Origin of the sequence: Mycoplasma paraquilae (assembly GCF_048284415.1) — a bacterium.
In the GTDB taxonomy this organism is placed as follows: Bacteria; Bacillota_I; Bacilli_A; order Mycoplasmatales; family Metamycoplasmataceae; genus Mycoplasmopsis.
The window spans coordinates 57,672-115,342 of sequence record NZ_JBLVZU010000003.1 but is presented as its reverse complement, the minus strand read 5'-3'; the positions used below and the strand labels follow the sequence as shown (position 1 = coordinate 115,342).

Below are 57,671 nucleotides of genomic sequence, written 5' to 3'. Positions count from 1 at the left end.
TAGCTATCTTTTTTTATAAAAAAATGGACAAAGCCCATTAATTAATTTTTATTAAATAAATTTGTTTTTTACCAACATGTAATAAAGCATATTGACTATTTCAAATATTTGATTCAACTAAAGTACTTTCTTCAATTGGAGTTAAGTTTAATTTAATTGCTTTATTTGCAAGAAATTCTCTTGCTTCTCTTTTTGATTTAATAATTCCTTGTGCAATTAATTGCTCAACTAAATTGCTTCCTTTTTCTAATGCAATAACATTAAGCACATCATCAAGCTCAGTAATTCCTTCTAAAGGTATAGTATTTAAATCTAGTTTTTTATTAAATAAAATTTCAGATGCTAGTGCTGCTTTTTCAGCTTCTTCAATATTATGAACTTGTTTAATAACATTGAAAGCTAGTGCTTTTTGTGCAATGTGCTCAGCTGGATTTTTATGGTGTTTATCTAAAATTAATTCGATTTGGTCCACTTTTAGGAAAGTCAATCATTTGAGTAACTTTTCAATTTCACTATCAGGTTGATTTAAAAGAAATTGATACATAACATATGGTTTAGTTTTTTCTGGGTCTAACCATAATGAACCACCACCAGTTGATTTACCAAATTTGTTTCCATTAGCATCTGTTAATAAATTAGCTGTAATCGCTACAGCTTGATGGTCATTTCCAAATACTGACGAAATCATATCAAGCCCTGTAGTGATATTTCCTCATTGATCTGAACCACCAAATTGAACTCTAACATTCTTAGATTTATATAAAGTTAGAAAGTCTCAACCTTGAATTAATTGGTATGAAAATTCTGTAAAGCTTAGCCCTTTTTCGATTCGAGTCGCTACAGAGTCTTTTGCAAGCATATAAGAAACATTAACTAGCTTACCTACATCTCTTAAAAATACTAAAATATTCATATCTTTGTAGAAGTCATAATTATCAATTACTTCTAATCCATATTTTTCTAATTGACTTCTGATTCTAGATTTATTTAGTTGTATTGTTGCATCATCAAGTAGTTGTCTTTCAGCATCTTTGAATGATGGATCCCCAATCATTCCAGTAGCGCCACCTAAAACTGCAAAAACTTTAAAACCATGTTGTTTGAATCTTAATAAATTTGCAATTTGTATATAGTTGCCTAGATGCAAGCTGGTTGCGGTTGGATCGAATCCACAGTATACAGCAGCATCTTGCGGCAAGTTTTTAAATTTTTCCTCGTTAGAAATGTGCTTTAATATTCCACGAGTATTTAAGTCTTCAATTATAGTCATTATGATAGTTTAAAATCCTTTCCAATCTGGCTAATTTCACCAAAAATTAATCCATCACCCTCTAATCCCAATGTTTTATATCCAGTTAACATGCCCTCACTTGCAATGTTTAACATTTCGCCACTAAGTACATCTGTCCCGGCAAAAGTAGTGCTTCCTGGTAATGCTAAAACAACTATTTTGCCCTCTTGTGAATCCAATGTGTTAGTTACAAGTTGAATACTTTTTTCTGGTCTTATTTGGACCTTAAGCACAAATAAACGTTCACTTTTAGGATGTGCTTTTCTTTCTTGGATTAAACCATAAATAAATTTTTGGTCGTGTGAAATTTCAAGATTTAATTCCTTAGCCATTGCAAAAATTAAATCTTCTCCAGCTTGTGGTAGATAGCCAAATTTAACATCTTCAGGGATGTAATATTTAGTATTATTTAAAACATTAATACTTGCTACCTTGTTATGTTCATCTACAAAAAAAACTAAATCTTCATGTTTGATTTGTTGTACTTTCTTAATTCTTGAATCAACAAAAAGTACTGATGTATTCTTAAATACTTTATCTAAATTATTAAATAATATCATAGAGATATTATACCTTCTTTACAGTAATTTATAATATAATACAATTATGAAAAAAATAGCTATAGTAGTTGACTCTTCATGTGGTTTAACAAAAGAACAAGTCGAGAAACTTGGTTGACATTTTTTACCACTAAAAATAGAGTTAGATGACAAAATTTATAATGATGGAGACAATTTGAAAAGCAACGAACTATTTCGTTTCTTTTCACTTGGAACAAAAACATACAAAACAGCTTGTACACCTATTGGTTTTGTTGAAGATTTAGTTGAGCAGCTTTCTGCAACACATGACTATGTGGTTGTCTTTCCTATTTCAAAACATTTATCATCACAATATCAAAATTTGAAAGGATTAGAATCTTTATATCCTAAACTTAGAGTTTTTGACTCTGAATACATAGCAATCTTATTAACTTTTCAAGTGTATGAATTTTTAAACTTGGTTGAAAAAGAAAATATGGATGTTGACGAAGCATTAGAATTGGCTGCTCAATGAAAAGAAGAAATGCTTGTTTCATTAGTGCCGAAATATAATGATTATTTAGTTAAAGGTGGGAGACTTTCACCATCAGCTGCTACAGTCGCAAAACTTTTAAAAATAGTTCCTATTATTAGTTTTTATCATGGAAAACTTGAAAAAGAAGGTAAAGGAAGAATATTTTCTAAAACTATTTTAAATAAAATCGATGAAAAACTACAAGGTTCTGATTCAGATTTACTTATTTTACAAAATGACTGTGCTGAGCATAATCAAGTAGTGCAATATGTCAAAGATAACTATCAAAATAATCGTATTTTTTCTTCTTCACTACCAAACTGCATCTCAATTCACACTGGACCGGAAGCTATCGTTATTATTAAATTAGGGCGTAAGCTTACAGATCAAGAAATCGCAGTTTTATAATGCAACAAAAGATTATTTGTACCTCATTACAAGACTTAGATAAATTTATAGATGCAAATTTAGAATTGTTTAAAGAGAAAAAAATTATTTTATTAAATGGTGATTTAGGTGCTGGTAAAACTACATTTGTAAAATTACTAGCAAAAAAATTAGGAATTAAACAAAATATCACCTCTCCTAGTTTTTCATATATGAAGGATTATTCAGGTTTAATTCACATGGATCTTTATAATTATCGAGGTGATATTGAGGAATTTGAAGATTACTTTGATGATAATATAGTTGCCATTGAATGGGCTAACTTAAAAAAATATCAGTTTAGTAGCTTTGTAGAAATTAATGCATATATTGATCGTGAGTTACATCACGTATTTGAAATTATGGAGGTTAAATAATGAATGTTTATTTAGATACCTCAAGTGAAGATTTTGTTTTAGTTTTATTCAATCAAGAATTTAAAGTTCTTGATTTTATTCTACTAGAAGGTTATAAAAAGAAAGTTCAGCTGATTACTGATCAATTTGCCATTTTACTTGAACGAAACAACTTATCAATTCAGCAGCTTGATGGTTTATATACTAATATTGGCCCTGGTTTCTTTACAGGAATTAGAAGTTCATTAGTATTTTTCCGTACACTAGCTTTATTAAATAATATTGCTATGTATGTTACTACAAGTATGGATATTTTACATTTTCAACATCCACATAGTAATTTCTTATGAAGTGATGCACAAGGAAACAAATTATATCAATATAACTATGTAGTAGATTCAAAAGATTACCACGATAAAATTACCGTAGTAGAAAATAATGGGCAAGAGCTTACTAAAATTAATTTCGTTAGAATGATTAATGATTTTGAAGCTTATCGTAAAATCTTTATATTTCAAGACACTATGACTATAGAACCTTTATATATTAAGCAACCTCAAATAGGAGGGCAAAAATAATGCGTATTTTAGGTATTGAAACCTCACATGATGACACATCTCTTGCTATTTTAGAAGATGGAAAAGTCTTAGATATGTGAACCATTTCACAAATAGATATTTTTAAGGAATTTGGAGGAACAATCCCAGAAGTATCATCGCGTGAGCATGTAAAAAACATAGCATTAATTCAATTAATGCTACAAGAAAAATATGATCCAAATTCAATTGATTATGTAGCTTATACCAAAGAGCCTGGATTAATTGGAACATTACAAGTTGGATATTTATTTGCTAGTGCTTTTGCTCAAAGCATTAAGAAACCATTAATTCCAATCAATCATTTAATTGGCCATTTTTTATCTTCGACACTTACTGAAGAAATTAAATTCCCAGCTTTATGTTTACTTGTTTCTGGAGGTCATACTCAATTAATTTATGCAAAATCCCCAACCGAAACAGAGATTGTAGGCGAAACTTTGGATGATGCAGTTGGAGAAGCTTTTGATAAAGTGTCTTCACGTTTAGGCCTAGGTTTTCCAGGTGGCCCTTTAATTGATAAACTTAGCCAATCTTATATAGGGGATTTTATTCCATTTACTAAACCACATACCGAAAATTCTTTAGACTTTTCATTTTCAGGCTTAAAAACTCAAGTCCTTAACAGAGTCAATAAAGCTAAAATGAAAAATGAAGAAATCGATCCCATTAAATATGCTGTATCATTTCAACGCACAGCAGTAGATTATTTGATTGAAAAAACTAAGCTTGCTTTAGAACAATATCCAGTAGCAACATTAGTACTTGGAGGCGGAGTATCAGCTAATAAATTACTACGCTCAGAATTTATTACTCTGCACCCAAACACAATTATCCCATCTCTTAAATATGCTACAGATAATGGAGCAATGATCGCGCAAGCAGCATACTTACAATTGCTACAAGAAGGTAAAAAATAAATGCAAGTATTTTAGCTTGCATTTTTTGTTTCAAAAATCCTACAGTTAGGCTTGATTTGAAACTGTTTCTGTTGTACTGCTTTCTTTTTGTTTTGGCTCATCATCAATTAAGTCCAGTACATTTTTTGAGCTCATTAAAGCATTTCTTGTAAAAAATAGATTAATAATTAAAAGAATAGGCCCTGATAAAATTCCAAGTAAATTAAAGATAAATAAACGTTCAATTGTTCTAGAGTAAGCTAATAATTTGACTAAGTTCGCTTGTTCAATTTGATGTTTTAAGCTTGTTTCATAAACCATTTTAGTAAATAGTTTTCTTACTTCGTTACTTAATATAGCTAGCTTTATTCCAAATACAATTCCAATTATTGTAATTACAACTGAAATAACTGATAATATAGCCTGAGCAATTAATAAGCCTGCTGCAACAACATTTACATCTACATTTGCACTTGTTGCTTTCGTAGCAATAAGGGTACTAATAGTGTATGAAGAAACTCCAAAAATTATAGATAGAATTCATGTGACAATAACAATAATTAAATATATCTTTGTTTGTTCAAGTTGTTTTTTAAATTTCTTTTTCATTTTACCTCTTATTTTATTCTACCATCTTTGTGTGAAAACAATCTTATATTTACATTAAAAAAGCTGCTTATCAGCTTTTTATCCTTCTCTTTCTGATTCAAATTCAGCACATAATGTTTGGTGTTTTGGACATGTCAAGACTGAATGATCAGGTGCAAATTGAACATAATAAACGTATTGATTATACTTACGTTGATATAATTCATTATTCATAAATTGCAATTTAACCAATGGCACATTATACAATTCTCTGTTTTTAGGTTCAATATCAATTCTAAAAACTGGATAAGATTCAACTTCTCCGCCTAAAACAATATTGCTTTTCATTAGCTGCTTTTCTTCTTCAGAAAAGAAATTATTTATATTTTTGAAATTTTCCTCTAATATCTGCTCTTGTTCATTTTTTTCCTTGAGCATAAATGCTATGTCTGTTTCCAATTCTTCATACATCACAGTTTTAAAAATATCTTTATTAAATAAATCTTTTTGTTTTTTTGCAAATAAATTTATAAACATTTGATATGGCATTAAATCTTGCACCAAACCAAATACATAAGTATAAGTATAATTACATTCAGGGCAATGTGCTTTAACAATTGATCCCATTTAACCTCCAATAATTTAATTATAGACTATAATTTGATATATGTTAGATTTTGAAAAAGATTATTGAACTAAATACCCTTTAATAGCAGGGCTGGATGAAGTTGGGCGCGGCTGCTTAGCAGGCGAATTAGTTGTTGCTTGCGTTGTTTTTCCTGCTAATTATAGTAATAGTAGAATCAAAGACTCTAAATTGCTAAGTGAAAAAGTAAGGGAAGAATTATATGATGAAATTATAGCTTCAGCTCTTGCTTATAGCATTGAAATTCGTTCATTAAATGATATTAATAATTCCAATCCAAAAGCTCAATCTCGCATTGGGATGCAGTTAGCTTTAGCTAAACTACCTTTTGAGCCGGATTTAGTTATCACAGACTTTGAACAAATTAGTACTAACTTGCCACAAATAAATCTTATAAAAGGCGATAATATTTCACTTTCGGTAGCAGCAGCTAGTATTTTAGCTAAAGTTACTCGTGATCGTATGATGCTGCAATATAGTAAAATTTATCCACAATATGATTTTGAAAATAACAAAGGATACGGAACTAAAAGGCACTTACAAGCTTTAGAAACTTATGGAGTTACTCCATTGCATAGAATCAAATATAAACCAGTCGCAAGTATTTTAAGCAAAAAATCTCATTAAGGGATTTTTTTAAATCTAATTCGTTTTTTTTACTAAATAAAATATTATTAAAAATAATATTTTCTATTAAAATTTAAACATAATGATTAAAGCAGAAAATATTACATTTAGATATCGCGAAGACGATATTAAACCAGCCCTTAAAAATGTCTCTTTCACTATCGAAAAAGGGCAATATGTAGCCATATTAGGACATAATGGTTCAGGAAAAAGTACCTTATCTAAAGTTTTAGTTGCCTTATTGAAACCTCAATCAGGTTCTTTAAGTATTGATGGAATTGAGTATAACAAGGAAAACTTATCTCAAATTCGTAAAAAAATCGGAATTATTTTTCAAAACCCTGATAACCAGTTTGTTGGTTCATCAGTTGAAGATGATATTGCTTTTGGCCTTGAAAATCGTTGCATCCCACATGATGAAATGAAACCATTGATCACTAAATATGCTTCTAAAGTTGATATGTTAGATTACCTTGAAAGAGAACCTGAAAATTTATCTGGTGGTCAAAAGCAAAGAGTTGCCATTGCATCAGTTTTAGCACTTAATCCAGATGTGGTTATTTTTGATGAAGTTACTTCTATGCTTGATCCTAAGGGGAAAAGTAGCGTTCTTGAAATTATTAAAGAAATCCAAGAAAGCAAAGTTAAAACTTTGATATCTATAACTCATGACATGGACGAAGCTATTTTAGCTGATAAATGTTTAGTTTTTGCTGGAGGTGAATTAGTGGCAGCTGGCTCACCTAAAGAAATCTTAAAAAATAAAGAAATCATTGAGATAGCTAAAATTGAGTCGCCATTTGTTTATCGCATTAGTGAGAAGCTTAATGGTATTGAACCAACATACAATGAAAAGGAGCTAATAGAACAATTATGCAAATAAAAATTACAGATTTATCGCACACATTTAGTCCTAAGTCTCCTTGAGAATTTACTGCTTTAAAAAACATTTCATGCCAAATTAATGATGGCGAATATATTGGAATAATTGGCTCAACAGGTTCAGGAAAGACTACTTTTATTGAACATTTAAACCAGTTACTCAGCCCAAGTAGTGGAAAAATTGAATGAGATTTTTATGATGATGTTGTCATTAACAAAAAGTATATGTTAGCAAAACTAGAGAAAGAGTTATTGGCTAAATATTCTTCTAATTCATCTCAATATAAAGCTGAATATAAATTGCGTGCTAAGGAAATTAAGAAAACTTTGAAAGTTAATAACACAAGAGTAAAACAACTAAGAAAACAACTTAATAAAGAAGTGGCGCTTGCTGTTAATACTTTTAGAGCTGATTTCATTAAACAAAAGTCAAATAGTTATGAAAATAAAATCCAATTCACACATGCGCTTGCAACAGAAACTAAACTTTTTAAACTTAACTACATTTATGAAAGTGAGCTTGGTAAAGAAATTCATCGACTAAAATATATCCAAGACAACATAATTTTTACTAAAAATTCTAAAAGTAATGTTTTTGGTAAAGATCCTAAACAATTACGTAAACATGTTGGTATTGTCTTTCAGTTTGCTGAATATCAATTATTTAAAGCTACTATCCAAGAAGATATTGCTTTCGGTCCTATGGCCTTCGGTGTCGCTAAGGAAAAAGCTTATCAATTAGCAGCTCAATGTTTAGAGCTAGTCGGACTTGGTCCTGAATACTTACAAAGAAGTCCTTTTGAACTTAGTGGTGGCCAAAAACGTCGTGTAGCTATTGCGGGAATTTTAGCAATGGAACCAGATTTTTTAGTAGTTGATGAACCTACTGCTGGTTTAGATCCAGTTGGCGTTAATGAAATACTTGAAATATTGCAAGGATTAAACAATACTGGCAAAACTATTATTAATGTTACTCATGATCTTGATAATATTTTAAAATATGCTAAAAGAATTATTCTATTTAAACAAGGCCAAATTGCACGTGATGGTGACCCTTATGAAATACTTAATGATGTTGAGTTTCTTAAAGAAAACAATCTGCAACCCCCACATTTATTAGCTTTTGCGAACAAATTGAGAGCCAAAGGAATTCCTGTGCCTAAAATACTATCTGAAGATGATTTAATTTCTTATCTCAATTCATATCTAGGAGGGAAATAATGAAAAGTGTTTTTGGTCGTTATATTCCCGGAAAAGGCTTCTTATACAACCTTGATCCTAGAATTAAACTTTTAACTGTTATTCTTTATATAGTTATGGTATTTATGGTTCAATATTTTATTGACATGATTATCTTACTAATTCCTTTATTAGTAGTTTATATTACTACTAATAAACGTGTACGTCCATTGTTTAAACTAATGTGATTACCATTTTTCATCTCATTTATTATCTTTTTTGTCAATATGTATACTATTACAAATCAAACAGTCTATAAAGATTTACAATCAATTTATGATTCAGCAACAAATCAAGATAGCAAAAACTGACTGTTTAATATGTACAATCCAAATAATACTTTTTGAGCTTTTAGTTCTGGCAGCGGAAGAGAAGAAGATATGTTAATTCCGCAGTTTGATACTGTTACAAATACTTACAGCTTCATAACTGCCAAAATGCCTATTCAATATGGTGTTTCATTAGATTCAATTAACCGGACATTATCTTTATTTTTTAGAATCTATATTATGATTTTAATTACAGCATTATTAACAAATACCACTCGCCCAATTTTATTAACTAAATCTATTGAAGATATTTTATGACCTTTAAAATTACTTTTCATTCCTACTCATGTTATAGCAATGATTATTTCTATTGCTTTGCGTTTCATCCCTACTTTAATTGATGAAGCAAGTAGAATTATGAAAGCTCAATCATCTCGTGGTGTTGATTTTAAACATGGAAATTTAAAAGAAAAAATTAATGCTTTTTCAACATTAATTATTCCTTTATTTGTTTCTAGTTTCGCCCGTGCTGAAGACTTATCTAACTCAATGGAAACCCGTGGTTATGATCCATATGCTAAACGTACAAAGTATAGAAAAATTAAACCAACTTGACTTGATTTGTTTGTATCTTTATTTTTACTAGGAATATTAGCTTTCTTAATTACTAATATGGCTTATCCACAATATTTACCTTCATGATATACAGTAACTAAAATAATATAAAAATTAGCCTATTATCAGGCTAATTTTTATATCCTACTTTTCGCTTTTTAGTGTAGCTTCAACTAAGACACCTTTATTAACAAATGGTTTAGGGCTTTGACCAAATAAACTATCTGCTAGGTCTGGATAATCAATAAATGGATTACGCATTTGTTCCATTTTGGCTATTTCATTGTTTCTCGTTACATCTCATGGATCAACTGCATCTTTCATATCTCAATTTAGGTATGTATTTAAGTAATGAGGCAATAATTTAATAACAGTGTTATCTGAGAAAATAGAATTTTTTGCAGATATATTCTTTCTAGAATATGTTACTACAAAGTAAAGATATGCACGTGCTATATCGCCTTTGAACTCATCAAGTGGTTCCATAGCACTTTGCCCTATGCTGTTTGTTCCAAATTTGCTTCCTTGACGGAAAGTATTAGAAACACTAACTACGTTATCGTGTGGGTAATTTGCTCTTTCGCCATTAACTTTAATATCAGTTGGAAAAACATGTTGTGCATCATTACGCATAGGAGATTCTTTATTAAATCATGATTGTGGGATAACATGTTCACGATTCATTCCTTCACCTTCTGATGCTGCAGAATTTTTTGCATAAGCATTATATGATGTGTAATAATAAGGATCTTGTCCATTAGGTTTTTCAGAATAAATGTCTAAAATACTGTTATCTTTTTCATAATATTTGTCTTTAAATGCATCTGATTTATCATAAATGGTTTTTAAATAATCGTAGCCTGGTTGCCCTGATTTTATGCCATTTAAATGTTTTGCCTGTATATCTAACAATGCATTTAATAATTCTAATCCACTTTTCCCATCTGCTGCTGCATAGTAATTATTTGTATCATCGTATCTGTATGTATATTTACTTTGAGCTGTTGGCACAGTTACTGTTGCTAAATTATTAACAAGTGTGCCAGTTGGAACAGCGTTGTTGTGACCAGTTTGATCACTATTTGCAACACCTTCAGAAACTGTAAGTTTAATTACACTTGTATATGTTTTATCAGTATATTTAAATTGTTTGTCTGCTAGGGGAATAGCAATTTTATAATTTATAGTAAGTGTATTTGTTGTTTTATCAAATGTGCAAGCTACATCGCCATTTGGGAATTCTTTATCTTTACTTGTAAAAGTTGGCTTATTCACATTGGCAAGTTGAAAATTAGCAGCATTAAATGAATCTTTTGTTTTTAAAAATGCTACACCTTTTCTTCTTAGTGCTATATTTTTGCTTCTTCAGTCAAATGAAATTGTCTTAGCACTTTCTAATTTTGTAATTACATCTTGAGACACACTATTAGGAATTATTTCAAATAAATTATTACCATCTTTTAACCCTGTTTCAGCTAATTCAGCATCTACAGCTGGTTGTGCACCTGGTTCTGGCTGTGCACCTGGCTGTGCTCCTGGTTGTGCTCCTGGTTGTGCTCCTGGTTGTGCTCCAGGAGTTGGTGTTGTTGATCCCCCATTTTGATTTCCTGTTCCCGATGCACTTCCACCTGCTTGAGTTCCTGGTGTTGTTACGTCTCCTGTTTTATTTCCATCTGTTTTTTTAGTCATTTCTCCGTTGCACTGTGATGCTACTACTGGCATAGCAATAATAGACAATCCAGCCAATGAAAGTAAGAATGTTTTAATTTTCTTCATATTTTTCTCCTAAAAATTATTTTCTTAATCTAATTCTAATATATTTTTACATTTTACTTGAATTTAGGAGTGTTTTTTGTGAAAATGTTTCTTTTGCTATGATATATTACATATATTACTATAATATAGGGACATTCTGCTCAATTAAGATGTGCATTTTTTTGATTTAATAGACAAAAACGGGCTCACAGCCAACTTTTTTAAAAATTATGATAGCGAAATAAAAAAACCTAAAAAAGATTTTCAATTCCTAGAGTTTCTATTATAATATATTCATATTTATTTACTGTCAAGCACTATTGCTTGACACTTAAGGAGGACAAATGGTTAAAATTAGATTAAAAAGAATGGGTGATAAATTTAGACCAGTTTACAAAGTTGTTGCAGCTGATGCAAGAGCTCCACGTGATGGTAAATTTATCGAAGCTTTAGGACACTACAACCCTAAAACAAAGGAATTTGTTTTAGATAAAGAATTAACTTCAAAATGAATTAAACAAGGTGCTAAACCAACTGTTACAGTAGCTAACTTATTTAGAGCTCACAATTTAACTTTAGAACTTAAAAAATAATGAAAATTAATTTTCTTACATTATTTCCAAATTACTTTGAACCTTTTATAAATGAAAGTATAGTTAAAAGAGCTAAAGAAAAAGAATTAGTAGATTTTTCTGTAGTTGATTTTAGAGACTTTAGTCAAGATAAACACCGTAAAGTAGATGATGAAATCTATGGAGGTGGACATGGTTTACTTTTACAAGTAGAACCAATTGACTTAGCATTAGATTCATTACCAAATCGTGGTGGATATAAGATTCTTGTATCACCACAGGGAAAGACATTTACTCAAGAAATGGCTCAAGAGCTTACACAATATGATCAAATTACTTTTATCTCAGGTAGATATGAAGGGTTTGATGAACGTGTTGTTGAGCTTGTGGATTTAGAATTATCAATCGGAGATTATGTCTTAACTGGTGGAGAATTACCTTCAATGGTAATGGCTGATAGTATTATTAGATTGCTACCAGGGGTCATAAAAGAAGAGTCACATATTTATGATTCATTTCAAGGTATTGGATTATTAGACTATCCACAATATACTCGCCCACGTGAGTATAAAGGGATGAAAGTTCCTGAAGTATTATTCAGTGGAGATCATAAGAAAATTGAAGAATGAAAAGTTCAGGCCCAATGAGCTAAAACGCTTAAGAATCGCCCTGACATTATTGAAAGGATAAAACATGAGAAATAAATTATTAGAGTTAGTTGAAAAGTCACAATTACGTTCAGACTTACCACAATTCAAAACAGGTGATAACGTTAGAGTTCACGTTCGTATTCGTGAAGGTGAAAAAGAACGTATCCAAGTATTCGAAGGTTTAGTAATTAGCAAAAAAGAATCAGGTACAAGAGAAGTTTTCACAGTTAGAAAAGACTCATACGGAGTTGGAGTTGAAAGAACTTTCCCTGTTCACTCACCTTTAATTGCTCACATTGAAGTAGTTCGTTCAAATAAGGTTCGTAGACAAAGATTATACTACATGAGAGATCGTAAAGGTAAATCAGCTCGTCTTAAAGAAATCAAAAGAAACAACAATTAATCAATTTGCCCATAAAAAAATAGCCAGCAGTGGCTATTTTTTGTTAACATTAAAATCCTTCAGGGAATAAAGCTGTTGCTTTGTTTCCTTTTTCATCAAAACCATTTGGGTAGAATAATTTAAGGTTGCTACGATATGAACGTGTTTGGTGTGTATAACCAGTATTGTCAATTAAGTTATATCCATAAATAAATTTATTATTTGCAACTGGAATATCTGCAGTTTGTAGCAATGGAGCAAAAGTACCAAATGAAATGTTGTCTCCGAATTGCACACTAGCATCTACACCATTGTAAATTCCAATAATTTCACCAAAATCATTATATACTATTGAACCACTAGCTCCATAGTATAATGATGAAAACTTAATATTGTAATTAAATCCGTAAAAACTTGCATAAGGTCTATTTCATAATTCTGAATATATTTGTATATTACCTGTTTCAATTGGTGACTCTGCATCATTGGTTGCATAATCAAATAATTTATTATTTGCAATTCCATTCGCAACCCCAGTTCTACGGTTGTATTGTAGTAATACTTGATCACTATCTCTTTCTAATGGGTTATTTTGCATTCAATATGATAAGTTTGTATTATTCTTTGGGTAACCTGCTATATAAACATTTTTAGCATTGCTCAATCCGAAATTATAAACAGGATTGCTTTGTGATAAATCTCTACCTTTAGATAAATAATCTAATGTTGGTAAATATGTTGCTGTGTTAGCATCATAATTAGGATAAGGAATATTAGCTTTCATTCTTGCTACATAGGAATCCACAGCTGCGACAGCTTGCTTAATTCAATCTGCTAAAATTGAATCTGCTTTAGATAAATCTACATCCATTTCCAAAATTCCAAAGTCTGTATAAAATGGTATTTTAGATGGATTTTGATTAATAAAGTTTTCATATAACTTACGAGTATCTTCATCCATACTCATTTTTTGCATTTGCGATTGCTTTTCTTTTTTATAAGCATCTCATTTTTGATTAATTTGATCGGCATATTGGTTGTATGTTGCATCATCCATATAATCAACAGCCGCAAATAGCACTTTAGGATTGCTTAACGATGATGAATATTGCGTATTGCTTAATGAACTATAATCTGGTGTCGTCAATGTTTGATTATTTGCATAATACTTAACGTATCCACCAATTTGAGCAATATGTTGATTTCATGTGTTATTTCCAATTGATGCAAAAGATGTAGGCATACTGCTTTTACCAATTGCAAATCCCCCAGGTTGATTTCCGGTAGGATCATTATAATTGAGCTCTTTATCTATATTACTTGCATTTGTATTGCTATAATTTCCTATAACGTGTAAGTTTGTGGCTATAAATAATTTATATTTATTTTCATCCACCTTATGATAATCAAGCACTCAACCAGTACCTTGTGATTCAACTAATTTCTTCCCTTGACTAGTTGTTACTAAAGAAGCTGGTCGTATTGAAAAAGTTCTATCTCAAATTTCTTTATATATTGTTTCTGCGTTCACAGCTTTATATTTTGAAACATAATCAGGATAGCTATTGGCTTGAATAATGCCTGCATTAGGGTTAAATGGTGGTATTACAAAAGGAGGCATAACAGGTGGCACAGGACCAGGTTCTGGCTGAGGCTCTGGTTTTACAGGTTCTGGCTGAGGCTTTGGTTCTACTGGCTCTGGTTTTACAGGTTCTGGCTGAGGTTTTGGCTCAGGTTGTGGGGTAGGGACTGGTTCAGGTGTAGGAGGTAAGATAACATCTCCAGTCTTTCTGAAACCACTAAGCTCGCGCATAGCTAAAATACCTAAATCACTATATTTCTTACTCAAAATAGCAACTGTGATTGTAAGTTTTCCCATATCGTTATTTGCTGCCAACCCTAAAGAAACTCCCTTGAATTTTCCGGATTGTAAAATTTGATAATTATTAGTATTTACACCATTAATATCTAAATTGTTAAATGTGATTTCTGAAGGAAATGTTACTTTTATATTAACATCAGTTTTGATGCTAACAGAAAGCATTTTTGATACTGTATTTATATCAGCAACTGCTTGTTGGTATTTTTCTTCTTTATCTTTTTCTATAGCAGAAGGTTGATTACATGCACTAGCTATAGGAGCAATTCCCAAAATGGCACTGCTTCCTAAAATCATTTTTAATATATATTTTTTCATATAACTATTATATTAAAAAATACTCCCATATCCGGAAGTATAAAATAATTATTATTTTAGTGCTAATTTATCAATTAATTCAAAGAATTCAGCTTCAGAAATTATCTTAGTTCCTAGCTTTTTGGCTTTTTCAATTTTAACTTCACCAACATTTTCACCACAAACTAAATAATTAGTTCTCCCTGAAATTGATTTATGAACTATTCCCGAATTATGTTCAATTATTTCTCACATTTCATCTCTGCTTACAGCCATTTTGCCCGTAACCACAAAACTCAATCCATTTAATAATCCAGTTGTTTCTTTTTGTGAAATAATATAATTTAATTCTTTATCTAAAGTTTTCATTTGAGTGATATGTTCATTATCTGATAAATATTTTTTTATGGATTCCACTATTTCAGAACCAATAGTATTAATTTGCATTAATAAGTCTAAATTAAAATCACATAATTCAGTTAATGACTTGACTTCATTAGCTATTAATTTTGCCACTTCTAATCCAACATTTTTGATCCCGAGTGCAAAAATAACTTTATAAAGTTCTATTTTTCTAGAAGCCTCAATTGACTCTAAAATATTATCAATTTTCTTTTCTTTGATGTTAAAATCGCCTTGAATGATTGTCTCTCTAAAATTAGATAAGTGAAAAATCGAAACAAAATCAGTAATAAAATGATTATCATAAAAAAGTTCAACAATTTTATCACCTAGTGTCATAATGTTTAAAGCTTTTCTCGACACAAAATGAATTAACTTTTTAATCTTTTTAGATTCGCAATCATCATTTTCGCAAAATTGATCAACAATCCCTGGCATTTCAACTAGTTCGCTACCGCAAGCTGGACAATATAGTGCTTTAGGGAAAATATTTTTTGTGTTTTTTTGTTTCATATCAATTATTTTTGGAATAATTTCACCAGATTTAATTACTACAACTTGGTCACCTATATTTAATTTCAAGTTATAAATAAAGTCGTAGTTATGTAAAGTTGCTTTCTTCACCATAGTTTGATTTAACTCTACAGCAGTCTCGAATTCTGCAACATATGTAATTTTACCAGTGCGACCTACGGTGGTATCAATTTTAGCAACTATAGGGTAAGCTTCTTCGGTTTTATATTTATATGCAATTGCATAACGAGGAAACTTAGCAGTTTTGCCTAAAGAATCCCAGTATTCTAATTCATTTAATTTAATAACAAATCCATCACAGTCATATTTGAACTTATCTTTTAAAGCCTCAAACTCATTTATTCGTTTGATTATTTCTGATGCTTCTTTTTCTACATATCCATATTCATGAGTTGGCAAGCCTAATTCTTTGATAAATTTTAAAATTTTATCTTGATGAAAAATATTGTGTTCCAATGGGTTTACAATATCGTACATTAAAACTTGTAAATCTCTTTGAATTAATAATTGAGAATTCTTTTGTCTTAAAGTTCCGGCAGCCATATTTCGTGTGTTAGCAAACTGCTGTACACTAGGTTCAATTGGTTTGCTTGCTTTTTTTCCTTCAGCTAAGGCTTTTTCGTACTTAGGTAATTTTACATTATAGTACTCATCAACTTTTTCTTCATATTCTTGTTCGAGCATTGCATTCGTTTCAATGAGCTTGTCCTTCGTTACATAAACTTCTCCTCGTATTTCAATATCATTTAAATAAGGAATGACTTTTGGGATTGATCTTATCAAAATAGCATTTTTTGTAACGTCTTCTCCAACTTTTCCATCACCACGGGTTACTGCTCTTATTAACTGTCCATTTTGATACATTAAAGAAATTGAAAGACCATCAATTTTAGGCTCTAAATTAAAACTAATGTTTTTATATGGTAATTCATTTTTAATGTCATCAATAAATTTATTAATTTCTTCAAAAGAATATGCTTTTGCTAATGAAAGCATGGGTTTTTGGTGCGTGTATTTTGTGAAATTAATGTTTGGGACTCCACCGATTTTCTTAGTTGGTGATTCAGGCAAAATAAAATCTGGATATTTTATTTCTAATTCCTCTAATTCACGTAATAGTTGATCATAAACATAATCTTCTACCATTGGATTATCTAAATTATAATAAGCATTATTTAATTCATTTAAGTAACTTGTTAATTCTGCAATTCTTGCTTGTGCAATTTCTTTTTTGGATTTGTTTACATTCATAATTTATATTATAACTTTTAATTTCTTGAATGCATTCGTTATCTTATTTTTTAATTTAAGCAAATATAATGCCTATTTGCTAAATTTTCTATTCATTTGAGTACTTTACTATATAATTATTTTAATGAAAAGAGGACAAATGCAATTTGAAACAAAACATATAAATATAAATAAAGAAGAATGAATTAATGCGCAACATCAAGCATTAAGCCAACTTGAAAGAAATAAAAAAGAAGGGCAAAAAATTGAACAATCTTTAATTTTAGAAACAGCTGCTCACAATCTTTTAACATTTTATAGAAACACAGAATTACAATCAAACAATGATTTATACAAAGATAGAATTTACTTTTTACCAATTGCTTCTAATGTTAAATTCTCAATTGAAGAAATGAGTTTTGATCTTAAAACATATTATCAAGATAAATTAGATGAATTTAATTTGGAAGTTAACCCAAATGTTGAGTTTAAAATGCCGGATGATTTTAGTACAAGAGTAGATTTATTTACTCAAAACTTTATTCAAAAATACAGATTCAAAATACAAAGTAGTAAAGAAACTGTTGAAGCTGGAGATAATGTTGAATTTAAAATCTGACCAAGTCAAACACCAGACCAAGCTGAAAAATATAATGCAGTTGCTAATTTAGAATCAAAGAACCCAATTGAACAAGCTTTAGTTGGGCTAAAGGTTAATCAAGTTCAAGAAATTGAAGCATTTGGCACAAAATTTACTTTAGAAGTTTTAATGATATTTTCATATCAAGAAATGCCTATTACAGATTTAAATGTTCATTTACTTAATATTCCAAATATTAAATCTTTAGCAGATGTAAAAACACACATTTATGATGTAACTCAGGCTCAAACTGTTAATGATGAAATTTTTTCTTATGGTGAAAAAATTATGAGCTCTATTTTAGAAATGAATAAAGGAAAGCTTGTAATTCCAGAAGATTTAATTGAAAATGATATTAAAGCATTCGAATTTTCTGCTGAATTTAAAGGCGACAAGAGAGAAGTTGTTGTTTCTACAATAGAAAACTACTTCTGAACTATTCTTGCAATGAAAAAATTCAACTTCATAATTACTCAAGAAGATGTTGATTCAGAATACAAAAAACTTTCAGCCATTATACCAGCAGATCAATTACAACAAATTGGTGGGCAAAGATTATCAAATATTATTTTATTTAAAAAAATAGGTACAATTTATTTACAAAAACATCAAACAAATGAATTTAATAAATTTGAAAAAATATTAAAAAATTATTTTGTTTCAAAATAATTGGTGTTATAATATTTCCAGTGGTTATAGCAGAGGGGATCACCTGATACCATTCCGAACTCAGTAGTTAAGCCCTCTAGCGCCGACGATAGCAGAGATGTGAAAATAGGGCACCGCTGTTTTTTTTACACTTTTTTTATTATTCAAAAACAAAAAGTTAATTTTTTAACTAAAAAAACATAAAAAAATAACTTTTTGCTTTTTTTGTTGTATAATTAATGCGAAAAAAGGAGTAAATATGTTATACGAATCAAATAAAAATCAAGTAAATGAAGTTCTTGCTACTAAACCATCATTATTATTAGAAGTATTTTATGCTTCTTGATGTGGACCATGTAAAATGTTTAAAGGTGTATTAGAAGAATTAGCTCAAAAAGATAATGTCGAAGTTTATAGAATTAATATTGATGAAAACAGAGATTATGCTTATGAAGCTAGTGTAGCTTCTATACCTTACACACGTGTTTACAGAGATGGTGTCTTAGTTTCAACCTTCTTAGGTTACAAACCATATAGTGAATTGAAAGAACTTTTAGGACTATAAGCAGGGGTAATACACTCTGCTTTTTTGCTAAATTTTGTTTATTTTTTTATAAGCAAAATTGTAACTTTTACTGTTACTTTTTTTTTTTTTTTTTAGAAACTATGTTTTATTAAAAATATATAATTTTATTATTAATAAAATATGATAGGTAGGCGTGCGTATTATTATGTTTAAAGCAAAGAAAAGAAAGATTATAAAAACAAGTTTAATTTTAGGAAGTGGTGTACTTTTAACAGGTGCTATTTTTGGCATAACTTTTGGAGTTATTAATCAACATGGTAAAACTTATCAATATCCTTTAAGTGATATGACTAAGCAAAACCTAACAAAGGTCACAATTAAGTTGATTCCTTCACAAGTGTCTGGTACTGATGCAAATACTGAATCTGCTAAAAAAGATGATTCAGATAAGTCTCAAGTGAAAACAACTTTATCATTTACAGACTCAAAAAATAATAAAGTGGTTAAGACTGTTGTTTTACTCACTAATTCTAATGATGAGTTGCAAATGCAAATACAAAATTTAATTCCTAATGGGTATAATTTTGATCCATCTAAATATGCAGATGAAACAACAATTACAGCCCAAATTGGACAAAATAATGTTATCTATATAGTTCCTGAAATCAAATCTCAAACTAAAACAACTTTTGTTTTTTACACGCAAGGTGAAAATGGAGCACAGGAAAATATCAAAACTGTTGAGAAAAATAATGATGAAATTTCTTCTGAAAGTAATTTTGACCTCTCAAAATTACTTCCAGAGGGATATGGTTTTGTAAGCAGTCAAATTCCTACTTTTATAATTGGATACACCAATAGGTTTAATGTTAAAAAACTAGAAGTTGATGTGACATTTAACCTCAAGTTTATGTCAGATAATAAGCAAATTGGACAGCTAGTTTCAGTAAAGGCTCATAAAGGTGATGTTGTAAATATTCTTCGTTATATTCCTGAAGGTTATAAGCTTGCAGAAAATGTTCCAGAAACTATTACAGCTGATAATAATACTTTTGAAATTAAAGTTGTCGAAATTCCAAGACAAATTGTAACTACATTAAACTTTGTTGAAGTTCAAAATGGTAGCGATGTTATAGTAGAATCTCAAAAAATTACGACTGATCAATTTGCTAAAATTGACTACACTAAATATTTACCAAAAAATTATCAACTTGCACCAGGGCAAAATAATATTAGTATCATCTTAGGGCAAGTTAATACAATAAAAGTAACTAAAATTAAAAAGATAATAACAACAACTATTCGTTTTATTGATTCTAAGGATGGTACATCAATTGGTGAGCCATTAAGCCTTCAAACATATGATGATGAAAATATAACTTTTGACAATAGCTGAATTCCAAAAGGTTATAAACTTGTTCAAAATGAAATTAAAATTATTCCAGGCCAATTAAACAACATTTCAATTGAAAAAATTGTTAATAATGTTACTGCAATAGTTGAATACAAATGAAATGGTCGTATAGTATCAACTGCTAAAATCGAAGGTGAAGAAGGAACTGATGTTGATTTATCATCCTCAAGTTACATGCCACAAGGTTTTGAATTGCCGAAAAATGATAAGCAAACAGTTGTTGTAAAACTTGCGAGCCAAACTTTTGTAATTAATGTAATCAAAAAAACTATCGAAACAACTTTTAAATTTGTATCAAATAATGTTCAAATAGGTAAAATAGCAACAATTATAACTGGACCAGATGTTACCTCGATATCACTCGATGAAGTTAAAAAATATGTGCCAGAAGGATATCAAATAGTTCAAAAAGCTACATATGCATTTAAACTCGGACAAGAAAATGTTATCGAAGTAAGTAAAATACTTAAAGAAATTACTACTACAATTACTTTTAAGGATAACGGGAATACAATAGGCAGCCCACATACTTTTAAAACTCTTGAAGGTGATACAAAACCAATTGATTGAAAACAATACTTACCAAAAGGTTACCATGTTACAGCAGAACCTATTATTATTAAAGGCAAGGCCAATGATATTCAAATAGCTAAGGATAAAATCGAATATTCTTACACCTTAATTTTTAAAGATGGAAACAAGTTAATTGGTGAGGTTTCAGGAAAATATTTTGATGATTCAATTCCTAAAGTTACTGATTTTGTACCAAGCGGATATAAATTAGTTAACTCGCTAGATGCAAGTCAAATGCCACAAAATTCAAGTAAGACCTACCAAGTGACTCCAATTATCCCACCTAAGCCACCTGTTGTGACAAAACCTGATTTAACTCCTGAAGAAAAGAAACAAGTCCAAGAACTTGTCAATTCACGTCAAGGGCAAACTGTTGATGTTAATAACTTACAAATACCAACTAAAGAAGAAGATCTCCCAGAAGTTCCAAAAGGAAAAGTACCTAAGGAAGTTGCTACTGACTCATATAAAAGATTAAATCAATATAAAGATTTATTGCGTTCTAATAAAGATCTTACTGCTGATGATCTAAAAGACATTTATAGAGAAGTATGGGAAAAAAATCCTGACTTACTTGAAGTTTTTGCTAAATACTTGAATGGTCAAATACAAATGCCTGGTCGTCCTTTGATTCCAAAAGATCAAATTAGACAAATTGCACGAGCACAACTTGAAGCTGCATCAAGAATTATGCAATCAGAAATTGCAGCTGGTAGAGTACCTGTATTCGAAGTAACTGGTAATACTTTTGGTTATGATGTGACAATAAAATTTGATTATATGGATGATAAATATAATCCAAGTATTCAAAGAATGATACAAGATAATCAAAGTCGTGTCTTGTCTAATGGTGGAAAATATAATCGTCAACCTAGTGGAATATTAAATGGTGATTATATTGGATGAAAGAAATTTGATGTTTCAGGAACTGTTAAAGGTATAACTCCAGAAAAAGATCGTAATAAAGTTTCATATGACCCTAAAACTGGAAAACAAATCAAAGGCGATGATGGTTTAAGAGTCTATGAATACATTCCTGATGGTAAAGATGATTTCAGTAAAAATAAAGCTCCACAAAGAATGCTTACAGTTGATGCATCTAATAAATCTGGATATGACAAATTCTTGCAAATTTTAAAAGAAAATCCATCTATTACAATGGTGAGAGTTGACAAAATTGGTTATGGTGATAAAAATGAATCATTGAGACAATTATTATCTCAACTGCCAAATTCTGTCAAAGTTGTAAATCTCTTCTTCTATACAAAAGATACAACAGCAATTGCAGGTCTTGAAAATGTTCATTTAGATGAAGTAGGTATTTATACAACAATGCCAAATTTAGACAAGCGTAATGATAAAGAAGACTGAGGAATTGACCCAGTTGGACTTAAAAACACTAAATTTGCTTCATTTGAAGGTGGAACAATTGAATCTTGAGAAGCTTTAGCACCAGGCCAAAGAGCTGCCTCAATCATCTTTAATACTATTAGACCATCTAAACATGCTAACTTCCAAGATATTAAAGATGGATTTAATATAGCACTTAAAACCAAAGCTAATTGAAAAATATTTAATGGAACATTTGGTGTTGGAGGATATCCAACGGGAATTGACTTATCATTAAATCACAATATAAAATCAATGAAGGACCTTCCTTTAAACCAAAGAGTCTTTAGAAAACTTACACTACATGCAGACGGAGATACTTTCTCATTACCAATTGGTGAAATTGTATCTGGTCAATTTGGCTCACTTGTGGTACAAGGACCAGATCGTGCCAAAATGTATTTTGACAATCCTGCAACTCACATTTTACATTTAACAGGTAAAGCTAGTGATATTGGTCAAAATTACGGAATTCATTTATATGGATTACTTGAAGCTGGAAAACAATCACTAGACACCATTGTAGTTGATAATTTAGAAGCTGAACAATTAATTAAAAGTTCACAGGCTTGAGGAGCATTTGGATCAAGCTATAAACTTATTGTTAAAAACAAATAGAGGTATATATGAAAATAAAAATTAAACAAAACACCTTATTTTACTGACAGAACTTAATAAGTTATTTAATAATGGGGGTATTATTATTAGTTAGTTTGTTCTCGCTGTCTGCTCTTTTAGGCTGAAAGCCTTATAATACTGGTTTAAATGTTGCAAAGCCATTTTTACCAATTGAGAATTTTTTAGATATTTCACAGCCTAGTTTTCAAGGACGGAATTTTGTTATTATATATAACTTCATAATATTATTAGTTCCGTTAATTCTGGCTCCTTTCTGATTAGCAAGAAATGGAAGTAAGCAGCCTATAAGCTTTGTTAAATATCTTCCATGATCAATTTTATATTTAGCAATTATAATTGCATCATTCACAATATTGTATGCTTATCCAATTACGGAAAATACTAATATTTCCCATTTACTAATTAGTACTATTCCATTTACAGTATTAATGTTAGTTAATTTCGCTTTCGAGATTTATCATTTATTTTATTGCATTAAGGTATATACAGGGATCAAAAAATATATTCGTAACTTTATTATCACTAATACAGCTAAATTTATCTTACTAATCGCAGGATGATTATTATTAGCAAACTTTATTAATGGAAACACACCTGAAACACTATTTACTGTTAAAAATAATTTAAAAGAAGGCTTTAGAATATTATTCTATAACTATACAGTCTGAGGTGTGATTGCAATCATTGCAATTGTCGCTTGCTTTATTTGCTATTGAGGATTTAAGGTTGCAAACTTATTTGTTTTAGAAAATTCACAAATTCAAGCTAAAGCATTATCTAAACAAGCTCTAAACTTTAACTTTTATGCATTAGCATTATTTGCTATTTGAATGTTCGCAAACATCTTTATTGTTAATATAAATGATGGTCCATTAATGGATCGTAAGCCTGTTCACATTTTATGAATCTCAACATTAGTAATTGCATTCCTTTTACTAATACCTATATATTTTTTACTAAAATGAAAACCACTAAGTAACTTAAATAAAACTGCTAAAGGATTTATTTTAATCATTTTATCAATTGTCTATTTATTTGCCTTATTAATTATTCGTATGTTAAATGCTGACAAGTTTAACAATTACATGGTTGTGTTAATTATAGTAATTTCTTATTTTGCTTTATTGTTTATTTACAAGCTGGCAGGAAATACTTTATCTTATATTACACGTTATACCCTTGTCTTAATTTTCGCTTCACTAACCATAGCTGTCTTCTTTACAGTATTATCAGCTTTATTAAATCAAGGAAGCAATAATCTAACTGCTTCAATTCCATTTGAATTTACGTTAGTTGACATATTTATAATTATTCCAATAATTGCTTGCTTGCTACAAGTTATTATTCAGCTAAGCATTTGAGCTAAGGCTACATATATTGTTTACAAATACAATAAAACTCAAGGAGCATCTCATGAAACTAACCTTTCTAACTAATTGACAAAAAAATAAAGCTTGCAAAGCTCAAGAAATGCTAAGGCAAACTTATTTGAATGCAATATTTGCAACTTATAATGAAATTCAAGAAGACAGTAACTTTATTCCATATCAAATATTCACTAACCAATTTCTTATTTTAAACAACATCCAAAAAACTGGTGGTTTATGAGAAGAATTAGTTAATGAACGTGACGAATTTATGTTGCACAAAAATCAAATCGCATTTAAAGACTTTTATATTTCTTGAAGTATAAATCCAAGATTTAGTGAAGAGATTTTAATTCCTGTTATTTCTCATAATTTCGATTCTAACACTAAAGTATTATCTTGGGTAACTGCTGAAAATGATCAAATTCAAGATATCTTAACTAAATATAACGAATATTTACATGATTATTTAATAAACAATGATTGCCCTGTTGAAATTATTCCTGGCATTATTGTTAAATACAACTTTGATTTAAAGGATTTTAATTTATATTTCTCACCTAAATTAATTTCAAATGCATATAAAGAAAATTAAGCAAAAAGCTGAATCACTAGATAAAATATTAACCATTGTTGAATCACAAAAAAATATTAACTTAATTAATATCTTGCGTCTTTCACAACAAATTGGTATGTATTGTCAAAGAGCTAATCAAGCTAAATCTTACATTGATTATCTCGCTAGTAATTATGCTGTAGCCAATCCTTTAATCGAACCCGTAAATAATCATTATCTTACATTTTTAAGCAAATTAACACCTAAAAACTCAATCAGTTATAAAACAATTTGAGTTTATATAACAGAAGAAGAAAAATACGAAACAAACTCATATCAAAAATATGAAAAATACTTGCTTCAAAACCTTGCTAAAAATGACTCAATTGTTGTAATTGGCAATAGAGCAAAAACTTTTGCACAAGAAAATGATCTAGATATCATTTTTGAAAATAACTTTAATGATGTTGCTTATTTAACAGATATTTTGCCTGACTTTTTAGAAGCTTATTTAGATGCTAATGGTTTTTGCAAAATTAAATTTGTCTTAAACTCTTCAAAAACTAAGCAATTGAGCCTAAATGTAATTCCTTTAAGCGAATTAAATTTCGACTTAGACCTATATCATAAACAAAGTAACTTTATGTCTATAGAAGGCCTAAATATTTATCCTAATATAAATGCCTTTATTAAATCACAACTAAAAGCTTATTTAACCTATATGACATTGGCTTTATTAAGCGAATCAAATTTAATTTATCAAAAATATTCTTTAGTTGCAATTAATCAAAAAATCAATGATCTTGAGAAAAAACAAAAACGTTTAGCTCTTGAAGTACTGCGTGCTAAACGTGAATTAGAAGTAGAACAAATTTCAATTCTTTCTAAGAAAAAAGATTTATTACACGATGAAAAGGAGAATGCTCATGAATAATATAAAATGCCTTTTTATCTCAGAAAACTTAAATGAAACAAAAGAATATATTACAAGTTTAGAATTAAATCTTAATCTCGAAGACCAATGAACATTATTAAAGCCTAACTCAGTAGGTTCATATAACAAAGCTTTTTTTAGAACAAAAAATAATGGTGGCGTAGTCAAATACTATATCTTAGATAACGTCTTCCTTACCTATATAAACAATGAGATACATATCACTTATAGAGGTTGCTTTAGATCATATTTACAAGTTAAAAAGAATAATGATTTTATTAACAGCAACGAAGAAAAACTTAAAGGCTTATTAGCTGATTTAAATTACTATCGTAGTTGTAAGCAACTTTCGGTAGACAATATAAATAAAATAGCAATTTACAAGTTAGAAAATGAAATATATATCTTGAAAGCTATTACCTTATTTAATTTAAACCCAGAGGAGAAAAAATGCGAAAACTAAAATGACTTATTTTAGGGCCAGTTAGTGCCACTCTTCCCCTCGCTGTCCTTTCTGCTGCTCCTAATTCAGAAAGCACTCCTAATAGTGATAATACAAACTCTGAGGAAGGGAAAAACTTATCTCCTGACTTTGATGAATTTGCTAAACTAGAAAAAGAAGCGCAAACACAATCATTAAATAATATTTTAGAACAAGGTATTAAAGATCTTCATAATGAAGCTAACACCTTACTAACAAATACTACAACTACAGATGCACAAGACATCGTAAAAGGTATGTATTTAAAAAAGGTTGCAGTTTATTTAGAAACACATAAAGATGCAATTATTAAGAATCCTAGAGATAATGGTTTCTTTACATTCTATCCAGAAATACTTGCTTCATCAAAATCTTTTAAAAGCATGGTCTTAACTTTTGATTCTAAAACTTATCAACAAGTTTTAATTAATGCTGAGCAAGACTCAACTAATCCATATCAGAATCTACCTTTAGTACCATCTCAAATCGAAGACTTAAAGGAATATACTTCAGAAACATTAACAAATACTTTAACTAAAGAGAAATTTAATGCAAAAGTCGATGAATATTTCAAAAAACTAGCTGGTGAATTTGATGATATTTTTCAAAATAGCGATGATATTCCAACATTTGAAACAACATCTATTGACTACAATTCATCTGGTAATTTCAACCTACATCCGCCAAAAGGTTTTGATTCTTGAGATGATTATATTAAATCAAAATATAGTGTTCGCTTCTTGCAATTTGATTTAGACCAAAACTCTAAAGAAGATGAGCAACAAGATAAACCACCTTCTCCAATAATACCACCTCTTCCTCAGATTCAGGACCCTGCTGCACAATCTAAGGAAATCCAAAACATTCCTTCTCTACACCCAATTGTTTCTTCAGCCATGTATGATGCCTTTAAGAGCTTAAATACAGTTGAATTAAAACAAGCTTTTATAGCCAAATACAATAAGAATGTGGAAAAGAATTCTCCTATTTATTTCTTTTTTAACAACAATATTAATACTAGATATCAATACATGGTAACTGAACTTAAACTTGACTCAAATAATGAATTATTAGCTGATGTTAAAATTCAGGATAGTGTAGATAAAAATAACTTACGTACATATAGCTTTTCTATCCAGACACTAGCAGATAAGCAAATAACACTTGCAACACAAGCTGCTAATGCTTTAATTAGAAATATCTTTATACAGTTATACACAGCACTTGGAGTTAATGCTCAAATCGATTATCAACAATTAGTTGATCAAGAATTGGCAAATGTTTTATTTAATATGATTTCACGTGCAATGAAAAATACTTATCAAACTGAATATCAAACAGATTTAAATAATATTATTCAAAAGAATGCATCAAGTGTTAGTTCAATTGATTTAAAAGATAATTTAGAAACTCAATTTGGTACCGATATAAATTATTTTGTTTTATCATCTTTAAAAAATACTGTAATACACAATACATATTATTTCGCATTACTTCCTGATGCTTATTCAAATACTTATAATTTATTAGTTGAAGGAATTAAAAACAAAATTGATTTAATTAAATCAAACATTAAAGTTTTAAATGAATATTACAAGATTAACTATCTTGATATTAGCTGAGTTAACCAAGGTTTAGATGTATTAAGTGATGATATTTCCTTTTTAAAAGGATTAGCAATCAATAATAGTTTTAATTTATATTCTCAATATTTAGAATACACTAACTTAACTAATCGTATAAACAAGACATTTAGAGATTTATACATTATTTTACATGAAGCTCCATTAACGAATTCTCCAGAAAATAAAAAACAAATCACACAAATGTTTGATTCTCTTTGAGCAATGCCTCAAACACCATATACACAGCCAGCAGCTAATAAAAAGCTACTTTACACATTAGGAGCAATTTTCTTATCATTAGCATTTATTCTAATTTTAATTGCTTCTACTTTAGGAATTACACACAATAAATTCCACATAAAAAACACAAAAAATAAAACAATATTAATGAGTTCGCTAGCTTCAATTTTCTTAATAATAGCAATTATTTTACTTGCTATCGGACTTGGAGGTCTATAATGACAAATAATAACTACCCTAAAATTACAGGTATATTTGACTATGTTGTAGAAATTTCAGGTGAGTATTCATACTTCCAGAATCAAATTTTTACTTTAGCAAGTAACCCAGAAGTAAATTTAATTTTAATCTCAGCTACTCAAAATAAGGCTTATTGTCTTTCAGAGGGAAAAATAGGTGACTTCTTAATCGGAGAAAGCGTTATCCCCACAACTCAAGAGCACTATATTGAAACTTCATTGAGCTACTTTGGAAAAATTATTAGTATTGACGGAAGCATTCTTTACCCTGCAGTTAACGAAAGCAAAACAATGCTTTCTCATAAATCATTAGCATTTAATAAACCTAATTCATTACTTTCATATCAGCCATTAGAGGAACAATTACATACAGGTTATATGGCAATTGACTTGCTTATTCCAATTGGTAAAGGACAAAGAGAACTTATTATTGGTGATAGAAAAACAGGTAAGACACATTTAACATTAAATACTATTATTAATCAAAAGAACGAAAATGTTAAATGTATTTATGTTGGAATTGGTAAACAACAATCAGACATTGCTTCTGTTTATAAAACATTAAAGGATAATGGAGCGATTGATTACACTATTATTATTAATGCTCCAGCTGACCAACCTTATGCACAATACTTAGCACCATATATTGCTATGGCACATGCTGAAAATCTAGCACACCAATATGATGTTTTGATTGTTTTTGATGATTTAACAGCACATGCTAATATTTATCGTGAAATTGCATTATTAACAAATAAACCTGTTGGGAAAGAAGCCTTTCCAGGTGATATGTTCTTCGCTCACGCCAGATTACTTGAACGTAGTGGAAAATTTGTAGGTAAAAAATCTATTACAGCATTGCCTATTCTACAAAGTGTTGAAAATGATATTACATCATTGGTAGCTTCAAACGATATTTCAATTACTGATGGGCAAATTGTTATGAATACAGATCTATTTGCACAAGGAAAATTGCCAGCTATTGATATCGATTTATCTGTTTCACGTATCGGTGGAGCAGTACAAAAACCTTATATAGCTAAAGTTGCTGGTAAGATTGCTAAAATTTATAAAGCATACAAAAGACAAATTAAACTTGCTTCCCTTAAATATGATTTAAACAACGAAACTAGTGCTTTATTAACCAACGGATCATTAGTTGAACAAATGTTTACTCAAAAAGGAATTTCTGTTTATAAACCAGCTACAATGTTTTTAACAGCTAAATTGATTTCATGAGGTATTTTGAAAAACATCACAAACATTCCATTAGCATTAAAATTTATTGAAGAATTATGTAATTATAATTTAATAGCTAAGGATATTTTAGACAGAATGATCACAAATAAAAGCTATGATGATGCAATGGCTAAAGATTTCTTTGCATTTGCATTGCATCAATTCTCAGATTTCAGAAACTTAGGCTGAAATATTGAAATTAACCAAAAATTCATGGACATAGATATAAACTCATTAAAATACATTAATGATAAACTAGGAGATAAATAATGACTAAAGGTATAGTAACCAAAATTTGAACTGATGTAGTTGAAGTTTCCTTTCCTAAAGAACAACTACCTAAAATTAATAATATTTTAGTTTCAGCGAACTCTGAAAATCACTTACTTGTCAAGAAAATTGTTAACAAAAACATTGTCTATGCAGTTATCATTGATGCTAACGAAACTATAGCAATAAATCAAGAATATTTTGACACAGGAAATACATTTATGGTTCCAGTTGGATCTGGTGCAAAAAATAATATTTTTGATGTTATGGGAAGATCATTAAACAACTCTAATCAAGCATTTAATAAAGTCCCTATGGACTCTACAATTGTAACTAATAATGACTTCAATTTTGAGCCACAAATCTTAGAAACAGGGATTAAGGCTATTGACTTCTTTATTCCTATTTTAAAAGGTTCAAAAATTGGAATCTTTGGTGGAGCTGGTGTTGGTAAAACAGTTCTAATGAAAGAAATTATTTTCAACCTATCTAAAAAAGAAAAAAACACTTCATCAATTTTTATTGGTGCGGGTGAGCGTTCAAGAGAAGGGGTTGAACTATATGACGATTTAACTAAATCAGATCTTATGAAAAGCTCTATGATGTTTATTTCTAAAATGAATGAAAGTGCTGGAGCTAGAATGAGTATTGTTCCTGTAGGAATTACAGCAGCTGAATACTTAAGAGACAAAGAAAAAGAAAATGTTTTATTATTTATTGACAACATTTTCCGTTTCCTTCAAGCTGGAAATGAAATCTCAGCTTCTTTAGATAAAAAACCTTCATTAGGAGGTTACCAAGCAACATTAAATACTGAAATTTCTTCTGTAGAAAATAGATTATTCTCAAACGAAAATGGTTCAATTACTTCATTTCAAACTGTTTTCTTACCAATGGATGATTTATCTGATCCATCTGCTCTTGCAGTATTTAACCACTTAGGTGGTTCTCTAGTTCTTTCTCGTGATGTTGTGGCTAAAAATATTTATCCTGCTTTTGACCCACTTGAATCTTCATCTGCTACAGTAGATGTTCAAATCATTGGTCAAAAACATTACAATGCTATTATGAAAGTTAAACAAATATTACAAAGATACAAAGAACTTGAAGATGTTATTTTAATTTTAGGTATTGATGAGCTTGATGATGAATCAAAAATTATTGTTAAAAAAGCTTTACAACTACAAAACTTTTTCTCACAATACTTCCACACAACCCAACACTTTACTCAAATGCCAGGGGTTTATGTCCCATTATCTAAAACAATTGAATCAGTAGAAAGAATAATTAATGGTGAATTTATAGATGTTAACCCTGAAAAATTCTCATTCATAGCTACTGTAGATGATATTCAAGATGAAAAATAAAATACTAAAAAATTCACTTTTAATTTTAGGGTCAACTTTTCTTAGTTTAGTTCCAGTTTCATGTTTTCATGATTATCCAGCTAGACCAGTAGAAAAACCTGTTGACCCAGGCGATTCAAAGCCTAAACCTATAAAACCAATTAATCCGGGTGAAGGTGAACCTGTACCTGAACCACCAGTTATTGGTGGGAATCCATTCAACCCACAACCTCAAAAAGACCCTACAACACCAGATGATGCTAATACACCTGAATATAAAAATGCTTCATTCCTTAAAAAATATTACATTGATGAAGCAGCATATATTAATTCTTTAGTTAAATCTCTTTGACCAGGTGGAGTAACAGAAGCTTATAATGAAATTTATGAAACATACAGCAAAAAACACGTACAAGATTTTGATAATAGCGCTTCTGAATTAAACTTACCTGCATTTCTAGATTCTTATGCTAAAAACTTTTCAGTTACAGATAACGAAAATAATTTAGTTCTTAACCCTCTAGGTCAAATACGTAGAAGAAAATACTGAGCTGATGCTGATGGGGATCGTGGTACAGCAAGATATATCCCTAATGACTTATATAAGGAAATATTAGGTGAAACATATTCAATTATCATTAGTAATGAAAATAAATATTTAACACCTACTAGCTTACCACCATCACGCCTCTCTCAAGGTACAGCATGAATTCTTGATTATGCAACTGATAGCAAAGGTCAAATTTCGAAATTATATTTAGCTACAAACCTGCACGTAGCAGCAGATATTACTTCTAGTTCAGATAATGGTTCAATTTATACAAATATATTACCTGATAGTGTAATGAAACAAAATGCTGATAATCTAATTCAAGCTAACAGCAAATGGGAAGCAATGAACCCTGCAATCCTCAAACTTCAAAAAGAATATGAAGAAGTTTTAGCTAAATACGGTGATCAGTCACCTGAATTTGCAGCATTTAATAAAAAATATAATGAAGCATTAATTCCTTATGATGAAGCCGGCAAAGCTGTTAAAGCTGCTGATGCTAAGATTGTGGGTGTTACCCAAAAAATTAGATTAGCTCATTTTGATCCTGACACTCCAGTGGGTGTACAATTAAAACAAACCAATAAAGATACTCGTATAGCATACTTTGATTTTGATCCGAAAAATGTAAAAATTGTTTATACTGGTGCAAACTTCTTAAGCACTTCTCCTTCTAGCTATTTAGATAGTTCTTCTCCATATGCTAAATTAGAGGAAATGGCTGATTTTGCTGTATTAGAATTTACTTTAAACCCTAATGCAGATTCATATCCATATAGTTCTCCTAATGCAGATAGTGGGCTTGATAACAATAAAATTGATTCATTCAATAATTATGTGTTATTCTTGACTTCAGCATACCAAAATAAAGATAACCAATCTAAACCAGCAAATTATGATTTACTAACTGATTATGATAAATTAGTTGCTGAAAAGTTAAATGTAAATGATGAAAATATATCTAAAATTAATTATGACTTTTTAGCTTTAGGTTTCCCTAATGCAAAAAGTGATGATGATTTAGTTATATCTACAAGTAATAAAGATGAAATTCCTTCATTAGCTACAACTTCATCTGTGTGAGTAAATAAATCTAAGAATAATAAAGATAACCAACTTGGTGGTGGATTATCTCAAAATGTTGCGTTAAGAACATTTATTGATAAGCCTGGCTTAACTGATATTTTAATCTCTAACCCAATAATTAATGCCACTGATCATAAAGGTTTTGAAATTAGATATTTAAAAGAAAAAGGTTCTACTTACACAGGTAATGAATACATTAATTATGGGCTAGGATATATATTACAAAACTGACAGCCAGGGCAAGGTGGTTCAGGTTCATCTGTACGTGATATTAATGGAAATATAATTGGTTTAACATTTGCTGCTGCTGATGCAAATTTTAACTCATTAGTTTCACTTACACAAGCCTTAAGATCTCCTGGATATAACTATAATGGGCAATATGGTAAATATAATTTAGAACAATATGATTTAATTTATGGTGGCGGAGCAAACCAAAGAACATCATATCGTCAAGCACTTCAGAAAATTTATGGCGATGACTATAAAACAAAATTATTCCCTAAAGGTGTAAAAGAAATTCCACAAGATTATCAATTTAAAAAATAAATTAAAAATATCTAGACTTGAAAAATCTAGATATTTTTTATTAATTTTGATAAATTGGTTTAATTAAATCGTTTAGTTCTTTCATAGTAATTGTGTTTCAATTGTCTTGTGTAAAGACAAAACCTAATTTTGAAATAACCTTAAATGTTTGTTGATTATTAGCATTATCCGTTATAGTATATTCGACATAGTAAATACCACTATTATTACTATCTGCAGGTCCTAAAGCTTTATTTCATTTAGTTAATCTTGACAATTCTGTATTATTAAACTTTTGAATTACTGTATCTTTTTTAGTTGCGAAATCTATAAAATGAATTTTGGCGTTAATTGGATATGTTGAAACTGAAGTTCACATAAATGAATATTCAAGTGATGTATTTTGGTATCATAAACTATCATTTGCATTGTAGTTTGAATTTTGAGAGTTTCCATTTACTGTTATTTGTGAAAATGCATCAAATGTTGGTGAAGTTGAACTACATTCTAAGTATAAAACTTCTGAATTTACAATATCATTTGGGAATATTTCATTGTAAATTTCAACATAGTAATATCCTTGTGGATTTTGAATTATGTTTTTGTTTAAGCTTAATGCATCAATAGTTTTATAAGAAATAACTTTTTGTCATCCTTCTTTTCCAGGTTTTAGTTTTGTTTGAGAATAATATACATTAGCTCTTAATGATAAATTACCACCTAAAATTTGACTTTTATCATTTATTGCTGATATATTAATTTGATATCCATACTCATTATATAAACCTTGAGAAACAGAGTCAAATTCATTTAAATTACGTGTTATAACAATTGTTTTTGCATTTGCATAAGAAGGGTCTAATAAATTGTTTTTGTAATTATCACGCACTTCTTGCACTAGTTGATTAATTTGCTCATTTGAAAGATTTTCATGAGTTTTAGCATTAATTTCATTTCACTTATCTAAAAAGTCCTTTTTATTTTGCTCAGAAATTTGGTATACATTTGAACCTATTGTATAACCACCAAGAGTAAATTTATAATATGCTAACTCATTGATTAGATCTTGTTTGTTGTATTTTGGTTGACTATTAAATCATGTTGCTAATTTAGGATCTTCCATTTTAGTTTCAATTTTTGTATTATCAGTTCATGTTACATAAACTTGATCATTTTGGATGTTAAAGTTATATAAAACTTTATCTTTATTACCTATTTTTGAAACTGTATGCGCCTTTGTTTTGACATCATAAATTAATATTGAATATCCATTAGTTTTATCATAGATAGGAATAGCAATAGAGTCTTTATAAGAATAAAGATTTACACTAAAATTAGGTGTGTCCAGAAGAACTTTGTAAGATCTAGTAATGGCATCCAGCATTTGTTGCTTGTATGTTTTTTGTATATCTCATGTAACTTCTGTTCCAGTGGTTTGATTGAAGGTTTGCTCTGTTATAAATCCATCTGCTTTGAGTTGTTTCCCCTCTGCACTTCATCTATTTGGTGAATAACTAAATCCATATCATTTTCCATTGTTATATACATAGTTTGGAGAAATTGTGGCACTTCCCCCATTTGCTTTTCCACCCATAATTGTAGTGCTTGCTAAATAATCACGTTCTGAATTTAACATTACTTCATCATTTAAATATAATGTGTTATAAGGTAATCCATATAAGTTATTAAATGTATATGGTAGTAAAACCCCAGAAACATTTGGCACAAATTGTGAAGTACTTGGTGCTGTTATAATGCCACCAAAGTCACCCTTATAATGTGATAAAGGATATAAATAATATGCTTCAGCTGATTCGTATGTAATGTCAGAGTCGAATCATTTGTAAGTTTTTGAACTAGGATCTGGTTGGTTTTGATCATTTACTGGTAATTTCATTCAAACAACCATGTGTCCACCGCTGGTTTCATCTTCTGGCAATTCTTTTGCTTTACCTGTAGGTCATGCAAAAGCTTTAATACCAGCCATTTGTAAAAGAATAGCATATGAAGAAGCCATGTCTCTACATACACCAGTATGTAATTGAATTGCTAAATCTAATCTTGCAACAGGCTTATAAATAAATCACATTTTTACATATTTTCATAAAGCAAATGCTTTATCTCATTCAGACATGCCTTCTTTAATTTGATTCATCCCGTCTCTAACAAACTTAAAGACTGCATCTTGTACTTTACCAGGAGTTCTGAATGCTTCCATATAAGTATATTTGAAACTACCTGTTCGTACATATCATGTTGTATTGTTTACATATTGTGGAGTATTTGGGAAATATCCATCAGACTGAATTGAGCCATCTTTATTCTTGTAAGTAAATGCCATTTGGTTAGAGTCTACTGTGAAATATGAGTAATTAGTTTTCTTAGTAAATTGCCATTCAAGAAAAGCATTATTTCAAGCGTCTGTAGTAATTAATCTATCACCAAGTGTGAAATTAACAACTTGATTACCAATCATCTTATCAAACATATCAACAAGCATTTCTTGTGTGATTTGATTGTCTGGAACTTTTGGTAGAGGAACGTCTCCTCAATTATAATTTTCTGATGGTGAATTATTTATATCTTTGTATTTTTCATATAAATTCTTTAATGCACTTAACGAAGCGTTTAAAGAATTTAATGTACTTGAATCAGTATATTGGTTTTGGCTAATTCCTTTTTGGATAGTGCTGTATGCATCAGGATATTTGTTTTTATTTATATTTAATCCATTAAGAACTTTTATTTGGGCATAAATTTCGCTTTTTAATTGTGCTATCTTTTGGTTATAGTTAGTTCAAGCAGATTGAGTTATTTGTTTTAGTTCATTAGCTGTTTTATTTAATTCTTCAATTGAAAGTGATTCTAAAGTTGAATTATTAATTTTAGTTAGTAAAGAACCTAACTGCGCATCAGTATAGCCATATTCTATTAATTTATTGTAAGCTTCTTGTGCAGTGACTAATTCTAATTTAGCAGTTCTTAAAGCTTGAACAGCTGGATCAATTTTTGCTGCATTTTTATATACATCATAGACTTTTGTTAAGCTAACTAAAGCATTGTTTAGGCTATTCAAATTATCTGTATCTGAATAAGAAATTTTTAATGCCTCATTTATAGCTTTATAAGCTTTTGGATTATCTTGTTCATTAAAGTTTAAGTTCTTAAGTTGAGTTTTTATAGCATCAATTTTAGCCTTAATGTTTGCGCATTCTGCCTTATAATTTGCTTCTTCTTTTGTTTTTAGGTCTGAAATTTTAGAAATTATTTCTTTTAATTCATCAAATGAATAAGTTGATAAATTAGAAACTTTTATACCAGATAAATAACTTGATAATTCAGTAGCTTCATAACCTTTTTCTTTAAGCGAAGAAACTAATGCATTCGCTGCAGCTAGTGCATTATTAGCTTCTTGCACTGTTTGCTGCATAATCTGTACTGCACTATTTTTATATTGCTCATAAACTTTATTTAAGTTATCTAATTTTGTTTTTAAATTAGCAAGTGTATCTGCTGCATTAAAATTATTAAGGCTTAGAGCAACTTGAATAGCTTGATAAATGTTATTACTCATTGATTGAGTAATTCCAATATTATTAATTTTTGAAATAACATCATTTAAGCTTTTAATTGTATTATCCTTCGCAGTAGCGTAATTTTCATTTGCACTTGCTTCTAATTCTTGAACTTTTGCAATAGCAGATTCTACTTCTGGTAATGAATAATTAGCAATTATTTCATCAGTTAAAGTTTTTAAATAATTGTTTAATTCTACTGGTTCATATCCATTATTAAGTAACACTTTAGCTTGGCCAGTTGCTGTAGCTATAGCAAGCCTTAATTTAGCAATAGCCTGTTGTTTTGCCACTTCTTGGCTATTATCAGTGTTATTGTTAATGTCTTTATATTTATTGTATAGAGCAGTTAAATTAGCAAGAAATGCTTTTAATTCATTTAGTGTACTTGTTTTAGTTACTGCATTATTTTTTAATCCTTCACTAATTGCTTGATATGTTTCAGGTTGCTTTTCGTTTGAAACATTTAATGATTGAATATTATTAACAACAGCATTAATTTGAACTTTTACAGCGTCGCAAGCTAGTGTATAGTTTTTTTGCACTTCGCTCTGTGTTGATTGCAATGTTGATAAAATTTCTTTCAATTTGTCTAATGAACATGATGGTAAATTGTCTAAGTTAATATTCTTCAAACATTCTTCTAATACTTCTGGGTTATAACCATTAGTTTTTAAACTATCACATTCATTGTTAGCTTGGGCTTTTTCATCTGTTATTTGATTTATCAATTCTGTTCTTTGTGCAGCATCAGGCTCGATAACAGGCTTATTTGTTAAATCTTTATAATCATTATAAATTTTTGCAAGTTTATTGTTCCATTCATTTAAAGTAGGAAGTATTGTATCATTATTTAAAACACTAGCCTGATTTATCGCTTCTTGCATTATGGCTTTTTCATCATTATGACTATCATCTAGCTTATCAATTAATTTCTTTAAAGATTCAATATTTGCCTTAATTTGGTTTAAAACATTGGCAATAAGATTATTAAATTGTTGAGTTATAGTTGATATTAAATCTTGCCCACTAGCAAGAGCTTCAGACATTTGCTTTTCACTGAATTTTTCATAATTATCATTATTTATAACAAATTCTTTAATTTGTTGTGCTAAATCCATAACTTGATTTGCAATTAATTTACTTTCTAATGCTTCTAGTTGGCCTTTAAGTTCTTGGAACTTAACATTTAAATGGTTTTTTTCTGCTTGTGTATCATTGCAACTGGTTGCAATCATAGATGCAGGAGCTGCTGTGGCACTAAGAACTAGAATGCTTTTGATTGTAATATTTTTCTTATTTCTCATATTTACCTCTTTATAAATATATTTTATTAAATTTTGAGAAATGTATCATATTTATAAAGCCCTATTTTATGCTAAAAAAAGCAAATAAAAAAAATCCAATACTGGATTCGAATGGTGCCGGCAACTGGACTCGAACCAGCGACCCCTTCCTTACCATGGAAGTGCTCTACCTGCTGAGCTATGTCGGCAAATCGTTAATAATATAATACCAAAATATTATTAACGTATGTATAAATTAATCTATAATTTCTAATTTTTTTAATAATTCAAGAAATTCCTCTAGTTTAACAATTCTTTTTTGCAGCTTTTGAGCTTTCAAGTATTTTAAAGTCGTCGTCTGATCATCACAACTTATAAGGAATGTAGTAGATTTTAAAACTGAATTGTTTACTTTTCCACCATTAAGTTCAATTACTCGTTCCAGACTTTCTCTACTATATGTTCCTTCACCAGTAATAGCAATATTAAAACCATCAAGCAGATTGCTGTGCAAAGTATTACTTTTTAGTTCTATTTTATTATTTGAATAGGATTCGAAATTTCTTTTCGTTCTTGTTAAACTTCAGTTTCTTGTCTTGCTTTTTTCATTACACAATTTCTTATAAACTTTATCAGTACAAATCACATCAGCTAATGCTCTATGATTTTTTTCTGCCGAATACTCAATTGCATAATAATTACATAAGTCACCTAATGTGTTATGTGATAAAGAAAGTTTTGTTCTAGCTAATAATAACGTATCAATAATTTCGTTAGAAATATTTCAATTTAATCTGCTATTTGAAAAATAATTTAAAAAACGATAATCAAATGTTTTTATATTGTGACCTATTAAAGGCAAATCCTCAATGAATTCAAGAAATTGAGCAAGGACAATTTCAATGGGGTCTTCATTTCGCAACATTTCATTTGTAATATGTGTCTTTTCGACAATGAATGGAGGAATTACTCCTTGAATTTTGACTAATTTAGAAAATTGTTCAACTATTTTTCCATTTTTAACTTTTATAGCTGCAATTTCAGTTATTTCATCATTATAAGGCTGCAATCCTGTAGTTTCTATATCTAAAACTACATAATTATCTAAGTGTGTATTAGAATAATCCACTCATTCCCCCGCCAAAGCCACCAAAGCCTCCGGTCTTCTTAAAGTTTTGAGCAATTTGAGCCATTTTTTTGCTCATAGCATCAAAATCATTTAGCAATTTGTTGTATTCTTGCGCACTTCTACCACTCCCTTTAAGGATTCTTTCTTTACGAGAAGCTTGTTTAAGTAGTTTAGGATTCTTTCTTTCTTGCTTAGTCATAGAAGACATTAGAATTTGATATAACTGCATTTTTTCTTCGGCTTTATCTATTTCTGATTCATCAATTTTGCTTGCTAAATTACCTGGAAGCATTTTGAGTAATTTAGAAAATTTTCCCATTTGTTTCATTTGCTTAATTTGTTCCATTAAATCATCAAGTGTAAAATTACCTGAGAAAATTCTTTCAACCATATTTTTAGCTTTGTCTTCATCAATGTTTTCAGAGGCCTGTTCAATAAGTGTCATAACATCACCCATACCAAGAATTCTTTCAGCCATTCTATCTGGGTGGAAAAGATCTAAATTAGAAGTTTTTTCTCCTGTCCCAATAAATCTAATTGGAATGTTAAGAACTTGTCTTAAACTTAATGCAGCACCACCACGTGCATCAGAATCAAGTTTAGTAATAATAACACCTGTCAATTTAAGCTTATCATTAAAAGTGCTTGCTACATTTATGATATCTTGTCCAGATAATGCATCAGCTACAAAAAAGATTTCGTCAGGGTGAGCAATCTTTTTAATATTAACTAGTTCATTCATTAATTTTTCATCAATCGAAAGTCTTCCAGCAGTATCGATGATAATTAAATCATTTTTATTTTCATGTGCCTTTGCTAGTGCATTTTCAACAATAGTTTCTGCAGGTATATTAACACCTTGTTCGTAGTAATCAACTTGGATTCCCTTTGCTAAAGTAACAAGTTGATCAACTGCTGCTGGACGATAAATATCTGCTGCCACAACCAATGGATTAGAAATATATTTTTTCTTTCTTAAGTAATAAGCTAATTTAGCAGTTGCTGTTGTTTTACCACTACCTTGTAAACCACACATCATTACGATATAAGGTTTTTTGTCAATTTTAATTTCTTTAGTTTCATTTCCTAAAACCTTTACAAGTTCATCTCTAAAGATTTTTATCATTGTTTGTGATGGATTAAGTCTCCCAATAATTTTTCCTTCTTCAAGTGCTTTTTCTTTAACATTATTTACAAATTCTTTTACAACCCGCAAGTTAACGTCAGCTTCTAGTAAAGCCATTTTAACTTCACGAGTAACTTCTAAAATATCAGCTTCATTTAAAGTTGTTTTCTTAGCCATTTTAGCTAAGCTTTTTTGTATTCTTTTTTCTAAAAAATCTAACATAAAATTATTATACAACACATAAGTAAATAGCTAATAAATTTCAAAAAACTTATATAATATCTTTTATGAAAGAAATAGAAGTAAAATATCCAGAAAGATTAGACAAATACGTTTCAAATAACAGCGATATATCACGTAATGATATTAAGCAATTAGTTGAACAACATTGTGTCTATGTTGATAACATTTTGGTTAATAAACCAAAATTTACTGTACGTGAAGGACAGATTATTAAAATTACAAAAGTAATTGATAAAGAAATTAAGATTGAACCTAAGGAAATGCCTTTGGAAATCCTATATGATGATGATTACTTATGTGTTTTAAATAAGCCAAGTGGGCTTACAGTACACCCTGCTCCAGGTCATTATGATGACACCCTAGTAAATGGTTTATTACACCATTTTAAAAATAATTTATCAAATGAAAATGGATTACTTAGACCAGGAATTGTACACAGAATCGATAAAGATACTAGTGGACTACTAATTGTTGCTAAAACAAATGAGGCTCACAATTTATTAGCCGAAATGTTTGCTACTCATAGTATTAAACGTTCATATTTAGCGATTTGTGATGGGATTATCGAAAATACTAAACTCAAATTAGTTTTACCAATTGGTCGTTCAACTAAAGACAGATTAAAAATGGAAGTAACTAACCATAATTCGAAACCTGCTGTTACTTATGTAACATTACTTAAAGGTTTTTATTTAGATGGATTACCAAAATCTTTAGTTAAATGTGAACTTGAAACCGGAAGAACTCACCAAATTAGAGTTCATATGGCTCATATTAAGAATCCAGTATATGGAGATCCTGTATACAATAAAGCTATCGATGATAAAGGGCAAAGATTACATGCTTATAAATTAACCTTTATTCATCCAGTGACTAAAGAAGAAATGGTGTTTTTTGCTAAACCACCAAAAGAATTTGAAATTGCAGACTTCGATTTCGATCAATTCTTAAAAGCAGAAACTCAAGGAGGTAAAAATGAATAATCAAACTATTGAATTAGAAAAATATGAAACAGTAGAATCATTTTTTCGAGACTATAAAAATAAGTTTAATCAATGAATGTGAGTTTGACTAGCTTGTGTAGTTACTTGCTTTGCATTACTTGTTGCAGACTTTGTTATTACATTAGTCTTTCAAAAAGATTTTTTAAATGCTTATTACTTTAAGATGGGATCTTCAGCCGCAACTCAAGTCTCAAAAGAAAATCCAAACGTGATGTTAAATGTTTATATATATAGAGTTGCAAGTATTGTAGTATATATTTTAATCTTTGCTTATTTAATTTATTCAATAATTAGTTACAAGGTAACAGCAAATAAAAATCAATCATTTATTAGACAAAATATGTGATTAGGAATTCTTACATTTGTCGTTGCTATTTATGCAGTATTTAACTTAATTCAATATATGTATAATAATGCATTAAATCAATATGCACCATTTGCTATTGCAATATTTGCAATTGAACTAGTATCTTCAATCTTATATATCTTAATTTACTTTATACCAGCTGGTCAAGTTAGAAAACTTGTTAAATACAATGTATTCGTAGTTCAAAACATTCAATTCAAAATAATTCAAAAGAAATTCCAAGAAAGCCAAGCAAATGGAGGAAGTAGTCCATTTGATATCTTCAATATATTTAACAATATGGCTGCTGAATTTAACGCTAATGCACAAGATGCAAGCGAAGGAAATTCCGAAGAAGAAGACGAAATTGCTCGTCAATATCACGAAGCTAAACAAAAGGCTGCTAAAAAAGAACTTTATAATCCTGCTACTTCAATGGATGAAGAAAAAGATAAAGCAATGGAAAAATTATTATCAATGCCAAATCAACAATTGTTCGAAATGGCTGCTATCTTAAACATTTCTGGATATGAAGACATGTCTAAGGATGAACTAGCGTCTTTAATTTACAATTACACCAAGCAAGCTCAAGAAAGATATGCACAAACTCAAAAAGAAATTCATCAAGATAATAACGATAAGAAGTAATCATAGTATTGCTTCTTTTTTATTCAACATTGTATAATTAACTTATGAATTACAGCACACTAACAGACTTTAAATTGGCCACTATTACTATTAATAATCATCCTTTTTCTTATTACTACTATGAAGTCAAAGATCGCTTAATATATAAATCTTTCATTAACAATGATGAGATATATATTATCTATAATCCCAGTATTCCTAAGTTACAAGATAAACTTCTCAAAACTCTTAAGTTCTATATCCCTAAATTAAAATATGAATTAAGCCCTAATTATGATACTTTTTATTTTATAGGCAAACAATATCAATATAAGTACAAAAGTATTGGTTTGATTTTGCTTGTAGAAATAAACAACCCTAGTAATGTGCTTGCTAGCATACCTTGCTCGCAAGGAAAAGAACAGGATTCTCAATACATTGTTAAATGTATTATTAAGCATCTAAATAAGTTGTTTTATGATTACATGCAAAATATAACAAATCATGTTACTCAAGCGTTTAAACGTGGCCCTATTGACATACAAATAGTTAATAAAATTACTTCATATCATGGGCAATATACTTATAATAAAATCACTAATAATGAATTAATTAAATATAATTTGAAATCTTCAATTGCTGCTCCTAATTTCTTACTCTACATTGCTATTCACGAAGTTGCTCATTCCCTTAGCCATGGGAATGATAAACATAGTCAAAAATTTTGATCTGCTGTTTCTTTATTGTTACCAAACTATAAAGAATATAAAAACAAATATATTTTTGATTTTATATCAACTAAACATTAGTTTTTATGAAAGTCATATTAGTGACTTTTCTAATGAAGCAATAACTATCTTTTTTAAATTTCTGATTTTAAAACTTATACATACATATTTTTAATAGTAATGATTGATACATTTTTCGCATGCTCATTTTTTATATTTTTTATTATTCTTCTATCATAAACTACTTTAAAAATGCTTATTTTTGCACAAAAATTAACATAAAATGTAATAAATATAAGTGGGTTTGCTAAAAAAGTGACAAAAAATAAGACTTTTAATTTATATAATGTGAGCAATAAAAAATGTAGACGTTTTTTGTATAAACCTGCTATTTGCTAAAATATTGGTTTCATCTATATTTCTTATAGCAAAAGCTTAAGTCATAATCATAATTTGCACAAGTAATTTTATGTTCAGAAAATCAAATAAGCCTATTATGTAGGGGCTTATGGATTTTAGTATTGTGAAACTTTATAACCTTCCTAGTTTGTAAATTATCAAAAGATAAATCTTAAAATGCATTACTTATAAATGGTATTAAAATGATCTACATAATTTTATTAATAATTACAAATTAAAGAATGAGTTTTTTATACAATTCAATATACTGTTTTTTTACAATTAATGATTTCTAAAAAAGCACCCCTGCACGAAAACAGAAATGCATGTATTAATAACCATCTTTAGATTTTTCTAGTATATAAATATTGTTAATATTATTTTTTTAACTTCTTTACCATAGGTATAAAGTATTTCTTGTAGTATTTTTTTCTGTTACATTCAAGATATTGAAATCAGGTTTTATCATCAATCATTTCAAGACTTAAATCATAATACTCTTGAATATTAGAAAATAATTTAGTTATTATCAGCTGTGGTGTTTTGAATGAAAAGGCAAAAAGCATTGTTAATCAAGTTAATAAAACAATAATCATCGTGAAATCTGCTCGCTTGCGAATTATTAGAAGCACAAATGTTGTCAATAAGATAAGTAATAAATCATAAATTAAAAATGTTTGCCATAATGATATGATAAAAAATGCATGTTTTATTTTTTTATTTAAGATTTCTTTTCTTTTAACAATATATTGATCTTTATATGACTTGATTAAGGTCCATTCTTTGTTTGGCTCTACTGGTTTATCTCTTAAATTTACTTTCGCTAGAATTTTTCCTTTTCACTCACTTGGAAAAAACAAACTTCGCATATATTTTTTCATCACCATATGATAGATCCAAGTATCTTTATAAGAACTGCCTTCATTTCAGTCTTTTTTCTGATTTAAATCAAATTTTAAATATTCTTTGCCAGTACGTTTTATATCTTTTATTCAGAAAATGAATCTTTTTCATATAAAAGGGTTTAACCATATCAATAGTATAAAATACTTAGTCATTATCATAAATGCTAATGATATTCCGACATGCAAAAAGACTAAGCCAAATATTTTATTCAATTTTATTATTGAATTTTTATATAAGCTTACATTCTTTTTTAAATTTATTTCTTTTCGTTGATTTTTATGCAAGCTACATATATCATGTTTTTGGTTTTTATATCATTTCATATTTTTACTCCAAAAATTAAAATTTGAACAAGAGCATCAAACATTGCGATAAGTAAGTTAACAATACTTAGCCAACATCTATGAATATCAAGGTTTTTTTATAGCCAGTTTCTTTTTCTAAAAGATGAACATTTTTATAAATTTTGGATATATATTACATAATAACGCATCTTTTACACTTGTTCCTAGAATGATTCTTAATTTATTATATTCATCTTCTCAAAGGACACACTTAAATACTGCTCCTCTTCTTTTTTTCTTTCAATATCATTATGGGGGCGATTTTGTCTTTGTTTAAATCGGTGTATTGTGTATTTATATCTGTATTAAGCAGAACAAAATTTGTTACAGTAACTAATGCAAACAATAAATTAATTTTATTTACCTTCTCATAACATCATTAATATATAAGATAAAGTTTATATTATTTTTTCACAATCTGCTGTGATATTTCTATATTTTGTACAGGGAATTTTATTTTCAAAAATCAAGTAGGCCTATAGGGTAGAATTATTTGTTTTTTGCACTCCCAAACTTTGAAACTGCACAGCATTAGGAATATATTATTATAAACAAAGCATAAAAAATGCTCACCTATAATTTATAAGTGAACAACAAAATTATTTTTCTTTTACACATAATAGTTATTTTCTGAGTTACCTGGTATTAGTGCTTCTATTTGTCATTTTAATAAATTAAACGGATATTTACTTGCTCCTAAATCAAATAATAACTTAAGATAAAAGTTTTGAAAATCATCTTTATTCATTCCATTTCATTTTACTGGCAAGTAAATACTTATTTTTGTTGAGTAAACAGTTCATACTAGTCCTAAGACAAATGCTGATATATAAATATAAAACACTGTAATATTGATCGTTGCAATATAGATCATTAGTCCAAGTATTACAATTGGTAATAAAACAGTAACAATTGGCGTTAAAGCGATTATGAGTTTAACAAAATTACACTTTGCTCTAGAAGATTTTACTCATCTTACATTATTAGTTTCATCAGTATTTAAGATATAAAAGTACCTGTAAATAAATGAAATCATTTTACTTTGTTCATTTGGAAATCTATTTTTGAGATTTCTAGTATTCTTTTTAAATCTAATCATAAAATTAAATGAACTATATGTAAAATAGTAAATTGCCGTAATTGATAGTGGGATAAATCAAATAGCTAGCAAACTAACTAACGCAATATTAAGCGCATTTTGATTTGTGTCAGTTTGAAATACAAGTCGTGAAGCATATCCAAAACATACACCTAAAATAGCAGCAACCAAGATAATGCTTAGTATAAAGAATGTTCACCAAAGTGTTAATATAGTTTTCTTTTGTTCTTTTGAATTCATTAGTATCAATCCATTTCTGTTCCTTACCTTATAAAAGAATTTATAAGTTCTAGAACATATAATTATACTTGATTCTATGACGTAATTTCAGAACTCAAAGCTTTTATGGGCTATTTTTTATTTAAAAGCACATTATTTTAAATTTATTAACCTATTTATGCAAGCATTTTAAAATAATCATTTTACACAAACCTTACAAAATTATTCTTACTAAACAAATAATTTATACAAAAAATACCAGAGTATAAACTCTGATATTTAATAATTAGTTGTCTAAAGACAATTATTTGTTAAGACCTTCTCATTTTCAGTATCTAACTTCGTCAATGTCAATTCCAACTTCTTTAATGTATCTGTTGTGGTATGCAATTTTTTCATCCATTAATGCAACGAAATCTTTTGCTTTATCACCGTAAACTGCGTTAGCAGCTGTAATAGACATGTGGAATCTGTCCATTTCTGACATTAAACGAATGTCGAATGATGTTGTAATATCACCATTTTCTCTGTATCCGTGTACGAATAAGTTGTGGTTCTTACGTGAGAAGAAGATGTCACGAATTAATCCTTCGAATCCGTGGAATGCGAATAGAACTGGCTTGTCTTCTGTGAAGATTGCGTTGAATTCTTCATCGCTTAATCCACGTGGGTCAATACTTGGGTGACGTAATCTTAATAAGTCAACAACGTTAACGAATCTGATTTTTAGTTCAGGGAAGTATTTGTTTAAGATTGAGATTGTAGCTAAAGCTTCTAAGTTTGGTTCTGTACCTGATGCAACTACTACTAAGTCTGGTTCTTCGCCTTCTTTAGTTGTTGAAGCTCAGTCAATAACTTTAAGTCCTTTGTCTACTAATTCTTGTGCTTCGTCCATGTTGAAGAATTGATCTCTTGGTTGTTTTGAAGCAACAATAAGGTTAATAACGTCTCTTTCAGCAAAAGCTTTATCTAAAACAGCAAGTAATGAGTTTGTGTCAGCTGGTAAGTATTCACGAATTAATTCTGGTTTCTTGTCAGCTAAGTGCCCTAAAATACCTGGATCTTGGTGTGTGTATCCGTTGTGGTCTTGTTGGAATGCTGTAGATGTAGCAATAACATTAAGAGATGGATAGTCTTTTCTTCATGAAATTTTACGTGCTTTAGCAACTCATTTCATGTGTTGTGTTAACATTGAGTCAACAACTCTTAAGAATGATTCGTATGATGCAAAGAATCCGTGACGTCCTGTAAGAACGTATCCTTCTAAGAATCCTTCTGCTTGGTGTTCTGAAAGTTGTGAGTCAATAACTCTTCCAACTGGTCCAACAGCTTCATCTAATTCAGCATCAACTCTTTCAAGTCATTGTCTGTTTGTTAATTTAAGTACTGCATATAATCTATTTGATTTTGTTTCATCTGGTCCAAATACTCTAAAGTTATCTGGGTTTCTCTTGATTACTTCAGCAAATCAGTTACCTGCATTAACCATATCTTGGTCTTTTATTTCACCTGGTTTGTTAATTTCTAATCCGAATTCTCTTCAGTTAGGTAAGTTAAGAGCTCTTGGGTTTATACCACCATTTGTAATTGGTTGCATAGCCATTCTCTTGTCACCTTTAGGAGCGATTTCAGCATATTCTTCTTTGAATTTTCCATTTTCGTCAAATAATTCTTCTGGACGATATGAAGCTAATCAAGCTTGTAATTCATCTAATAATTTAGGATTTTCAGATGTTACAGGAAGTGGAACTTGGTGAGATCTAAAGCTTCCTTCGAATGTTTCACCGTTAATTTGGTGTGGACATGTTCATCCTTTTGGTGTACGAACAACAAGTGCTGGTCAGATTGGTCTTGTAGCAACTTCTGCTGGTAATTTTCTAGCTTCTGCTTGAATTTCTAAAATTCTTTCAACAGCCTTGTCGAAAGCTTCAGCCATAAGTTGGTGAACACCTTCTTGGTCAAATACGTTAGCTTCCACAAAGATAGCTTCTCATCCATATCCTCTTAACATTGAAGAAATTTCTTCATCTGTTTTACGAGACATAATTGTTGGGTTTGAAATTTTTCCACCATTAATGTGAATGATAGGTAATACAGCACCATCATTTACTGGGTTAATGAATGATGTTGAGAATCATCCAGCAGCAAGTGGCCCTGTTTCAGCTTCACCATCACCAATAACAGCAGCAGCAATAATGTTAGGGTTATCTAAAATAGCTCCTGTTGCATGTGAAAGTGAGTAACCTAATTCTCCCCCTTCGTGAATTGATCCAGGTGTTTCAGGAGCAGCGTGTGATGCTGTTCCACCAGGGAATGAGAATCTCTTACACATTTTCTTAATTCCAGCTTCATCTTGTGTGATTTCTGGGAATAATTCTGTGTAACTTCCATCTAAGTATGAGTTTGAAATCATAACTTGTCCACCGTGTCCTGGTCCTTCAATGTAGAACATGTCTACACCGTATTTGTTAATTACCCGGTTTAAGTGTGCGTAAATTAAGTTTTGTCCTGGGATTGTTCCTCAGTGACCGATTGGGTACATTTTAACGTCTTCAGCTTTTAAACCATCTTTCATAAGAGGGTTATTTCTTAAGTAGATTTGAGCTACTGAAAGAAAGTTAGCTGCACGCCATCAAGCATGTACTTTATCTAAATATTGTTTTTCATCAAATAAAGTCTTTTTCATAAATATTCCTTTTAAATTTTTGATATTTAACACATTAAGTTTAATGTCCAAAAAATTCCAACTCAATATGTATCCATATTTTACATTTTTTCCCATTTTATCCATATAAAAATATTTTGCTTTTTCTTCCTCTCATTTTGCACTTATATATAACTTTTTTTATTTATTTTTTTAGCTGATTTTATTTAAATAATTCACTTAAAATGACTTTCTATTAGTGCTAAGTGTATAAATGTGAATAATAAAAAAATATTTTATTTCGATGCAAAAATCTAAAAATCTGTTATTTTATTTATATTAAAGTTTAAAAATATTCAAACTATAATAAATAAAATTTTGAATAAGGAGACAAAATGAAGAAACCAGAAATTATTTTTATTGACTTAGATGGTACAACACTTGATACTCAAGAAATTAAATTTTGACAAAGAACTGCAACACCATATACAAAACAAGTTTTAACGGAACTGAATAAAACAATTCCTGTTGTTGTTTCAACTGGTAGAGGTGTATCACCAAAGACAAGTAACCTTGTTAAAGAAATTACTGGAGTAGATACTTATATTGCTTGAAATGGTGCAAAAACTGTTGAAAATGGTGTAATTGTTAATGAGGAAATCATGTCAAAAGAAATTGCACAACAACTTTTTGATGAACTTTCAAAAAACTTTTGTTTCGTAGTTTATAACTCAAACGCTAGAGAACAAGCATATGTAAAAAACAGAGTATTTAGATGATTCATGGGTGGTTTTGGTAAAAAAACTGCTCACTCATATAAAGAATACAATAATGACTTTCCTGTTTACAAAGCACTTGTTTGATCATTATCAGGTAGAAAAATTAGAAAGCTTGCTTTAAAATGACAAAAGCAATTTGAAGGTAAACTAGAAGTTTCACTTTCAGGTTCTAAAAATAATATTTTAGAAATCACAAAAGCAAACTGTTCAAAAGGTGATGAAGAAGTTCGTTACTGTTTATCAAAAGGAATTAATCCAGCTAATGCTATGCACATTGGTGACTCTATGAATGATGCTTCTACTAAGAACCGTATCGGTACATTAGTTGCTATGCAAAATTCAGTTGATGAATTAAAAGAAATTGCTGATGTAATTACAGAATTCAGATGTGATCAAAGTGGGTTAGCTAAATTCCTAGAACAATTTTTACCAGAAAAAAATTAAAGTTAGGCTATCTAACTTTTTTTTGTAAAAAGTTTATTTTTGAAATAAAAAAATAATAAAAATTAACTTTTTAAATTTTGAAGAAGTTGATATTGTTTTTTAAAGTGATACAATATATACAGAAAGAGGTTAACATGAATAATAAACAAGAATTAATTACATTACAAGCTTCATTATTTATTCTACAAGCTAAAATTAAAAATTTTCATTGAAACATCAAAGGAGCTGACTTTTTTGAAATTCATGAGCAATTAGATAAATTATATGAAGATACCACTGAACAACTTGATGCGGTGGCAGAAAAATTATTAATGTTGGGATACAATGCCTTAGGTAGTTATCAAGAAGTAAATAAATACTCATTAATTAAAGAAATTGAATCAAAAGATTTTGTTTCAAATGAAATTTTTACTTATGTAGTAAATGACTTAAACACACTTCTTGAATATATTGGAGAAATGGATAATATTTCATATAGAGTCCAACCTTTACTAGATGAAATTGTTATTTACTTAGATACATGACACTGAAAATTTTTAAAATCAACTAAATAATAAGTTAGCAGTCTATTTAATAGGCTGCTTTTTTATATCAAGGATAAGAAAATGCACCTATTTGCTAGGTGCACCATATATACGTTTGATTTGATATGGAGAAACATATCTGTCCGAATAAAAAACTAACTTTTACATCCCTTAGGATCGTATACCCGCCAAAAACTATATAAACGGATATACATTAATATAGTACATCAAAAATGTAAAAATAATATTAAAAAATATATAAAAAATTTACTTTTTTTATTTTGCAAACAAAAAAGTCACTTTTTAGTGACGATTTTGGAAATGTGCTTTTCGGTGTTTATATACACGATTAACTTGTCGAAACATATCCCCTTCTTCAGAATATTGTTTACGCCCAAGTCTAGTATATCTTTCTGCTGCTTTATCGCTAATTAATTTATCAGCATGTAAAATTTCAAGATAATAATTTATTATTTCGTAATTAAAGAAATATTTATATTCACTATATAGTTGCATAATAACTTTCAATTCTTCAAAAAGCAAATTCTTTAGTAATTCTGGATATTGCATTTGTCTTGAATGTAAATTGAACTCATCTCTATCTACAACTTGTAATTCTTTATCAGGATAACATTTTACATCTAAATCATAATCTATAAATTTAATAGTATTATCTTCGAATATAGGCTTTGATGCCATATTAATGTAATAATATGGGCCTGAATCTTTTAATAATACAATTGCATTATACATTGCATCTTTAGGAATAAATCAGATGGCGTTTTCATTATATCTTCAACCATTTACATCTTTTTCATATTCAGCAACTTTTGTATTTTTAAGAAATAATACTATATGTCTTTTATTATGAAAAACTACTTTTGCAGAATTTCATTGGCGATATAAATAGCCATTGTGTTTATAACCTTGGACATTTATCATTGATCCAACTTTTAATTTACTAAAATCTCATTCCATTGTTATCCTCCTTTCTTTTACATAATTTAATTATAGCATTAGCGTGGGGTTTCTCACTTGATTGTAGTTTGATTATTTTTATTTTCAACCACGTAATAATAATTTGGATTATCAGCCCTTCGGGTAGTTACTCAACGATTAGTAGGAAGCTTTATTTGATGGTCTTTAACTAATTCATTATTCTCAACAATTCCATTTTTATTTAAATCATCTCAAAAGTATAAGCTACCTTTTTCCCCGGGCACAATATAGTCTTTTGTTATATAACTAATATAACCTGTCGGATAAATCCGGTTAGCTAATTGTGCTTGTCTTAATTCTCCATTTGCTTGAATAGCATTTTCGATTTTAGCACCTTTGTCAAATGTTTGGTGTCCGAAGAAATTAAAAGTATCTAGGTAGATGATGTCACTATGTGCTACTACTTGGCCTTTATCATCAACTACAGCAATTCCTGTATGGGTCTTGTCTTTTAAATATCCACTAAATTTTATTTTAGTAATATTATTTTCATTCTTTTGGACTTGAGCAAAGTTTTTTCCGACTCATTTTCAGCCTGAATTGTCATAATAAATTTGTGCAATTTCACTACCATATCCCATAGTATATAAAAACATTTTATAGAAATCATGCGCTTTATTTGTTTTGATTTTTGCCTCTTGACTTTTGCTTATTCTATCGAATGTATTATATGAATCAAGTGCAAAAGGAGAAGCAGGTATCATAATTGAACTTGAGCCTTGAACTATTTTAGTTACTCACTCTCCCTTATGTAAATCATAAAATGTAATAGGGTTATCAGGATCAATGTTCCCTCAACTATCATCTATATATCATCCTTGTCTAGTTAAAGTGTCAAAATTATTCATAAACACTTTACCATAGTCTTCTGCAATTGAACTAGGTCTAATTTCATATGAACTAGCTTTAGCATTATAGTTAAACTTCATGTTTCCAAAATATCCAGAAGAAAATTCTTGTCGATTTTTTTCAGCAATAATTGCTGGATTAGGTTCGTTAATGTTATAGTAAGACTCAAATGCAAATTTCAAATATTCTCTAGGCACTAATTCAGTTAAAGAGTAATAATATCTTAAATCACCATTATTAAGTGCAAATTTTTCATCAGGTGAATATCAGAATCATGGCTTACTTTCAAGTCTTTTTTGTAAAATTAGTGGATCTTTTGGAGATCCTTGACCATTATATATACCATTAGATACATCTCATAAATCTTTAGGAGAAAAGTTAGTGTATAATGCGTCCGATACATCTTCTGCACCTGGCTGACCAAACCATCTATCTCTTAACAAGGCTAAGATTTCAGGCTTGATATAAGACTTTGCAGCCACATCATAATTTAATAAGTATCTAAAATTATCAGCAAAATACCCATTTCAATATTGTTCATTAGCTGATGAAAAGATTTTATCAAGCAAACTATCCTTTTTATTTTGACTAGGTTCATAATATTTAACTGTGACCATTTCCTTGTCTTGTATGTTTGCTACTGGGCCAGTTGCAATACCTGTTGGTATAACGTTATCTAAATTAGGGAGAGCAATCTCCGCATAATTATTAGCTCAATGATGCATATATTCATGGAATAAAGTTTGCATAATAGTAGCTACTCTATCATATAATGTCGCATTTGTTTCACACATAAATGCTCCATTAATATAAATGTTTTTAGTACTTGGAATATAAAGTCCATTAGCAGTTGCTGGAATAATAGCAAAATCATTAATATTAACCGCTTCTAAATCATAAATCTCTGGGCCAAATGTTACTTTACGCTTAAATTCATTTGCTAGATATGCTAATCCTCCTGGGCCAAGTAGGTATCTATTATTAGCAGGATTTTCTTTATCGACTTTATAAGCAAAATCTCTAAATTTAACCTTAGTGTAAGGATCTATATATTCCACATAAGTTCCTTCATCATTACTTTTAGCTTCTCAATTAATATCTCCAACACTATTTACAAGTGCCAAAGCTTCTGTTTTTTCTTTTCTAGTTAAGTTATCAAAAATTTCTACTTCATTTGGACCAATTTTTAATAATTTAAGCTCTGCTTGTCAGGCAGGAGTCTCATAATGGGGCTTAATATTAATGGTTTCTTTTGGGATATCATCATCTTTTTGCAATAAATAGCTAGCAGCAAAATAAGCACTAGTTGCAATAGCGCCTAACCCCATTAATATTCCTACTGATAAAATACTTCAGCCTATTATCTTTCTTTTCTTACCCATAATATTTATATTCTATTATATTTTCATTTTTATACTAGTCTTATATTCTTGAACTCAACTTGAAAATAAAAAAATGGTATTTTCATTTTCGAGTTTAAAAATACCATTAATTTTAATATTCAAAATAACTAACAAAACATTTTTTCTAATAAAGCTTGCTTGACGTTGTTTAGCTTTTCAAGTTTAAGTTCTTGAGAAGATATTAAGGATTCAAGATTTGAGAAGAAGGCACCTATTTTTTGTTGTTCAGCAATACTTGTTGTTTTAATAAATTGATTTGAAAGATCTTTTTTTACTAAAGTTGCCATCATAGTTGTGGATTTAGTTGAATCTCTCAACACATTTCTCATAATGCTTTCATTATTAATATAGTATTTTCAGAAGTACAAGTCATACTCCTTCATTACTGGCTTAAAGACTTCGAAGACATGAGAAACAATACCTGACCCAATTGTATTGACTACAAATCTTCCATATCTATAGTTAGCTGATTTATTTCCTTCATATGCAATATCCCCTAAATGGAAGATATTGTAGCTTTTAAGATATTCTGTATTGCTTATTTTTTGTTCATCCTTAAAGTACATATTAGCAACAGATATTATGTTCTTTTCTGTATATCTAATATTTATATTTTTTTCGTTGTTGCAATTATATAAGTCACTAAACTTATTTAATTTTCAAGGCTCATCAAACCCTTTAAATCTTATTTCTGGGAATTTTGAATTTTCTGACGCAAACATTTTGCTTAGAAATGATTGTTTTACTTCATTAAGTTTTTTAAGTTTTAATTCTTCAGATTGAATAAAAGAATCTATATTTGAAAAGAATTGTCCTATTTTTTGTTGTTCTTCTTTACTTGTGGAATAAAATAATAAAATTTCACCTATTTGATTCTTATTAATTTTTTGAGGAACCGCAGTAGTTAATGTCTTCGATAAAAGCTCTTGTTGGGCTGCCTGTGTTTTTAATAATTGATTCAAATAATGTGAATCAACATATGGTTTAATCAAAGCCAATGAAACATAGTAAGCTTTTAGTGAATTATCACAGACAACGTTTGTTGTCCCAACATCGCCTATTCTAGTCATCAAAACATCACCTTTTTGCGGGTATTTTTTGTATAGTTTACAAAAATCGTGGTACGAAATATATTTATTGGATTTTAAGGTTGCAATATCTTCAACAGAAAGAAACATAATACCATTTTTAGTATATTTTGGCGTTTCATGAATCCCATCATATATATCAGAAATATTTCTTAATTTACTAATATGTCAATATTGTTCAAATCCTTTAAATCTTATTTCGGGCACTAATTTTTCCTTTTTCATATATCTCTCCATCTCAAGATAACTTGTTATAAATTAATTTTATCATAGCTATATAATTAGTTACTGAAATGTATAAATTTAACTTTTGATGAAATTAAAATTTTCACATATAACAGTAGTTTATAAAACTTTGTAAAAAAATAGTTTTCGATTTTTAGTCAAGATAAGTTGATCATTTATTACAAATTATTTTTTTAGCTTTAGTAAGATTTCATTGCTTATAAAAAATAATTTTTATGTGATTTTTGACACGTTTAATTAAAAAGCTTATAGTTTAGGGCTAAAAAGTTTTTAATTATATATCAGTTGGAAAAATAATTACATTAAAAACATTATGCTAGTAAATAGAAAAGATTCTTCTAGTTATATATAATTGCAGATCATTTAAATTAAATATGTGAATAATTAAAAATTTAAAAAGTGTATTATAAAATGATAGTTATTACTTATTTGGTAATAATATAAATTAGTTTTTGGATTTTACATTTATAAATTCATTGTTCAAATTATGTTTATATTCCTGATACTTCACAATCACAATCATAAATGTTGCTAAGATTTCATTTAATAGTAGTTTTATAGCATCCAGTGATATTTTTGACTTCTACATTATATAAATGAAAACACTTATTTTTTGTAACTTTTTTCCCTAAGAATTATTCTATTAACCTATTATCTACTTATTTTGAACAAAAATGAGGGTTTTAAACCATATCTACAATATAATCTTCAAAAAAAGTGGTAAAAAATTTTATAAATTTAAAATTTGATAATTATTATGCTACTAACTAGGAAAAGCAATATAAGATCATGTATATTTTTCATCTAAAGCCAGTATTTATATTTACCTTTTATAAAAAAATATCTTTTATTACTAAGAAGTGATAATTTGTTCCACATTATTTCCACAAAAATGTGGAAATTTGTGGAAAGGTAGTCAAATTTAATATATCCTGTTTGAATTAGGATTATAATAAAGATGAACAAACGGAGGTATTTATGTACAAATACAAAGCAAAACTATTATCAAATGATGAAATTATTGCTCAAGCTAATACAATCGAAGAATTAGAAGGGCAAATCAAAGGATTCCGCCGTGGACAAAAACATGGTTTACACACAAAAGCTAATGAAAAAATTGAAATTATACGTGTTGAAAGAAACCATTTAGAAGGAAAAGAAGCTTCGAAAGAAGTTGTCTTAAAAGTTGTATAAAAAATAAATATAAAAAATGAGGGGGCTCCTCATTTTTATATTAATTTATTTGATTCTTTAAAGAAAAAAGTTGTGATGATAAAGGAATTTCTAGCATAGTTGTTGAATCATTGAAAGAAGTTGCACTTTGCACTTCGAATTCTAAGACATAATTTCATGTAAAGTTAATTCGTGAATTTTCTGTGTTTGTGTATTGAACTTTAAAATTTGAAAGGCTTGTGCTTTTTAAAACTATTCGGCTAATTTTGAATAAGTCACCATTTAATATCCCTTCTTCAGGTTTTATATTTCAATCTTGAAGAGATTTATGTTTAAAATTGAGTTTAATGTAATTATTAGAATTTAATTCTAACAATTCTTCTTCATTTTGCATGACTTGGAGAGCTATTATATAATTATCACTTCCAACAGCACCTAAATATTTCATTAATTCATTTTGTTTAGAAATTTTAAATGTGCTTACTTCTTTTTCTGGTAAAGAAGTAATGGTTGTTACTAAATTTCTATATGGCTTTCTATCAATAAATTTGAAACTGTCAGGTACTATATAAAAATTTTTTTCAATATAATCTGAACTTATTTTATTAAATCCTGTAATTTTAAATTCTCTGTTTCCATATGTAATTATCTCACTGCCATTATCAGCATCATATTTTAATGAAACTATAACAAACAATTCACCTGTTAAGTCATTCGGATAATATTTACATTCAAATTGAATTGGATGTCCATTTCACACTTCAAATTTAGGATCAATTTCAAAAAAGTGTGTTCAATAATTTACACCTTGTGCATTTTTAGCCGCAAAAAAGGAAGGGTAATAATTATGATCAATGTTATCAATTAATTTAACATGATTATTTAAAACGTAAGATAAATATTCTTGTTCAGAATAATTTAATCCTGCTAAATTGTCATATGTTCTGTTATATACACTTATTTTTCCAATTTGAGTTATATTTCCATTTAACATAGATTGTGGTAAGTAA

The 57,671-nt window shown here is 29.0% G+C and carries 45 protein-coding genes, 1 tRNA gene and 1 rRNA gene (1 of these 47 only partly in view); 29 read left to right on the top strand and 18 right to left on the bottom strand.

Translation table 4 applies throughout. From position 1 onward, the window contains the following. Positions 1-37 precede the first annotated feature (37 nt). Together tyrS and tapR are read right to left on the bottom strand one after the other, a co-directional pair. The gene (gene tyrS / locus ACNQ12_RS02175; protein ID WP_416754636.1) at positions 38-1,270 is read right to left on the bottom strand and encodes a tyrosine--tRNA ligase; all 1,233 of its coding nucleotides are present in this window, start codon (positions 1,268-1,270) and stop codon (positions 38-40) included. Further along, positions 1,270-1,851: a TyrS-associated PheT N-terminal domain-related protein TapR gene (tapR, locus tag ACNQ12_RS02170; RefSeq protein ID WP_416754635.1), complete on the bottom strand. Its 582-nt coding sequence runs from the start codon at positions 1,849-1,851 to the stop codon at positions 1,270-1,272. The genes tyrS and tapR overlap by 1 nt, the downstream gene beginning before the upstream one ends. 46 nt (positions 1,852-1,897) lie before the next feature. Here tapR and ACNQ12_RS02165 point away from each other — a divergent pair, with 46 nt between their 5' ends. Genes ACNQ12_RS02165 through tsaD form a run of 4 tightly spaced genes read left to right on the top strand, consistent with a single transcriptional unit; the run spans position 1,898 to position 4,645 of the window. After that, positions 1,898-2,755 (top strand): DegV family protein, encoded by an 858-nt coding sequence (locus ACNQ12_RS02165; protein ID WP_418037074.1) that lies wholly within the window; start codon positions 1,898-1,900, stop codon positions 2,753-2,755. Beyond that, positions 2,755-3,150, top strand: a complete 396-nt coding sequence (gene tsaE, locus ACNQ12_RS02160; protein WP_416754632.1) for a tRNA (adenosine(37)-N6)-threonylcarbamoyltransferase complex ATPase subunit type 1 TsaE — start codon at positions 2,755-2,757, stop codon at positions 3,148-3,150. The genes ACNQ12_RS02165 and tsaE overlap by 1 nt, the downstream gene beginning before the upstream one ends. Next, on the top strand, positions 3,150-3,707 hold the full coding sequence (gene tsaB, locus ACNQ12_RS02155) for a tRNA (adenosine(37)-N6)-threonylcarbamoyltransferase complex dimerization subunit type 1 TsaB (protein WP_418019232.1): 558 nt from the start codon (positions 3,150-3,152) through the stop codon (positions 3,705-3,707). The genes tsaE and tsaB overlap by 1 nt, the downstream gene beginning before the upstream one ends. Then, positions 3,707-4,645, top strand: coding sequence for a tRNA (adenosine(37)-N6)-threonylcarbamoyltransferase complex transferase subunit TsaD (gene tsaD / locus ACNQ12_RS02150; RefSeq protein ID WP_418019233.1), 939 nt, complete (start codon positions 3,707-3,709; stop codon positions 4,643-4,645). The genes tsaB and tsaD overlap by 1 nt, the downstream gene beginning before the upstream one ends. A gap of 45 nt (positions 4,646-4,690) precedes the next feature. On the opposite strand, the gene ACNQ12_RS02145 is transcribed toward tsaD, so the two are convergent. Both ACNQ12_RS02145 and ACNQ12_RS02140 read right to left on the bottom strand, forming a co-directional pair. Beyond that, on the bottom strand, positions 4,691-5,233 hold the full coding sequence (locus ACNQ12_RS02145; RefSeq protein ID WP_416754627.1) for a hypothetical protein: 543 nt from the start codon (positions 5,231-5,233) through the stop codon (positions 4,691-4,693). A gap of 78 nt (positions 5,234-5,311) precedes the next feature. Then, the gene (locus tag ACNQ12_RS02140) at positions 5,312-5,839 is read right to left on the bottom strand and encodes a hypothetical protein (RefSeq protein ID WP_416754626.1); all 528 of its coding nucleotides are present in this window, start codon (positions 5,837-5,839) and stop codon (positions 5,312-5,314) included. Positions 5,840-5,879: 40 nt separating this feature from the next. On the opposite strand from ACNQ12_RS02140, the gene ACNQ12_RS02135 reads away from it, so the two are divergent. The 4 genes from ACNQ12_RS02135 to ACNQ12_RS02120 all read left to right on the top strand — a co-directional run bounded on the left by ACNQ12_RS02135 (position 5,880) and on the right by ACNQ12_RS02120 (position 9,601). Further along, positions 5,880-6,485: a ribonuclease HII gene (locus ACNQ12_RS02135; protein WP_416754625.1), complete on the top strand. Its 606-nt coding sequence runs from the start codon at positions 5,880-5,882 to the stop codon at positions 6,483-6,485. Between the two features lie 82 nt (positions 6,486-6,567). Further along, a complete protein-coding gene (locus ACNQ12_RS02130; protein ID WP_418019235.1) occupies positions 6,568-7,368 on the top strand; it encodes an energy-coupling factor transporter ATPase in 801 nt (266 codons plus the stop codon). After that, complete coding sequence (locus ACNQ12_RS02125) at positions 7,359-8,588, top strand: ATP-binding cassette domain-containing protein (RefSeq protein WP_418019236.1); 1,230 nt, start codon at positions 7,359-7,361, stop codon at positions 8,586-8,588. The genes ACNQ12_RS02130 and ACNQ12_RS02125 overlap by 10 nt, the downstream gene beginning before the upstream one ends. Then, on the top strand, positions 8,588-9,601 hold the full coding sequence (locus ACNQ12_RS02120) for an energy-coupling factor transporter transmembrane component T family protein (protein WP_418019237.1): 1,014 nt from the start codon (positions 8,588-8,590) through the stop codon (positions 9,599-9,601). Before ACNQ12_RS02125 ends, ACNQ12_RS02120 begins: the two co-directional genes overlap by 1 nt. 33 nt (positions 9,602-9,634) lie before the next feature. Here the strand turns inward: ACNQ12_RS02120 and ACNQ12_RS02115 are convergent, their stop codons facing one another. Next, a complete protein-coding gene (locus ACNQ12_RS02115) occupies positions 9,635-11,266 on the bottom strand; it encodes an endonuclease (RefSeq protein WP_418037077.1) in 1,632 nt (543 codons plus the stop codon). Positions 11,267-11,589: 323 nt separating this feature from the next. On the opposite strand from ACNQ12_RS02115, the gene rpsP reads away from it, so the two are divergent. The 3 genes from rpsP to rplS are packed head-to-tail and all read left to right on the top strand — an operon-like array spanning position 11,590 to position 12,870. Continuing rightward, on the top strand, positions 11,590-11,838 hold the full coding sequence (gene rpsP, locus ACNQ12_RS02110) for a 30S ribosomal protein S16 (protein ID WP_416738577.1): 249 nt from the start codon (positions 11,590-11,592) through the stop codon (positions 11,836-11,838). After that, positions 11,838-12,521: a tRNA (guanosine(37)-N1)-methyltransferase TrmD gene (gene trmD / locus ACNQ12_RS02105; RefSeq protein WP_416754617.1), complete on the top strand. Its 684-nt coding sequence runs from the start codon at positions 11,838-11,840 to the stop codon at positions 12,519-12,521. Before rpsP ends, trmD begins: the two co-directional genes overlap by 1 nt. Beyond that, positions 12,511-12,870, top strand: a complete 360-nt coding sequence (rplS, locus tag ACNQ12_RS02100; protein ID WP_418037078.1) for a 50S ribosomal protein L19 — start codon at positions 12,511-12,513, stop codon at positions 12,868-12,870. The genes trmD and rplS overlap by 11 nt, the downstream gene beginning before the upstream one ends. A gap of 49 nt (positions 12,871-12,919) precedes the next feature. Here rplS and ACNQ12_RS02095 read toward each other — a convergent pair whose 3' ends face one another. Next, positions 12,920-15,046: an MIP family Ig-specific serine endopeptidase gene (locus ACNQ12_RS02095; protein ID WP_418042134.1), complete on the bottom strand. Its 2,127-nt coding sequence runs from the start codon at positions 15,044-15,046 to the stop codon at positions 12,920-12,922. A 51-nt stretch (positions 15,047-15,097) separates the two neighbouring features. Then, positions 15,098-17,212 (bottom strand): NAD-dependent DNA ligase LigA, encoded by a 2,115-nt coding sequence (ligA, locus tag ACNQ12_RS02090; RefSeq protein ID WP_418037081.1) that lies wholly within the window; start codon positions 17,210-17,212, stop codon positions 15,098-15,100. 139 nt (positions 17,213-17,351) lie between these two features. On the opposite strand from ligA, the gene ACNQ12_RS02085 reads away from it, so the two are divergent. The 12 genes from ACNQ12_RS02085 to mip all read left to right on the top strand — a co-directional run bounded on the left by ACNQ12_RS02085 (position 17,352) and on the right by mip (position 33,502). Continuing rightward, a complete protein-coding gene (locus ACNQ12_RS02085) occupies positions 17,352-18,500 on the top strand; it encodes a trigger factor-related chaperone (RefSeq protein ID WP_418042132.1) in 1,149 nt (382 codons plus the stop codon). 16 nt (positions 18,501-18,516) lie between these two features. Next, a 5S ribosomal RNA gene (gene rrf, locus ACNQ12_RS02080) occupies positions 18,517-18,622 on the top strand. A gap of 116 nt (positions 18,623-18,738) precedes the next feature. After that, positions 18,739-19,044 (top strand): thioredoxin domain-containing protein, encoded by a 306-nt coding sequence (locus ACNQ12_RS02075; RefSeq protein WP_416754610.1) that lies wholly within the window; start codon positions 18,739-18,741, stop codon positions 19,042-19,044. A gap of 166 nt (positions 19,045-19,210) precedes the next feature. Further along, a complete protein-coding gene (locus tag ACNQ12_RS02070; RefSeq protein ID WP_418037083.1) occupies positions 19,211-22,999 on the top strand; it encodes a putative immunoglobulin-blocking virulence protein in 3,789 nt (1,262 codons plus the stop codon). A gap of 8 nt (positions 23,000-23,007) precedes the next feature. After that, a complete protein-coding gene (locus ACNQ12_RS02065) occupies positions 23,008-24,456 on the top strand; it encodes an MSC_0624 family F1-like ATPase-associated membrane protein (RefSeq protein ID WP_416754607.1) in 1,449 nt (482 codons plus the stop codon). Next, positions 24,434-24,982, top strand: coding sequence for an MSC_0623 family F1-like ATPase-associated protein (locus ACNQ12_RS02060; protein ID WP_416754606.1), 549 nt, complete (start codon positions 24,434-24,436; stop codon positions 24,980-24,982). Before ACNQ12_RS02065 ends, ACNQ12_RS02060 begins: the two co-directional genes overlap by 23 nt. Next, on the top strand, positions 24,963-25,877 hold the full coding sequence (locus tag ACNQ12_RS02055) for an MSC_0622 family F1-like ATPase gamma subunit (RefSeq protein ID WP_418037085.1): 915 nt from the start codon (positions 24,963-24,965) through the stop codon (positions 25,875-25,877). Before ACNQ12_RS02060 ends, ACNQ12_RS02055 begins: the two co-directional genes overlap by 20 nt. Next, the gene (locus tag ACNQ12_RS02050) at positions 25,870-26,340 is read left to right on the top strand and encodes an MSC_0621 family F1-like ATPase epsilon subunit (RefSeq protein ID WP_416754604.1); all 471 of its coding nucleotides are present in this window, start codon (positions 25,870-25,872) and stop codon (positions 26,338-26,340) included. Before ACNQ12_RS02055 ends, ACNQ12_RS02050 begins: the two co-directional genes overlap by 8 nt. Then, positions 26,328-28,442: an MSC_0620 family F1-like ATPase-associated subunit gene (locus tag ACNQ12_RS02045; protein WP_418019578.1), complete on the top strand. Its 2,115-nt coding sequence runs from the start codon at positions 26,328-26,330 to the stop codon at positions 28,440-28,442. The genes ACNQ12_RS02050 and ACNQ12_RS02045 overlap by 13 nt, the downstream gene beginning before the upstream one ends. Further along, on the top strand, positions 28,442-29,971 hold the full coding sequence (locus tag ACNQ12_RS02040) for an MSC_0619 family F1-like ATPase alpha subunit (protein ID WP_418037088.1): 1,530 nt from the start codon (positions 28,442-28,444) through the stop codon (positions 29,969-29,971). Before ACNQ12_RS02045 ends, ACNQ12_RS02040 begins: the two co-directional genes overlap by 1 nt. Continuing rightward, positions 29,971-31,338, top strand: coding sequence for an MSC_0618 family F1-like ATPase beta subunit (locus ACNQ12_RS02035; protein ID WP_418037090.1), 1,368 nt, complete (start codon positions 29,971-29,973; stop codon positions 31,336-31,338). The genes ACNQ12_RS02040 and ACNQ12_RS02035 overlap by 1 nt, the downstream gene beginning before the upstream one ends. After that, positions 31,328-33,502, top strand: coding sequence for an Ig-specific serine endopeptidase MIP (mip, locus tag ACNQ12_RS02030; RefSeq protein WP_418037092.1), 2,175 nt, complete (start codon positions 31,328-31,330; stop codon positions 33,500-33,502). The genes ACNQ12_RS02035 and mip overlap by 11 nt, the downstream gene beginning before the upstream one ends. Before the next feature lie 40 nt (positions 33,503-33,542). Here mip and ACNQ12_RS02025 read toward each other — a convergent pair whose 3' ends face one another. The 4 genes from ACNQ12_RS02025 to ffh all read right to left on the bottom strand — a co-directional run bounded on the left by ACNQ12_RS02025 (position 33,543) and on the right by ffh (position 40,819). Further along, complete coding sequence (locus ACNQ12_RS02025) at positions 33,543-38,363, bottom strand: hypothetical protein (RefSeq protein ID WP_418037094.1); 4,821 nt, start codon at positions 38,361-38,363, stop codon at positions 33,543-33,545. Positions 38,364-38,475: 112 nt separating this feature from the next. Then, positions 38,476-38,551 (bottom strand) — tRNA-Thr (locus ACNQ12_RS02020). A 47-nt stretch (positions 38,552-38,598) separates the two neighbouring features. Next, a complete protein-coding gene (locus tag ACNQ12_RS02015) occupies positions 38,599-39,492 on the bottom strand; it encodes an exonuclease domain-containing protein (protein WP_418037096.1) in 894 nt (297 codons plus the stop codon). Beyond that, on the bottom strand, positions 39,458-40,819 hold the full coding sequence (gene ffh / locus ACNQ12_RS02010; protein WP_418037098.1) for a signal recognition particle protein: 1,362 nt from the start codon (positions 40,817-40,819) through the stop codon (positions 39,458-39,460). The genes ACNQ12_RS02015 and ffh overlap by 35 nt, the downstream gene beginning before the upstream one ends. 65 nt (positions 40,820-40,884) lie before the next feature. On the opposite strand from ffh, the gene ACNQ12_RS02005 reads away from it, so the two are divergent. The 3 genes from ACNQ12_RS02005 to ACNQ12_RS01995 are packed head-to-tail and all read left to right on the top strand — an operon-like array spanning position 40,885 to position 43,626. Next, entirely contained in the window at positions 40,885-41,823 is a 939-nt protein-coding gene (locus ACNQ12_RS02005) for an RluA family pseudouridine synthase (RefSeq protein WP_416754592.1), read from the top strand. Next, on the top strand, positions 41,816-42,838 hold the full coding sequence (locus ACNQ12_RS02000) for a hypothetical protein (RefSeq protein WP_418037100.1): 1,023 nt from the start codon (positions 41,816-41,818) through the stop codon (positions 42,836-42,838). The genes ACNQ12_RS02005 and ACNQ12_RS02000 overlap by 8 nt, the downstream gene beginning before the upstream one ends. Before the next feature lie 44 nt (positions 42,839-42,882). Then, positions 42,883-43,626: a M48 family metallopeptidase gene (locus tag ACNQ12_RS01995; protein WP_418037102.1), complete on the top strand. Its 744-nt coding sequence runs from the start codon at positions 42,883-42,885 to the stop codon at positions 43,624-43,626. A 695-nt stretch (positions 43,627-44,321) separates the two neighbouring features. Here ACNQ12_RS01995 and ACNQ12_RS01990 read toward each other — a convergent pair. From ACNQ12_RS01990 to ACNQ12_RS01980, 3 genes are all read right to left on the bottom strand, one after another. Then, the gene (locus tag ACNQ12_RS01990; protein ID WP_418042128.1) at positions 44,322-44,813 is read right to left on the bottom strand and encodes a hypothetical protein; all 492 of its coding nucleotides are present in this window, start codon (positions 44,811-44,813) and stop codon (positions 44,322-44,324) included. 991 nt (positions 44,814-45,804) lie between these two features. Further along, positions 45,805-46,533, bottom strand: coding sequence for a hypothetical protein (locus tag ACNQ12_RS01985; RefSeq protein WP_418037105.1), 729 nt, complete (start codon positions 46,531-46,533; stop codon positions 45,805-45,807). Between the two features lie 283 nt (positions 46,534-46,816). After that, a complete protein-coding gene (locus ACNQ12_RS01980) occupies positions 46,817-49,198 on the bottom strand; it encodes a phosphoketolase family protein (RefSeq protein WP_418037107.1) in 2,382 nt (793 codons plus the stop codon). Between the two features lie 353 nt (positions 49,199-49,551). On the opposite strand from ACNQ12_RS01980, the gene ACNQ12_RS01975 reads away from it, so the two are divergent. Further along, positions 49,552-50,379, top strand: coding sequence for an HAD hydrolase family protein (locus tag ACNQ12_RS01975; protein WP_418037109.1), 828 nt, complete (start codon positions 49,552-49,554; stop codon positions 50,377-50,379). A 134-nt stretch (positions 50,380-50,513) separates the two neighbouring features. Beyond that, on the top strand, positions 50,514-50,933 hold the full coding sequence (locus ACNQ12_RS01970; protein ID WP_418037111.1) for a Dps family protein: 420 nt from the start codon (positions 50,514-50,516) through the stop codon (positions 50,931-50,933). Positions 50,934-51,206: 273 nt separating this feature from the next. On the opposite strand, the gene ACNQ12_RS01965 is transcribed toward ACNQ12_RS01970, so the two are convergent. The 3 genes from ACNQ12_RS01965 to ACNQ12_RS01955 all read right to left on the bottom strand — a co-directional run bounded on the left by ACNQ12_RS01965 (position 51,207) and on the right by ACNQ12_RS01955 (position 55,467). After that, positions 51,207-51,881 (bottom strand): DUF402 domain-containing protein, encoded by a 675-nt coding sequence (locus tag ACNQ12_RS01965; RefSeq protein WP_416754578.1) that lies wholly within the window; start codon positions 51,879-51,881, stop codon positions 51,207-51,209. A 38-nt stretch (positions 51,882-51,919) separates the two neighbouring features. Continuing rightward, positions 51,920-54,133, bottom strand: coding sequence for an MYPU_1760 family metalloprotease (locus ACNQ12_RS01960; protein ID WP_418042126.1), 2,214 nt, complete (start codon positions 54,131-54,133; stop codon positions 51,920-51,922). 128 nt (positions 54,134-54,261) lie between these two features. After that, entirely contained in the window at positions 54,262-55,467 is a 1,206-nt protein-coding gene (locus ACNQ12_RS01955) for a restriction endonuclease subunit S domain-containing protein (RefSeq protein WP_418037115.1), read from the bottom strand. A gap of 999 nt (positions 55,468-56,466) precedes the next feature. On the opposite strand from ACNQ12_RS01955, the gene ACNQ12_RS01950 reads away from it, so the two are divergent. Then, entirely contained in the window at positions 56,467-56,682 is a 216-nt protein-coding gene (locus ACNQ12_RS01950) for an MAG6790 family protein (RefSeq protein ID WP_416754574.1), read from the top strand. 40 nt (positions 56,683-56,722) lie between these two features. On the opposite strand, the gene ACNQ12_RS01945 is transcribed toward ACNQ12_RS01950, so the two are convergent. Beyond that, positions 56,723-57,671 carry the 3' portion of a lipoprotein 17-related variable surface protein gene (locus ACNQ12_RS01945; RefSeq protein ID WP_418037117.1) on the bottom strand. 761 nt of this gene lie beyond the right edge of the window, so 949 of the gene's 1,710 nt are visible here — the last part of the coding sequence; its start codon lies beyond the right edge, outside the window — the gene reads right to left on this strand; it ends in the stop codon at positions 56,723-56,725.